This is a genomic window from Dyella sp. AtDHG13 (assembly GCF_003201105.1).
Lineage (GTDB): Bacteria > Pseudomonadota > Gammaproteobacteria > Xanthomonadales > Rhodanobacteraceae > Dyella > Dyella jiangningensis_B.
The window spans coordinates 250,644-306,553 of the sequence record NZ_QICJ01000005.1; the positions used below are offsets into that span (position 1 = coordinate 250,644).

Here is a 55,910-nt window from a genome sequence, read left to right on the forward strand (position 1 = left end):
TCAGCGCAGCCGTCAGCGTCGTCTTGCCGTGGTCCACGTGACCAATCGTGCCGACGTTGACGTGCGGCTTGGTGCGTTCGAATTTACCCTTTGCCATACGTCTAAAACCCCGATGGAGTCAAATGATGAAAAAGTGGAATGATACCCGCGGACCGCGGTGAGATGGTGCTCATGACTGGAATCGAACCAGCGACCTCTTCCTTACCAAGGAAGTGCTCTACCGACTGAGCTACATGAGCACAAAAAACACCTAAGACGACTTCAATGGAGCGGGAGACGGGAATCGAACCCGCACCATCAGCTTGGAAGGCTGAGGTTCTACCATTGAACTACTCCCGCCTGGTTGAATCAGCCTTTGCGGAAATCGTCTGGTGGAGGGAGGTGGATTCGAACCACCGAAGGCGTAAGCCAGCAGATTTACAGTCTGCCCCCGTTGGCCGCTTGGGTATCCCTCCAACAAAGAACGGCTATTGTGTGGATCAGCCCGGTAGCTGTCAACACCTTCCACGGGAAAATTGACGTTTTCCCGCGATTTTTTTCACCGAATCAGATGCGTCCCTCAGAGGCCTTCCGCCACGTGCGCATCAACAAGCTGCTCCATCTCCTTGGAAAGGTTCATGAGCCTCATGGCCTGCTCCTGCAGCTGGCGCTCGTGCTCGTCGCGCGGCTGCCAGGCGGGCACCGGCGTGGGCTTGCCGTCGGGTGCGTCCAGCGCCACGAACACCATCACGCAGCTGGTCGCCAGGCGATGCTCGTCGCTGCGCAGGTCGCGCGCCAGCACGTCCACGGCCATGTGCATGCTGGAGCGGCCGGTATGGATCAAACGCGCCCGCACGGTGACCATGTCGCCGATGAGGATGGGCTTCACGAACTGGATGCCGCTGACCGAGGCGGTGACGCAATAGGCGCCGCTCCAGGCCACGGCGCAGGCGTAGCCGGCCTGGTCGATCCACTTCATCACCATGCCGCCGTGCACCTTGCCACCGAAGTTGACGTCGGTCGGCTGGGCCAGGAAACGGAAGTTCACTTCGTGTTGCTTGCCGGGCATGGAAAAGGCGCTCTGTGAAAACTAAGGGCGCGATTATGCGCCCTCGATCATGCCCCGGATACCGTCCACGGATCGCCTCGCACCCACGCCTTGGCGGGGCCTGCCGCTACTGACGCGCCCGCCGGCAGGCCGCAAGATGCGGGTTCTTTTCCTGAAATCGTCGCCATGAATCGTACGTTCCGCATGGTCCTCACCTTGCTGGCGGGCGCGGCGCTCGCATCCTGCCAGCCCGTGCGCCCGGATGCCGCACCAACACAGCTGCCACGGATCGTCGCCCATCGCGGCGGAGCGGCCGACGCGCCGGAAAACACGCTGGAGGCGATACGGCTGGCGCTGTCCCATGGCGCGGACGCCATGTGGCTTACCGTGCAGTTGAGTTCGGATGGCATACCCGTGCTCTATCGCCCGGCCGACCTTAGCGCCCAGACCAATGGCCATGGCCCGGTGGCGCAGGCCACCGCCACGCAACTGGCGGCGCTCAATGCCGGCTGGCAGTTCCACGATGCCCATGGCGATTATCCCTATCGGCAGCATGCCGTTGGCGTGCCCAGCCTGCGCGACGCCCTGCGCGCCATTCCGCCGGGCGTTCCCGTATTCCTGGACATGAAAGCCCTACCCGCCGCACCGCAGGCGGAGGCCGTCGCACGTGTACTGACCGAGGAACAGGCGTGGTCCCGCGTCACGCTCTACTCCACTGACGCGGCCTATCAGGCGGCTTTTGCGCGCCATCCGCAGGCCCGCCTGTTCGAGCCGCGCGATACCACGCGTCAGCGACTACTCGACGTACTGCTGGAAAACCGCTGCGACGGGGCACCTATTCCCCGCGCTCCCGCCGCCTTCGAGTGGCGGCGCGACGTAACCGTAACGGAGGCCTTTACCCTGGGCGAAGGACGCACGAAAGTCTCCGCCACCTTCTGGACGCCAGCCACGGTCGCGTGTTTCCGCCAGCAAACCGGGCAGGACCTGATGGCCATTGGAGTGAACGATGCGCCGACCTACCGCGACGCCGCCTGCCTTGGCCTGGATGCCGTGCTTACCGATTCGCCCGCCGCTCTTGTGCCGGTCCGCGAGGCGCTGTCGAAACGTCCCTTGCGCTGCGATGCCCCATCGTCGCGATAGATCATGGGCACCGACACCACCTTGCCGCGCGGGCGCGACGGATCACGGTCAAATACGAATCCAAAATGCCGATAGACCGGAACCGCCCCGGCCGCCGCATTGAGCGTGAACACCTGGGTACCTGCGCGGCGTTGGCAGTCCTTGCGCAGATGCTCCCAAAGTTTTCGCGCAATCCCTCGCCCCTGGTATCGCGTACCGACGAACAGATGCACGATATGGCTGTTGTTGCGCACCGCGGCCGCGCCCGCCAGCACGCCGTCGACAAAGGCCAGATGAAAGCGCAGCCCTGCCGCCATGCGCTGCCGGATGATCCGCGCACCCAGCGATTCCTCCAGGGCGATCACCGCCACGGGCGGCTGGTTAGGCATGATCCAGCGGCGTGCAACGCGACGCATCAGCCGCGACACGGCCGGCGCGTCATCGGCATGAGCAATTCGCAGGCGGATGTCTGCCATGCCCCATCACAGCACGCGTGCCGCGCAGGGCACAAGAATCAGTGCGCGCCCGCGCCAGCGTTGGACTTGGCCCGGAACGGCGGACGCGTGAGCCATACGAACACGATCCACCCGAGGAAAATCCAACCTGAGGCATGGAACAGCTCGTTGAAGGCGGGGGACGAACGCCCCGCAGGAAGAACTCGCCACCGCCCTGCGCGTGCTCAACACGATGGAGGAATGGGCGCGGGAATACGCGGAGCACCATCGCTGAAACGGCGTTCTAGCAAGCCGCCAGATACAAGAAAGCCGCGCAATGCGCGGCTTTCTTGTCCTGCACGGAACGCCTGGCTCAGACGTTGAACAGGAAGTGCAGCACATCACCATCCTTCACGACGTAATCCTTGCCTTCCTTGCGCAGACGCCCCGCCGCCGCCGCGCCGGCTTCGCCCTTGTACTGGATGAAGTCGTCGTAGCTCATCGTTTCGGCGCGGATGAAGCCGCGCTCGAAGTCGGTGTGGATCACGCCCGCGGCCTGCGGTGCAGTGAAGCCGCGCTTGATGGTCCAGGCGCGCACTTCCTTCACGCCGGCGGTGAAGTAGGTCTGCAGGTTGAGCAGCTTGTAGCCGGCGCGGATCACGCGGTTCAGGCCCGGCTCTTCCAGGCCCAGGTCCTTGAGGAACTCGTCGCGGTCGGCGTCGTCCAGCTGCGAGAGCTCTTCCTCGATGGCGGCGCACACCGGCACCACTTCGGCGCCTTCGGCGGCCGCGCGGGCGCGCACGGCGTCCAGGTGCGGGTTGTTCTCGAAGCCGTCTTCGCGCACGTTGGCGATGTACATCAGCGGCTTGAGCGTAAGCAGGAACAGGTCGCGCACCAGCGCCTTTTCCTCGTCGTCCAGGCCCAGGCTGCGCGCGGTCTTGCCTTCGTTGAGGCCGGCGGCGAGCTTCTGCAGCACCGGCTTCTTGGCGATGGCGTCCTTGTCGTTGGCCTTGGCCGAGCGCTCGGCACGGTTCAGGGCCTTTTCCACGGAATCGAGGTCGGCCAGGGCCAGCTCGGTGTCGATGGTCTCGATGTCGGCGATGGGGTCGACCTTGCCGGCCACGTGGATGATGTCGCTGTGCTCGAAGCAGCGCACCACGTGGGCAATGGCGTCCACCTCACGGATGTGCGCGAGGAACTTGTTGCCCAGGCCTTCGCCCTTCGACGCACCGGCCACCAGGCCCGCGATGTCGACGAACTCCACGGCGGTCGGAATGACCTTCTGCGGGTTCACGATGTCCGACAGCGCCTGCAGGCGCGGATCCGGCACGGGCACCACGCCCACGTTCGGCTCGATGGTGCAGAACGGGAAATTGGCCGCGGCGATGCCCGCCTTGGTCAGCGCGTTGAACAGGGTGGACTTGCCGACGTTAGGCAGGCCGACGATGCCGCATTTGATGCCCATGGGGTTGATCCGGGAATGGGGAATAGAGAAAGGGAAATAGTAAGACCAGAAACGGAAGCGCTCTAACGCTTCCTGTTCCGATGCCCTACTTCCCTGCGGTATGGAGCTGTTGCATGGCCTTGTCGAACTGGCCATCGACCGCCAGTGGCAGCACGTCGAGCGCGCGCGCGATGCCGTCGATGATGGCGCCCTCGTCCTTCTCGGACGGACGACCGAGCACCCACGGCGTGACCTTGTCCTTGTGTCCGGGGTGGCCGATACCGACGCGCAGGCGATGGAACTTGGCGTGCCCCAGGTGCGCGATGATGTCGCGCAGGCCGTTCTGGCCGCCATGGCCGCCGTCGAACTTCATTCGGACGGTGCCCGGATCGAGATCCAGCTCGTCATGCGCGACGAGGCATTCGGCCGGTTCGATCTTGTAATAGCGCAGCGCCGAAGCCACGGCGATGCCGCTCTTGTTCATGAAGGTGGAAGGCTTGAGCAGCCATACCGGCTCGCCGCCGATGCGGACCTTGCAGGTTTCGCCATGCAGCTTGCCGTCGAAACCGAAGCGCTCGCCCTGCCCTGACGCCAGGGCATCCACAAACCAGAACCCGGCGTTGTGCCGGGTTCGGAGATATTCGGCACCGGGGTTGCCCAGCCCGACAATGAGTCGCAGACCCGCCATAAGATCGTGGCGGCCCGCGCTCCAACGAGCGCGGGCCGCAGCGACTTACTTCTTGGGAGCTTCCGGCGCCGGAGCGGCTTCGCCCTCGGCCGGGGTCTCTTCGACTTCTTCCTTCACCGTGTTGGCGGTGACGACGGCGATATCGTGGTCCGCACCCAGGTGCAGGGCGACGATTTCCACGCCCTTGGGCAGCTTGAGCTGCGACAGGTGGATGATGTCGCCCGGCTTGAGGTCGGCCAGGTCGAGTTCGATGAACTCCGGCAGATCCTTCGGCAGGCAGGACACTTCCACTTCCGTCAGGTTGTGCGAGATCACCACGCCCGAGGTCTTGGCGGCGGGGGACTTTTCCTGGTTCAGGAAGTGCACCGGCACGTTGACGCGCAGGGCGGCGTTCTCGTCGACGCGCTGGAAGTCCATGTGCAGCATCTGCAGCTTGTATGGGTGCTTCTGCCAGTCACGCACCAGCACCTTCTGCACCTTGCCATCGACGTTCAGGTCGAGCACTGAGGAGAAGAACCACTCGTGCTTGGCCGACAGGAGGATGGTGTTGTGTTCGATCTGGATGCTCTGCGGGGCCTGGCCGGCACCGTAGACAACGGCAGGCACGAAGCCGGCATGACGCAGGCGGCGGCTCGCACCTTTCCCCTCGTCATTACGGGCCGTAGCCTTGATTTCATGAGTCGTAGCCATGTGGGTATTGCCTATCAGTAGTGAACCGCCTCGCGACGGTCATGCGACTCCCCCGCGACCAGGGGAGCCGTTGTTGTGGAGGGAACAGGGAATCGGGAATAGAGAATAGGAAGAGCAGGCACCGCGCTTTGCTTTTACCCATTCCCTATTCCCGACTCCCCATTCCCTCCGGAATCAATCGATGTAGAGCGAGCTCACCGACTCGCCGAAGGCGATGCGGCGGATCGTCTCCGCCAGCAGCTCGGCGACCGAGAGCTGGCGGATCTTGCTGCACGCGGCGATTTCGGGCCGCAGCGGCAAGGTGTTGGTGACCACCAGCTGGTCGAGCTGGGAGCCTTCGATGTTCTTCAGCGCAGCGCCCGACAGCACCGGGTGCACGCAGTACGCCACCACCTTGCGGGCGCCGCGCTCCTTGAGCGCCGCGGCGGCCGCGCACAGGGTGCCGGCGGTGTCGACGATGTCGTCGACCAGCACGCAGGTCTTGCCGTCGACTTCACCGATGATGTTCATCACGGTGGCGACGTTCGCCTTCGGACGACGCTTGTCGATGATGGCGAGGTCGGCATCGTCCAGGCGCTTGGCCATGGCACGCGCACGCACCACGCCGCCCACGTCCGGACTGACCACGATCAGGTCGTCCATGCTGTAGTTGCGCCAGATGTCCGCCAGTAGCACCGGCGAGGCATAGACGTTGTCCACCGGGATGTCGAAGAAGCCCTGGATCTGGTCCGCGTGCAGGTCCACCGTGAGCACGCGATCCACACCGGCGGTGCCGATCATCTTGGCGACCATCTTCGCCGTGATCGGCACGCGCGCCGAGCGCGGGCGACGATCCTGGCGGGCATAGCCGAAATACGGGATGACCGCGGTGACGCTGGCCGCCGAGGCGCGCTTGAGCGCGTCCACCAGGGTCAGCAGTTCGAACAGGTTCTCCGCGCTCGGCGCGCCCGTGGGCTGCAGCACGAACACTTCCTGACGGCGGACGTTCTCCTCGATTTCCACCTGCACTTCGCCATCGCTGAACGTGCTGACGAGCGCCTTGCCCAGCGGCACGCCCAGACGTTGAGCGACGTCCTCGGCGAGTGCGCGGTGGGCATTGCCGGTGAAAAGCATCGGGCCGGAAATGTCGAGGGTCATCTCTGAAGAACCTGTTTTAGCCATGTGGAAATGGCTGGGGCGGAAGGATTCGAACCTTCGCATGCAGGAATCAAAATCCTGTGCCTTAACCAGCTTGGCGACGCCCCAGTAACAACTGGATTTTCTTACTTTCCGCCCTCGCCGGCGCCACGAAAGCGCGCCAGGGCGACATGCAGCGGAGAAACGTCCTCGCCCTTGGCCACGTGGGCCGTGAAACCGGCGGGACACCGCTCCGCGATGGCTTCGGCGCGCTCCACGGAATCCGTTTCCAGGAAAACACACGCACCGCTGCCGGAAAGCCTTGCCCGGCCGAACTTGTCGAGCCAGTCCAGCGCCGCGGCCACGCGCGGATGTCGCGCGCGAACCACGGGCGCGAACGCGTTCTCGACCGTTTCGCCCGAAGCAAAGGATGAAATTGTGGCGGGCGGGGCATTTCGTGTCAATTCAGACGCTTGAAAAAGTGCCCCGGTCGGCACGTGTTCGTGGGGATCCAGCACCACGTACCAGCGCGGCGGCAGGCTCAGCGGGGTCAGTTTTTCGCCGATGCCCTCGGCCCAGGCCGACCGCCCGCGCACGAACACCGGCACGTCGGCGCCCAGCTGGCGGCCCAGCTCGGCCAGGGTGTCCTCGTCCAGCCCGGCGGTCCACAGGCGATTGAGGGCCACCAGCACGGTCGCGGCATCCGAACTGCCCCCGCCCAGGCCACCGCCCATGGGGATGCGCTTGTCCACCTCGATGTCCACGCCCGCGCCCTCCGGGGCATGCGGCTGCAGCAGACGCGCCGCGCGCACGACCAGGTCGGTGTCGGCGGGCACGCCGGGGACGTCGGTCAGCCGGTGGATCTCACCGTCGTGCCGGACGCGCAGGCGGATCTCGTCGCCCCAGTCCAGCAGGCGGAACACGGTCTGCAGCTCGTGGTAGCCGTCCGGCCGGCGGCCGACGATGCGCAGGAACAGGTTCACCTTGGCGGGCGCCGGCCAGACGGTCCAGTCGGCCAGGTCCGGCGGCGCGAGCGGCCGGCTCATGAAGACGCGAAGGTCGTCCGGAAAGCCGTTCTCGCGGTCGCGCTCGCGGGCGAAGGCAAATTCCGGAAGGTTCTTGTCGACGATGCGGAAGCCGTGCTTCGCGTAGAACGGCGCGTTCCACGGCACGTCGGCCAGCGTGCCCAGGTCGACGCGGTGATAGCCCGCCATGCTCGCCCAGCCGCAGGCGTGCTCCAGCAAGGCGGCGCCGATGCCGCGCTGGCCGTGCGAGGGCAGCACGTCCATCTCGGCCACGCCGATGGCGTCGCCGCCCTCCTCCGCGTCCAGCCAGATGAAGCCGACCGGCTCGCCCGAACCGATCACGGCCACCCAGACCAGGCCACGGGCGATGGCCTCGCGCATCACCTCGGGCGGCACCGACACCTCGCGATAGGACGGCCAGGCCTTGTGCCCGCGGAATAGCTCGACCGCCGCGCGCTCGATGGCGCACAAGGCGTCGACCTGATCGGGGCGGGCGCGTTCGATATGGAAGGTCATGGCGTGCTCTTGGCTTCCCTACCAGGGGAGAGTGGAGTTCGATCTGAAAAGGGAACGCGGCTGCGGAGCCCGGCTCCATGGTCACCCTCGCCGCAAGATGGTCCCCTCACCCTGCCCTCTCCCCGGAGGGGAGAGGGAAAACCCCGGGATTACTGGATGTTCCAGGACTCCACCGACAAACGCACCGAATACGGCGGATTGCTGGCGAAGATCTTGGTGGGCACGGCCGGCTCGCGCGTGGTGTCCCAGGCGGGGTACGAGATGGTCCAGCCGTCCTGCGTCAGTGTGGAGGGCAGGCCGTCGTTGCCGAAGGTCAGGTCGGCCGGGCCGCTGTCGGCGCGAACGCCCAGCACCCAGGCGCGCAGGTCACGCAGAGGCACATGCCAGCCCAGGGCGTTCTGCACCACGGTTTCCGCATCGGTGCTGCGCCGCGGGCCGCCGTCCAGGCCTTCGAGCACCGCCCACTCCGGCGACACGCTGAGCTTGAAGCTCTTGGCTCCCACCGGGCCGCGCACCACAAAGTCGTAGCTGCTGCCGTTCTGGGTCCAGGTGAGCGTGCCGCTGCCACCGTCTTTCTTGCCGTTGACCTCGGCCACTACGCCGATCTTGCCCTGCAGCACCCAATGGTCGGTCTTGGCCAGCAGGTGTTCGCGGGCGCGCTGCTCGTTGAGCAAGCTCGCGTAGTCGGCCTTGGGTTGCGAGCGGACGGCTTCCTTGTGGACGCAGGCGGCCAGCAGCAGCGGCAAGGCGGCCGCGAGGAGGCGAATGGGGAGCTTCATGGATTGAGGCGCTTGAGGGTGTTGTGGAGGTTGACGCTTTGCGGATCCATCTTACGGACTTCGTCGAACACGCGGCGAGCGTCTTCCTGGCGGCCCTGCTTCCACAGCACTTCGCCCAGGTGCACGCCGACGTCCGCGTCCTTGTGCGCGGTCCACGCACCACGCAGGGCCTGCTCGGCCTGATCCAGGTGACCCAGGCGGTATTGCAGCCAGCCCCAGGAGTCGGCGATGGCCGGATCGTCCGGGCGCGCCGCGCGCGCCTGCTCGATCAGCCGCTGCGCTTCGGGCAGGTCGCGGTTGGCGTCGGCCAGCGTGTAGCCCAGCGCATTGGAGGCGTCGGTGTCGTCGGGCTTGAGCTGGAGCAGGTGGCGGAAATCGTTCACCGCCTGATCGGTCTGCCCTGCCTCGGCATAGGCCAGGCCACGGCCGTAGAGCAAGGCCGGGTCGTCGGGCGTCACCTGCAGCGCGCGGCTGAACGCACGTTCCGCCTGGGCGTACTGCTGCTCGTCCATGTAGAGCTCCGCGTCCACTTCGTAGGTGCGGCGAAGCATGGCGGGCTGGTCGAGGTAGTCGGTCTGCATCTGCGCCAGTTGCTCGTGCGCCTCGGCGCTGCGGCCCAGGTCCTGCAGCAGGATCGCGCTGCGCAGGTCGGCGTCGAACGCGTGGTCGTCATCGTCGGCCACCTGGTCGTACCACTTCAGCGCCTCTTCCTTCTTGTCCAGCATTTCCGCCATCTGCCCGAGCAGGTAGGCGCTGCCCTGGCGCACGTCCTCGGGCGAATGCTGCAGCTGGTTGTAGAGGCGGTTGATGGTCTTGGTGTCCTTGGCGCGAGCCGCCAGCGCGGCGCGCATGGCGTAGGTGTCCGCATCCTGCGGGCCGTTGTCGAGCAACTTGGCGGCCGCCGTGTAATCGCCCCCCTGCCCCAGCAGGGTCGCGTAGGCGAGGCGCATCTGGGTGTTCTTCGGGTCCTTGGCCATGGCCTTGTCGAACAGGGCCTTGGCGCCCACGCGGTCGCCGTCGTGGTACTTCATCTGGCCCAGCCACGCATAGGTTTCGCCCGTGCCGAAACGCTTCACGGCGGCTTCCGCGATCTGCAGCGCATAGGCATGGCGGCCCAGCTTGTCGCCCAGCTCGCTCATGGCCAGCCAGGCCTGCGGGTCGTTGGGCAGGCGCTGGGGCGTGGCAATGGCCTCCAGCAGCTGGGCGGCCTGCGCGGCATCGCGGCTGCTGACCAGCACGCGGCCAAACTGGCGCCAGGCGTCCGGATCGCCGGTGCCCACCAGGATCTCCAACTGGCGGCGCGCCTCCTCCGTGTTGCCCTGGCTGAGCGCCAGCTGCGCCCGCGCCTGGGCCAGCGGCGCCGGCTTGGCGCCCAGTGCCTGCCAGCGGGCGATCGCGGCCTGCGCGGCGTCGGCGTCCCGCACCGCGATGGCCAGGGCCGCGGCCTGCTCGGCCACCTTGGGATCGGGCGACAGCTGAGCCGCGCGGCCGTAGGCCTGGGACGCCGCCTTGAGATCGGTGCGCGACAGCGCCATCTCGCCGGCGAGCAGCTGGGCCATCAGGTCGTGGTCCTGGTCGGGAACCGCCACCACCAGCTTGCCCAAGGGCTGCTTGTCGCTGGCCGACGCGTGTCCCGACGTGCCCGAGACGGTGGCGCACCCCGCCAGTGCCAGCGCGATCGCGCCGCCAGCCGCAAAATGCCGCAGTTGCTTGAACTTGGACCACCTGCTCAGCACACTATTCTCCGCTCATCCGTCCGTGACACGGCCGTATCCACACTGTAGAACGGTCGTCGCTAACCGCTAGTTTACGCTGCCGGATGTCCCCCGCTCCGAATCGAACCATGAAGCTGATCGCCCTAGGGCTCAACCACCTCACCGCGCCGGTCAACCTGCGCGAACAAGTGGCGTTCGATGCGGAATCCACCGGGCCGGCGCTGCTGGCGCTTGCCCGCGAGCCCGGCGTGGAAGAGGCGATGATCCTCTCCACCTGCAACCGTACCGAACTCTACGTGAGCGTCGCGGCTGGAGCCGAGGACGTGCCGCAAGCCTGGCTCAGCCGCCACCATCAACTGACTCCGGGCAAGCTGGACGAGTTCCTCTATCGCCATGACGAAGATGCGGCCGTGCGTCACATGTTCCGCGTGGCGACGGGCCTGGATTCCATGGTGCTGGGCGAGCCGCAGATTCTCGGCCAGGTGAAGGACGCCTACCAGCAGGCCCGCGATGCCCAGGCGCTGCGCGCCCCGATGGAACGCCTGCTCCAGCACACCTTTGCCGTAGCCAAGCGCGTGCGCACCGACACCCGCATCGGCGCGCACACCGTGTCCGTCGCCTTCACCGCCGTGCGCCTGGCCGAGCAGGTGTTCGCGGACCTGCGCCAGGCCTGCGTGCTGCTGATCGGTGCGGGCGACACCATCGAACTGGCCGCGCGGCACCTGGTGGACAAGCAGGTGCGCCGCCTGATCGTGGCCAACCGCACGCTGGAAAATGCGCAGGAACTGGCCAGCCGCTGCGGCGGCTACGCCATTTCGCTCAACGACCTGCCGCAGCATCTTGCCGAGGCGGACATCGTCATCAGCTCCACCGCCGCACGCCAGCCCATCGTGACGCGCGCCATGGTCGAGAAGGCCGTGGCGGCGCGGCGGCGCAAGCCGATGTTCATGGTGGACATCGCCGTGCCGCGCGACATCGAGCCGTCGGTCGGCGAGCTGGACGACGTGTTTCTCTACGGCATCGACGACCTGCACCAGGTGATCGACGACAACCGCCGCTCGCGCCAGGCCGCCGCGAACGAGGCCGACGCCATCATCGACCTGCAGGTCGAGCGCTACATGGCATGGCGCCGCGCGCTCTCGCTGCGCAATCCGGCGGTGGACCTGCGCCAGCACGCGGAGGTCTACCGCGACGAAGTGCTGGACAAGGCCCGCGCCATGCTCGCGCGCGGCAAGTCGCCGGAGGAAGCCCTGGCCTTCCTCGCCAACACCCTCACCAACAAGCTGCTGCATCACCCGAGCGCGCGCCTGCGCGAAGCGGCGATGAGCGGCGACATGGACCTGCTGCATGCGGCCGGCCGCCTGTACGGCATCACCGAGAAGCCGGAAGTGAGTGAAGAGTAGCGAGGAAACAGAGAACGCCTCCGCGCCACGCGCGCCCTCTCTCGTCCCTCACTCCTCTCCGCTCGTTTCTCGCCCATGACGCCTTCCATTCGCCGCAAGCTCGAATCCCTCGCCGAACGCCACGAAGAAATCGGACTGCTGCTCGCGCAGCCCGATGTGCTGGCCGACACCAGCCGCTTCCGCGAACTCTCGCGCGAATACGCGCAGCTCGAACCCGTGGCCAGCTCGCTGCGCGAACACGACCAGGCCGAGCGCGAACTGGCCGAAACCCGCGCCATGCTCGATGACCCGGAACTGCGTGACATGGCGCAGGACGACGTCGGTCGCCTGGAGAGCCGCCTCGCCGAACTGGACGACGAGCTGCAGATCCTGCTGCTGCCCAAGGACCCGCGCGACGAGGCCAATCTGTTTCTCGAAGTGCGCGCCGGCACCGGCGGCGACGAGGCGGCCATCTTCGCTGGCGATCTGTTCCGCATGTACGCGCGCTACGCCGAGCGTCGCCGCTGGCACGTGGAAGTGCTGAGCGAGAACCCCGGCGAACACGGCGGCTACAAGGAAATCGTGGCGCGCATCGAAGGCAAGGGCGCGTATTCGCGGCTCAAGTTCGAGTCGGGCACGCACCGCGTGCAGCGCGTGCCGGAAACCGAATCGCAGGGCCGCATCCATACCTCGGCGGCCACGGTGGCGATCCTGCCGGAGATGGACGAGATCGACGACATCGAGATCAACCCCGCGGACATCAAGACCGACACTTTCCGTGCCTCCGGCGCGGGCGGCCAGCACGTCAACAAGACCGACTCGGCCATCCGCATCACCCACCTGCCCACCGGCATCGTGGTCGAATGCCAGGACGAGCGCAGCCAGCACAAGAACCGCGCCCGCGCCATGAGCCTGCTGAAGGCCCGCCTGCTGGACGACGAACGCAGCCGCCAGGCCGCCGCGCAGGCCGAGTCGCGCCGCCTGCAGGTGGGCTCGGGCGACCGCAGCCAGCGCATCCGCACCTACAACTTCCCACAGGGCCGCATCACCGACCACCGTGTGAACCTGACGCTCTACCGCCTGCCCGAAGTGCTGCAGGGCGATCTGGACGAACTGGTGGACACCCTCACCCGGGAAAACCAGGCGGACGAACTGAAGGCGCTCACCGCCGGCTGAGCCCTAGGAGCCTGTTCACGATCTCCGCGTGGCGGATTGGCAGCCACGCCGCCCTGCGCTAGTTTGGCGGGATGACTGACCTCTTCACCCCCTCTTCCCAGGCGCTGGCGCAGCAGATCATCGAGATGATCGAGCGCGGCGCGTTCGACGATGCCGACCGTGCTGCCACGGAGGCGCGCGCGCACTACCCCGACGATGCCGAACTGGCGCGCCTGCACGGCATCACCCTGATGCAGCTGCGCCGCCACGCCGACGCGATGGAGACGCTGGAGCAGGCCGCCCGGCTGGCCCCGCAGAGCGTCGAGGCGAAATGCAATCTCGGCAGCGCCCGGCTCGCCAGCGGCGATGCCGACGGCGCTATCGAATACCTGCGCGCCGCGCTGCGCGAGTCACCCGGCCACCCGGCCATCCTGCTCACGCTGGGCAACGCGCTGATGGCCGCGGCCCGCTACCAGCACGCCCGCGAGTCCTACGCGATGGCGACGCATGGCGCGCCCACCCACCCCGGCCTGCGCCTGAACCTTGCGGCCGCCGAGCTGGAGCTGGGCAACATCGACCAGGCCCGGCTGCATACGGACGAGGCGCTGCAACTGCATCCGCGCTTCGACGCCGCCTACGCGTTGCGCGGACGCATCCTGCAGACGCAGGGCAAGGACGCCGAGGCCACCGAAGCCTGGCTGCTCGCCGAGCGCGTATCGCCGCAGAACCCGCAGTACCCCTTCGCGGTGGGCCAGTTGCTGGAGGACGGCGGCCAGCTGCCGGCCGCCGCCGCGGCCTACGAACGCGCCCTGCGGCTCAATCCCGACGACGGCCGCGCGCTCAGCCAGTTGCTGTTCCTGCGCCGCCGCCTGTGCGACTGGCATGACCTGGACGCGCTCAGCCAGCGCATGCAGGCCGCCGTCGCCGCTGGCGCGGGCACCATCAGCCCCTTCACCACGCTCGCCGAAGATGTCGACGCGGCCACGCTGCTGCGTTGCGCGCAGGACTACGCCGCCGCCGTGGAACTGCAGACGGCGCCGCTGCGCAAGCAGCAATCCTTCACCCACGCCAAGCCCGCGCCGGACAACCCGATCCGCATCGGCTTCGTGGCGGACGGCTTCAACGACCACGCCACCGGCCTGCTGGTGGTGGCGATGTTCGAGGCGCTCGCCAACGACGACGATCTCGACATCCACCTGTTCGCCACCACGCCCGACGACGGCGGTTCGATCCGCGCGCGCCTGGCCGCCGCCACCACGATGCACGACGTCTCCGCGCTCAACCCGGCGCAGCTGGCGCAGCGCATCCACGACACCGGCGTGGAGATCCTGTTTGACCTCAATGGCTACTCCGGCCGCGACAACGCCGAGCTGTTCGCGTTGCGCCCCGCACCGGTGCAGGTCAACTGGCTCGCTTTTCCGGGCAGCATGGGCGCGCCGTGGCTGGACTACCTGCTCGCCGACAAGGTCATCGTCCCCGACGAGATGCGCCCGCACGTCAGCGAGAAACTGGTGCGACTGCCGCGCTGCTATCAGCCCAACGACAACACGCGCGTGGTGGCCCAGCCGCCTTCGCGCGCCGAATGCGGCCTGCCCGACGAAGCCACCGTGTTCGCCTGCTTCAACAACAGCTACAAGATCAACCCGGCGGCCTTCGCGCGCCTGATGCTGGTGCTGCAGCAGGTGCCAGGCAGCGTGCTGTGGCTGCTGTCCGGCCCCGATGGCGCGGACGAGCGCCTGCGCGCCGCGGCCAGCGCCGCAGGCATCGCGCCGGAGCGCCTGGTGTTCCTGCCGCGCCTGCCGCATGCCGAATACCTGTCGCGCTACGTCAACGCGGACCTGTTCCTCGACACGCTGCCATACAACGCGCACACCACGGCATCGGACGCGCTGTGGGCGGGCTGCCCCGTGCTTACCTCCACCGGCCGCACCTTCGCCGGCCGCGTCGCCACCAGCCTGCTGCTGCAGCTCGGCCTGCCCGAACTGGTGTGCGAAGACGACGAGGCGTTCATTGCCATGGCCACGCAGCTGGGCAACGACCGCGACGCCCTGCGCACCTTGCGCCAGCATCTGTCGCAGCAGCGCACGCAGAGCTCGTTGTTCGACATGCAGGGCTACGCGGGGGATTTCCGCCGCGCCGTGCAGGCCATGAGCGCACGCCATCGCATCGGTCGCCGGCCAGCGGACGTGGATCTGTAAGCGAGCCGCCAGCGGCGTCCACGCAACCGGCCCGCAAGGACGCAGCGGCGTGGATGACTTCTTCACCCCGCGCACGGTGCGAGCACGCACAATGCGCGGAGCCATCCTGAGGAGACGCACCATGGGCAAGAAGAAAAAGTCCTATCGCAACGCCATGGCCGAACTTCAACTGGAACTGGCCGGCCTGCATCGCTGGCTGCGGCGCAGCGGCCACCGGCTGGTGGTGATCTTCGAAGGGCGCGACGCGGCCGGCAAGGGCGGCACCATCAAGGCCATCACCGAGTCGATGGACACGCGCGGCTACCGCATCGCCGCCCTGGGCAAGCCCAGCGAGGCGGAGTCCTCGCAGTGGTACTTCCAGCGCTACGTGCAACATCTGCCGAACGCCGGCGAGATCGTGCTGTTCGACCGCAGCTGGTACAACCGCGCGGTGATCGAGCCCGCCATGGGCTTCTGCAGCAAGGCGCAGTACAAGGCCTTCATGGCCGCCGTGCCTGCTTTCGAGAAGCTGCTCACCGACGACGGCATCATCCTGCTCAAGTACTGGCTGGCCGTGGATCAGGAGGAACAGGAGGAACGCTTCGAAGACCGCGCGCGCGATCCGCTCAAGCGCTGGAAGCTCTCCCCCACCGACCTTGCCTCGCGCGACAAGTACGAGGAAATCGGCCACCTGCGCGACGTGATGATCGAGCGCACGCACCGGCCCAACGCGCCGTGGTTCGTGGTCGACTACAACGACCAGAAGCGCGGACGCGTGAACCTGATCCGGCACCTGCTGGAACAGGTGCCGCGCCATGACGAAAGCATTCCCGAGCCCAAGCTGCCCAAGCTCAAGGGCAAGCCCAAGAGCGAGCACGTCACCCGCAAGGCGGAATGGGTGCCTGACACGATGGACGGCTGAGCGCCTGTTCAAAATCTCGCATAACGCGCGTTTTTTTTCGCTCGTCATTCCGGCGCAGGCCGGAATCCAGTGGCATCAGGGCACGGTTTTTCGCGGAAGACTGCATGCTTTGCTTTTACTTCACGCGATAACCGGTCACTTCCGCTACTGGATTCCGGCCTGCGCCGGAATGACGGTGAGGGAGATGGGCGGCATGCGAGATCTTGAACAGGCTCCAAGTCCCATCAGCGGCGATCAGCCTTTCGCCGCCCGCCTCAGTTCGTGCAAGTCCAGCTTCTGCATGCGCATGATCGCCGCCTGGACACGCTCCATGCTGGCCGCATCGCCACTGGTGAGCCACTGGATCATCTCCTCCGGCACCACCTGCCAGGACAGGCCGAAGCGGTCCTTGATCCAGCCGCATTGGCCTTTCTTGTCAGCCGCGCCTTCCAGCAAACGCTCCCAGTAGTAATCGATTTCCTCCTGCGAGCGGCAGTGCACCACCAGCGACATGGCCTCGTTGAATCGGAATACCGGTCCGCCGTTCAGCGCGGTGATCGATTGGCCGTCGAGTTCGAAATCCACCGTCATCACGCTACCCTCGGCACGCCCGGAAGCCTGCGCGCTCGACGCGGTATAGCGCGTGGTCGCCAAAATGCGCGACTGCGGAAAGATCGACACGTAGAACTGCGCGGCCTCCTCGGCCTGATGATCGAACCAGAGAAACGGGGTGATGCGCTGGAATCGCGTGCTCATGCGTCATGCCTCCTTGGGTGATGGTTTGTCGGGCACAGGACCCTTGCCATGACGACGAAGATCCACCGCGAAATTCGACACGACGGTTTACTCCCGCCCGCATGCCGCAAAGGTCTAGGACACGTGAACAGCGGGGCGGCGGGCCGGCCGGCATTCAAGCTTCAGGTGGATGCGCCGATAAGACGATGGCCTGAACTCCAGGCGCACGGGGGGCGAGTATGCCGGTGCAAGGCCGGGGGGCCGGGCGGGTCAAGAGAGAGCGGGCGGCGGAAATCGTCGTGCCGTTCGTGCTGGTGGTCGTGGTGATGATCGGGCTGTGCACTGCCAGCCTGGACATCCTTTCGGCCGCGCGCGCCTTCGTGGGTGGCGAGAGCCGCTGGTCGAAGGCGCAGAAGATCGCCGTCTCCAGCCTGCAGCACTACCTGTCCAGCGGCAGCGAAACGGATTATCGCCAGTTCCTCGACGCCATCGCCGTGCCCCTGGGCGATCACCGCGCACGCATCGAGCTGGATCGCCCCACGCCAGAGATGGCCATCGTCATCCAAGAGTTCCGGCGTGGCGGCATCGACCACGCGGACATCCCCGGCATGGCTCGCCTGTACCGGTACTTCCACGACGTCGGCAGCATCCGTAACGCCGTCGCGGTCTGGGTCGAGGCCGACCATTCCATCGATGAACTGAGCGCGCTCGGCGCCGAGGTGCATCGCCGGATCAGCCGCGGCGATCGCGCGCCCGAGTGGATCGACGCCACGAGCCAGCGCCTGCGCGCCATCGACGAGCGCCTGACGCCGATGGAATACGCGTTCTCCGACGCGTTGGGCACCGCCTCGCGCGATACCGCCAATCTGCTGCGCGTGTGGTTCGGCCTGGTCGCGGTGACCATGGTGCTGGTGGCGGCCCGGCGTGCGCGCCGATTGCTGGATGACCGCGCCCGCGTGGCCCGCGAACTGCGCGCCAGCGAAGACCGCTTCCAACTCGCCGTGGCGGGCAGCAACGACGGCCTGTGGGATTGGGATCGCCACACCGGGCAGGTCTATCTCTCGCCGCGCCTGCGGCAGATGCTGGGGCTCGACCTTGGCGACGACGATGCCGGCAGTTCGGTGTTTCTTTGTCTCCATCCCCAGGACAGGCGCCAGGTGATGCGCGCCGTCACCGCGCACGTGTGGCGCAACGCGCCGCTGGACGTGGAGTTCCGCGTGCCGCAGAAGGACGGCCATGCGCGCTGGTTTCACGCGCGCGGCGCGTCCTTGCGCGATGCGGCCGGCGCATCGCGGCGCATGGCCGGTTCGGTCACCGAGATCACCGAGCGACGCCGGGCCGATGCCTTGCTGTTCGCGGCCAAGGAACGCGCTGAAGTCACGCTGCAATCCATCGGCGACGCCGTGATCACCACCGATGCGCAGGGCTGCATCGACTACCTCAACCCCAGCGCGGAACGCCTCACGCGCTGGACCACGGAACGCGCACGCGGGCTGCCGGTCGGGGCCATCTGCCGCTTTGTGGCCGAAAGCACCGGACAGCCGATTGCCGATCCGGTCATGCAGGTGTTGAGCGGGCATCCCGACTGGAGCCAGAGCGACAAGCTCGTGTTGACGCATGCCGACGGACCATCCACGGCCATCGACCTGACCGCCACGCCCATCCGCGACCGCGCCGGCAACATGGACGGCGCGGTGCTGGTCATGCGCGACGTCAGCAGCGACCGCGAGCACGCCGCGCAACTGAGCTATCAGGCCAGCCACGATGTGCTCACCGGCCTGATCAACCGCCGCGAGTTCGAGCGAAGGCTCGCACGCGCATTGGCGTCGTCGGAACACGGCGACCGTCCCTTTGCCGTGCTCTACCTCGACCTGGATCAGTTCAAGGTGGTCAACGACACCTGCAGCCACGCGGCGGGCGACGAACTGCTGCGCCAGATCGGCGCGCTGTTCCTCAGCCACGTGCGCGCCACGGATGCAGTGGCGCGGCTGGGCGGCGACGAATTCGTGGTGCTGCTGGAAGACTGCGCGAGCGACGATGCGCTGGCCATTGCCGAAGACCTGCGCGCGGCCATCGGCGACCTGCATTTCGCCTTTGGCGAACGCAGCTTCGCTACCAGCGCCAGCATTGGCCTGGTCAGCCTGAGCGCGGACCAGCGATTGGCACGCGAGGACATCCTTGGCGCGGCGGATGCCGCCTGCCACCTGGCCAAGGAAAAAGGCCGCAATCGCGTGCAGACCTATCACCTCGACGACGACGAAGTCGCCGTGCGGCAGAGCGAGATGTGCTGGGTGAGCCGCATCCAGGCCGCGCTGGCGAGCAATCGCCTGCGCCTCTACGCGCAGGACATCGTCGACCTACGCCGACCGACGCAGCACAGCCACGTGGAGCTGCTGGTGCGCATGGTGGGCGAAGACGGGCAGATGGTGCCGCCGCGCGCCTTCATTCCTGCCGCCGAGCGCTACGGCCTGATGCCGTCGATCGATCGCTGGGTAGTGCAGTCGGCGTTCGCCGCGCTGCGCGAAGCGCAGGATCGCGGCGCGCCGGGTGTGCCAACGCTATGCACGATCAACCTGTCGGGCACCTCGCTTTGCGAGGATGGCCTGGCCGTGTTCCTGCGCCAGCAGTTCGAGGCCTACGCCATCGCGCCCGCGTCCATCTGCTTCGAGATCACCGAAACCGCGGCGATTTCCAGCCTGTCGCGCGCCACCGCCTTCATCCACGACATGCGCGCGCTCGGCTGCCGCTTTTCGCTGGACGACTTTGGTGCCGGCATGTCGTCCTTCACCTATTTGAAGCACCTGCCCGTCGATTTCATCAAGATCGAAGGCAGTTTCGTGGACGACATGATCGACGACCCCATCGACCAGGCCATGGTGGAGGCGATCAACAACATCGGCCACGTCACCGGCAAGCGCACCATCGCCGAATGCGTCAGCACGCCGGCATTGCTGGCCGCCGTGCAGCGGCTCGGCATCGATTTCGCCCAAGGCTTCGCCTTGTCGACGCCGCGCCCGTTCCTGCAGGAGCGCGATGCCTCATCGGCCGTGCGAGCGCCGATGCATACCTTCGCGGACTAGCTCAACGCGTGAGGAAGCCTTCGACGGCCGGCGCGTCGCAATCCTCGCGCAGCACGCTGTCGACGCGCGCCGCGGGCGGCCCTTGCCGCAGCCAGCGTTCCAGCGCTGCCAGGGACGCGGCCGAACCGATGGCCAGTACTTCGACGCGTCCGTCCGGCAGGTTCCTGGCGTGGCCCGACAACCCGAGCATCAATGCCTGCTCGCGCGTGCTGGCGCGGTAGAACACGCCCTGCACGCGTCCGCTGACGAGGAAACGCGCCGCGCCCATGTCACTTGCCCAGGCCGATGGCCTCGCCCAGCGAAGCCTCGTCGACGGTGCCGACGAAACGCTTGGCGACCTTGCCGTCCGGTGCGATCAGCCAGGTCGTGGGCAGGCCGCGCGGTTCGTCGAAATCCTTCAGCGGCTTGTCCAGCGTCACCTGCGCCACGGGGTAGCTCACCGGATGCTTGAGCAGGAAGGCCTTGATGTCGGCCACGTCGCTGTCGTCGTAGGCTAGGCCGATGGCGCTCACCTTGTCCTTGTGCGCGGCGACGAAGCGGGAAATGTCCGGCATCTCCTTGATGCACGGTACGCACCACGTGGCCCAGTAATTGACGATCACCCACTTGCCGCGCTGCGCGGCCAGGTCGTAAGGCTTGCCGTCGAGTGTGGTGAGCCTGATCGACGGCTGCGCGGGCATGGCGGCCTGCGCCACGCCGGCAAGCGCCAGCGCGAGGCCAAGCACGGCGAGCGGTTTGAGCAACTTCATTGCGTCGTTTCCTTGGAGGGATTATTCGCCGGCGCGCCCAGCGGATAGGCGGTGTCCAGCGTCTTGTGGAGGTTGCGGCAGAGCGAGGTGGCGGCTTCATCGAGCAGCGACAGCAGCGCCGCCGGCAAGCGCAGGTTGTGCGAGCGCGCCTCCTCCCCCGGATGCAGCGGCACCCGATAGGAGCAATGGGCGTAGACGCGCATCAGGTCGGTGCTGTCGAGGCTGCGCGCGAGCATCCAGCCGCTGCCTACCTCGCCCTGGATCAAGCCGGCGCGTTGCAGGTCGCCGAAGTAATCCACGATGGACGCGCGATGCAGGCGTGGCTCCTGCCCGCGCACGCTGTCGGGCGTGATCTTGGCGCCCTGCCGCTGCGCCTGCACGAAATGCCCCAGCACCACGAGCAGGCCGAGGAAGGCCGAGCTCTCCGGCAGGAAGTCCGACGGCGGCAGGTAATCGAAGGCGGATACCGAAGCGGCCACCGACGCGCACAGGATCACGATCACCCACGACAGGTAGATCCACAGCAGGAAGATCGGCAGCGCGGCGATGGCGACGCCGTAGATCTGCTGGTAGGTATGCGCGTGATGAATGAAGCGCGCGAAGCCCCAGCGCGCGATCTCGAACAGGATCGCGCCCATCAGCGCGCCGATGGCGGCATTGCGCCAGTGCACGCGGCGGTTGGGCACCACCATGTAGATCAGCATGAGGGTGAGGAAGGTCACCACGAAGGGCAGCACGCCCACCAGCCGCTCCTTCAGGTTGAGCGTGACCGCCGCATCGTTGAGCATCGGCAGGGCCGTGGCGAACGACGCCAGCGCGATGCCGCCGACCACCAGCACCGGCCCCAGCGTAAGCGCGGCCCAGTACAGCAGCAGGCGGGACATCCAGCCGCGCTGGCGCTGCACGCGCCAGATGCGGTTCATGCGGTCCTCGATGCTCACCATCATCGACAGCGCGCTGAAGAACATCACCAGCACGCTGATGCCGGTGAGCTTGCTGGCGTTGTCGGCAAAGCTGTCCAGGTATTCCTGCACGCGCACGCCGGCCGCGGGCACGAAGCTCTTGAACACGAAGTCGATCAGCATGCTGCGCGCATCGGCAAAGGCCGGAAACGCCGCGAAGATCGCCAGCGAGGCCACGATCAGCGGCACCAGCGACACCAGCGTGGTGTAGGACAGCGCGCCGGCCGTCTCGAAGCACTTGTCATCGATGAACCGCTGCCAGACGAACCGGCGGAAGCTGTGAAAGCGGTCGCGATCGAAACGCAAGGCCATGGCCATGGTGACTCCTTTCCACATCGCCCTATGGTGCCGCCCCGCCGCATACGGGTAGCGTGAATGTCACGGCAACTCGGGCTTGATCGCCCGCTACACTAACCGATCACACACCAGCCTCCCAACCATGAGCCACGACATCCTGGTCCTGTACTACAGCCGCACCGGCCACACCGCCCAGCTCGCGCGACTGATCGCGCGCGGCGTGGAGGAAGTGCCCGGCATGCGCGCCCGCCTTCGCCAGGTGCCGCCGGTGGCGCCCGTCACCGAGGTCGCGCATCCGCCGGAGCCGGACGAAGGCGCACCCTACGTGACGCGCGAGGACCTCGCCGAATGCGCCGGCCTGGCGCTGGGCAGCCCGACCCGCTTCGGCAACATGGCCGCGCCGCTGAAGTATTTCCTCGATTCCACCGGCGCCGAATGGGCCAGCGGCGTGCTCGCCGGCAAGCCTGCCGCCGTGTTCACCGCCACCAGCACCATGCATGGCGGGCAGGAATCGACCCTGCTCACCATGGCCCTGCCCCTGCTTCACCACGGCATGCTGCTGGTGGGCCTGCCCTACACCGAGCCGGCGCTCACCGCCACGCAGAGCGGCGGCACGCCGTATGGCGCCAGCCACGTCGCGGGCGCCAAGGGCGACAACGCCATCAGCGAGCACGAGCGCGAACTGGCGCGCGCGCTGGGGCGCCGCCTGGCGGACGTGGCGCGACGGCTGGGCACCGCCGCATGACGGCACCGATCAGCGCCAACTATCGCGTGGGACTGGCGGCGTGGGCCGCGCTCGCCCTGTTGCAGCTCGCCTGGCACGGCTGGCTGTTCCCGGCGCAGAGCATGCCCGCGGGCGTCGCGCTGGGCATCACCGTGGTGCCGCTGCTGCTGCCGCTGTTCGCCCTGCGCGATGTGCGCCGCGCCCTGCTGTGGGTGGGCATCCTCAGCCTGTTCTACTTCTGCCATGGCGTGAGCGAAGCCTGGAGCGCCCCGGGCGAGCGCTGGCTGGCGTGGATCGAGATCCTGCTCACGCTGACCCTCATCGGCATGCTGGGTCTGGGCGTGCGCCGCAAGCGCGCGGCGTCGAACCGCTGAGGGCCGGCCATCCGGCTTCGACCGTTTTTCCGCAGGCGTGACTTCCAGCAGGGATGCCGGAACGTGAAGGGACGGTAAGGTCGAACGGCAAGGAGCCTGCTTCATGGAGCCGGCCCCCAAACAAGGAGACCGTTCGATGCGTACCGCCACCCTCGGCAAGAGGCTGCCCCTGGCTGCCGGCCTGCTGGCCCTGCTGCCTTCCCTCGCGCTGGCCCGCTATGACAAGCCGCCCGAGCCGCTGCTGGGCGTGATGCACGCGCCCCTGCCGGCGATTCCCATGCTCGACCCCACGCGCGAACGCATGTTGCTGGTGGAGCAGTCGCAGTATCCCTCGATCGAACGCGTGGCCGAGCCGTACGTGAAGCTCGCCGGCCTGCGCATCGAACCACGCAACCACAGCCGCCACGATGCGTCCAACGGTTACGGCATCCGCGCCTGCCTGAAGAACTTCACGCTGGAAGACGTGGCCAGCCACCAGCAGACGCCGGTATCGCTGCCCGCCAACGCATGCCCCGGTGCGCCGCAGTGGTCGCCCGATGGCCGCCGCTTCGCCTTCACCAACACCACCGACCAGGGCACCGAGCTGTGGCTGGGCGATGCGCTCACCGGCCAGACGCATCGCGTGGAAGGCGTTTTGCTCAATCCGGTGATGGAAGACAGCGTGCAATGGCTGCACGGCAGCGATTCACTACTGGTGAAGCAGGTGCCAGCCAACCTCGGCCCCGCGCCCAGGACGGGAGCGGACGCAGGTCCGGAGATCAAGCAGTCGATCGAAGGCAAGGGCGAAAGCAGCACCTACGAGGCGCGCGACACGCTCTCCAGCGCGGACGACGAAGCGCTGTTCGACTACTACGGCATGGCCCAGCTCGCCGTCGTCGACGCCGCCAGCGGCAAGGTGCGCGCGGTCGGCAAGCCGGGCGTGATCGCCGGAGTTTCGGGCGCACCCGACGGCGAGCACGTGCTGGTGGAGACCTTGAAGCGGCCCTATTCCTACGTCACCACCTATGAGCGCTTCGCGCGCGACGTCAGCGTGCTCGACGTGCAGACCGGGCAATCCGCACCGATTGCCTCGCTGCCGGTGGCCGACCGCGTACCCGTGCGCGGCGTTCCCACCGGCCCGCGTGAATTCGAGTGGCGCCAGAACGCACCGGCCACGCTGGTCTGGCCCGAAGCGCTCGACCAGGGCGACTGGAAGGTCAACGTGCCCCAGCGCGACAAGGTGCTGATGTGGAGCGCGCCGTTCAACGGCAAGCCGCAGGAAGTGGCACGCACCACGCAGCGCTTCAGCGGCATGCGCTGGCTGGCGCAGGGCAACGAGCCGTTCGTGTACGAGTACGACGCCAACCGCCAGTGGATCCACATCAGCCGCATCGATGTCGCCAACCCGTCCAAGCCGGCGCGCACCGTGTGGGATTACTCGGCCAACGAGGTCTACAAGAACCCCGGCACGCTGCTGAGCCAGACGCTGCCCAACGGCGCCAGCGTGGTGCGCCAGGATGGCGATGCGGTGTATCTGTCCGGCCCCGGCGGCACGCCCAAGGGCGACCGTCCTTTCCTCGATCGCTACCACCTCTCCAACGGGCAGACCGAGCGCCTGTTCCGCAGCGGCACCGACACCTACGAGCGCCCATTGGCCGTGCTCACCGGCGGCGAACGCTTCATCACCGCGCGCCAGTCGCCAGCCGAGCCGCCCAACCTGTTCATGTACACGCTGGGAGCGGCTACGGCGAATCCGCAGGCGGGCGAGGCGGCGTTTGCTTCGCATGCGGAAGCCATCACGCACATTCCCGATCCGACGCCGCAGGTGCGCGGCATCGGCAAGCGGCTGGTCACCTACAAGCGCAAGGACGGCCTGGAACTCTCCTTCACCCTGTACACCCCGCCGGGCTACAAGGAAGGCACGCGCTTGCCGGCCATCCTGTACGCCTATCCGCAGGACTTCGCCGACCCCAGCCAGGCCGGCCAGATCAGCGGCTCGCAGCAGAAGTTCGACGTGCTGCGCGGCTATCGCCTGCTGCTGTTGGCAGGGTACGCGGTGATCGACAACGCATCGTTCCCCATCGTGGGCGATCCGCGCACGGCCTACGACACGTATGTGGAGCAGCTGGTGATGGACGCGCAGGCGGCGGTGGACAAGGCCGTCGAACTCGGCGTGGTCGACCGCAACCGCGTGGGCGTCACCGGCCACAGCCACGGCGCGCTGATGACGGCCAACCTGCTGGCATACACCGACCTGTTCCGCGCCGGCGTGGCCACCAGCGGCGCGTACAACAAGACGCTGACGCCCTTCGGCTTCCAGAACGAACGCCGATCCCTGTGGCAGGCACCCACCGTGTACGAGAAGGCGTCCACCTTCTTCCAGGCCGACAAGATCAAGACGCCGCTGCTCATCATGCACGGCATGGACGACGCCAACCCGGGCACCGAGCCGGTTCAGTCGCAGAAGCTGTTCCAGGCCATTCGCGGCCTGGGCGGCACGACACGGTTGGTGATGCTGCCGCATGAGCCGCACTGGTACACCGCGATGGAGTCGAACGAGCAGGAGGTCTACGAGATGCTTACCTGGTTCGATCGCTACGTGAAGAATGCGGCGCCGAAGGCCGAAACCGCGGCGAAGGACAAGGCGGCTCCCTGAGCCGCGCGATGACGGCGGGTGCCCCAGGGCACCGCCGTTCACAGGCACTGGCTGAGCTTGCGCACGCCCTCGTCGATCTGTTCCGGGCTTACGCCGCCGTAGCCGAGGATCAGGCCGGCGCGTTTCGGCGACGCGAGATAGCACGGCGTCAACGGCCGCACCGAAACACCCACCGTCGCCGCCTTGCGCGACACCGCCACGTCGTCCACGCCCGGTGGCAGGTAGCCGGCCAGCTGCATGCCGGCTTCCGTGCCGATCACCTCCAGCCTGTCGCCGATGTAACGCCGTATCGCATCGTGCACCGCCGCGCGCTTTTCCATGTAGAGCGTGCGCATGCTGCGGATGTGACGCGCGAAATGACCGTCGCGAATGAACTCCGTCATCACCGACTGGTAAAGCATGGACGAGAACGTGTCGATGGCGTCGCGCCCCGCGTGGAAATCCGCCACCAGATCCTTGGGCACCACCAGGTAACCCAGGCGCAGCGCCGGAAACATCACCTTGCTGAAGGTGCCCAGGTAGATCACGCGATCGTTCGTGTCCGTGCCCTGCAGCGAGGACAGCGGAGGGCTGCCGAAACGATATTCGCTGTCGTAGTCGTCCTCGATGATCCACGCATCGTGGCTGGCGGCCCAGCGCAGCAGCTGCATGCGGCGCGACGCGCTCATCGCCATGCCCAGCGGAAACTGGTGCGACGGCGAAATGTAGACCGCGCGCGCATCCGCGCCGACGCGCGCGCCGTGCGCCACGTCGATGCCTTCCGCATCCACCGGCACCGGCACCAGTTCCGCGCCGGCCGTGCGCAAGGCTTGGTGCGCGCCGGGATAGCCGGGGTCCTCCATCCACACCCGCTCGCCCGCATCCAGCAGCACGTGTGCGCAGATCTGCAGGCCCTGCTGCGAACCGGTGGTGATGAGCACCTGCGATGCATCGCAGCGCACCGCGCGCGCCGCGCCCAGGTATTCGGCGATGGCTTCGCGCAGCGGCAGATGCCCCATCGGATCGCCGTAACCCATGGTTTCCGGCGACAGATGCCGCGCGTGGCGGCTTACCAGCCGCGACCACAACGCGGAAGGAAAAGCATCCAGCGCAGGCACGCCCACGCGGAACGCGCCCATATTGGCCAGCCACGTCGGCTCAGGCTGGCGCAGCAGCTTCGCCCGTTGCGAGGTGCGTCGCGAGCCGCCCGCGGAGGCCACCGGCTCCACGCGAATCTGCCGCTTGCGCTCGATGGTCATGTCCGACGGAATGGCCCGCGCCACGCAGGTGCCCGCGCCGGTGAAGGTCTCCAGAAAACCTTCGGACTGCAGCTGTTCGTAGGCGCCCAGCACCGGAATGCGCGAAATGCCCAGCTCGCTGGCCAGGCTGCGCGTGGAAGGCACGCGCTGGCCCGGGCGCAACTGGCCGCTGCTGATGGCGCGGCGGAACCAGTCCGACAGCTGCTGGTACATCGGCGTGTCGCTGCCCACGTCCATGGCGACGGGCGGCAGGAATCCGGCGGGAATGCGCTGCATGGCGCGGCTCCAAAGTGGATATATGCGATATACGCAAAGTGGCTATTTCGGCCAACCACTTGCGGGCTTAGCTTGCGCTCGTCCGATCGAGCCCGCAACCATGAAGCGCCACCTGCCCGCACCGCTGATCGCCCCGCGCCTTTTCGTGCTCTGCCTGGCACTGCTGCTGTGCCTGCCGGGCGCCTGCCAGCGCGCCTATGCGCAGGACGAATCCTCCGCCCAGGAGCTGCCGCAAAGCCGCGACGACGCCTGGTGGACCGGCCCGATGATGGCCAGCTCCGCCGAAACACTGCCGCCTGGCCACGTGCTGCTCGAGCCCTACCTCTACGATGTCGCCAGCCGCGGCTCGGACAGCTTCGCCTCGCGCACCTACATGAACTACGGCGTGGCCAACAACTTCACCATGGGCATCATCCCGGTGTTCGGCTACAACCGCGTCAGCAACGCGCCCAACAGCAGCGGCGTGCAGGTAGGCGACGTCACCGTGCAGGCGCAGTACCGCCTGCGCCAGTTCCATGAGGGAAGCTGGCTGCCCACCGTCGCCATCAACGTGCAGGAAACCTTCCCCTCCGGCAAATACGACCGCCTGGGCAACCACGCGGCCAATGGCATGGGCAGCGGCGCCTACACCACCACCATCGGCATCGACACGCAAACCTACCTGTGGATGCCCAACGGTCGCATTCTTCGCGTGCGCTTCAACGTGGCGGCCTCGTTCTCATCGCATGCCGACGTGGAAGGCGTAAGCGTCTACGGCACCGACGCACATTTCCGCGGCCATGCGCGCCCCGGCAACAATGTGTTCGCCAACGCCGCGGCGGAATACAGCCTCACGCGAAACTGGGTGCTGGCGCTGGACGTGGTCTATAGCCACAACAGCAGCACGCGCGTGAACGGGCAGGAATATGCGAACGGCGATCCGTTTCCGCCGGACGTGGCACTGGGCGCGAAGTCGAATCGTTACATGGGCTTCGCGCCGGCTGTGGAATACAACTGGTCGCCGAACATCGGCCTGCTGCTGGGCGTGCGCATCATTCCATCGGGCAACCGCACCACCTCATCCATCACGCCGGCCCTCGCTCTCAACTACGTGCACTGAGGCATGCCATGAAACATGTTTCCCTGATCGTGCTGTCCGCCCTGCTCGCCGCCACCGTCGCCACCGCCGCGCCACCCACGCACCCGCTGCCGAGCTTCGTCGGGCTCGCCATCGCCGACAAGAACCGGCCAGAGGACGACCGCGCACTGGACGACCAGCGCCATCCCGCCGCCGTGCTCGGCTTCACCGGCATCAAGCCCGGCGACGTCGTGGTCGACCTGATGCCGGGCAGGGGCTACTACACGCGCCTGTTCAGCCGCATGGTCGGCCCCAAGGGCCAGGTCTATGCGCTGCAGCCAACGGAAATGGACAAGAAGGCGCCGAAGGGCTTGATAAGCGTGCGCAGCTTTGCGGGAACGGAGGCGTATCCCAACGTCACCGTGCTCGTCGAGCCGGACACCGCATTGAAACTGCCCGAACCCGTGGACGTGATCTGGACCTCGCAGAACTACCACGACCTGCACGATCCCTTCATGGGCAAGCCGGACATGGCAACGCTCGACAAGCAGCTGTTCGATGCACTGAAACCCGGCGGCACGCTGATCGTGCTCGACCACGCCGCGGCGGCAGGCACCGGCATCTCGAACACGGACGACCTGCACCGCATCGACCCCGCCGCGGTAAAGAGCGAACTCACCGCCGCAGGCTTCCAGTTCGAAGGCGAAAGCGACGTGCTGCGCAACCCCGCCGACGATCACACCAAGGGCATCTACGACCCGTCCATCAAGGGGCACACCGACCGCTTCATCTACAAGTTCCGCAAACCTTGATCACTTTGTCCGGCGCACTTCACCGTCCCCTCGCTGCGCGCCTTCGTTCTTGATAAAATCGACGAAGGCGCGCAGCGGCGCCGGCATGTGGGTGCGGCTGGGGTAGTAGAGCAGCGGGCCGGTGAAGCTCTGGCACCAGTCGGCCAGTACCGGCACCAGTGCGCCGCTGCGCAGCGCCGGCTGCAGGAATTCCTCGAAGGTGTGGATGATGCCGAGGCCAGCCACGGCCGCTTCCACTTCCATCTCGACGGTAGAGGCCAGCAGCGGGCCGTCTGGCCGGATACGCACGGTCTTGCCGCGACGCTCGAACTCCCACACGGCCACCGTGCCGCTGGGAAAGCGATGGCGGATGCAGGCGTGGTTCACCAGATCCTGCGGCCGCTCCGGGCGACCACGCGCGGCGAGATAGGCCGGCGATGCCGCCGCCACGAAGCGCTGCATGCGCGGCCCGATGGGCATGGCGATCATGTCGCGCTCCACGCGTTCTTCGTAACGGATGCCGGCATCGCAGCCTGCCGCCAGCACATCGACGAACGCATCGTCGGTGATCACGTCCAGCGTGATGCCCGGATGCGCCGTGAGAAAGCGCACGGCGATGGGCGGAAGGATGTGGCGCGCCACGATGGAGGGCACGTTGAGTCGCAAGGTGCCCGTGGGGCTGTCGCGGTAGGCGTTGATGCTGTCGAGCGCGCCGCCGATCTCGCCCACCAGCGGTGAAAGACGATCGAGCAGGCGCTGACCGGCCTCGGTGGGCGTGACGCTGCGCGTGGTGCGGTTGAGCAGGCGCACGCCCAGTCGTGCCTCCAGCCGTCGCAGCGCGGCGCTCAGTGCGGACGCGGAAACGCGGCCCTGCTGGGCCGCACCTCTGAAGCCGCGTGCGCGCGCCACCGCCAGGAACGCCTCGATATCGGAAAGGCCAAGCTCTTCCATTGTGCTGATTCCCGCACAGGTCGTGTGGATAGGACCGGATTATCGTACACCGGCCAGCGCGCCATACTTTGCTTCGCACCCATCCCGCCCTGGAGAGACACCATGCAATACCGTCAGCTTGGCGCCACCGGTCCCCGCGTTTCCGCCCTCGGCCTCGGCTGCATGGGCATGTCGGGCATGTACGGCCCGGCCGATCGCGCGGAAAGCGTCGCCACCATTCACGCCGCACTCGACGCCGGCATCGACCTGCTCGATACCGGCGATTTCTACGGCATGGGCCACAACGAAATGCTGATCGGCGAAGCGCTGAAGAACGTGCCGCGCGACAAGGCGCTCATCAGCGTGAAGTTCGGCGCGCTGCGTGGCCCGGCCGGCGACTGGGTGGGCTACGACGCCCGACCGGCAGCGGTAAAGAATTTCCTCGCCTATACGCTGCAGCGCCTGGGCGTGGACTACATCGACGTCTATCGCCCTGCCCGTCTCGATCCCAACGTGCCGATCGAAGAGACCATCGGCGCCATCGCCGACCTGGTGAAGGCCGGTTACGTCCGCCATATCGGGCTGTCCGAGGTGGGTTCGGACACCATCCGTCGTGCGGCGGCAGTGCATCCCATCGCCGACCTGCAGATCGAGTACTCGCTGATCTCGCGCGGCATCGAGGACGGCATCCTGCAGACCTGCCGCGAACTGGGCATCGGCATCACCGCCTACGGCGTGCTGTCGCGCGGACTGATCAGCGGCCACTGGGACAAGAACAGCGCGGGCGCCGGCGACTTCCGCGCGCACAGCCCGCGCTTCCAGGGCGGCAACGTCGACCACAACCTTGCCCTGGTCGAAGCGTTGCGCCAGATCGCCGCGCAAAAGAACGTCACCGTCGCGCAGCTCGCCATCGCCTGGGTCGCGGCGCAAGGCAAGGACATCGTGCCGCTGGTCGGCGCACGCCGCCGCGATCGCCTGCAGGAAGCGCTGGGTTCGCTCGACGTGACGCTGAGCGCCAGCGATCTCGCCACCATCGAAGCCGCCGTGCCGAAGAACGCCGCGGCCGGTGAACGCTACGCCGCCGCGCAGATGGCGCACCTGGATAGCGAGCAGACGCACGCCCGTTGATGGCAACGTGGCCGTATCGCGTCCATCGATGCGGCGATGACGCGTTTTGGAGGCTGTCCAAAATCTTCAAGCTACCCACTCTTCATTCCGGCGCAGGCCGGAATCCAGTGACGGAAGTGACCGGTTATCGCGTGACGTCAAAGCTATGGAGTCTTCTGCGAAAACCGCGCCGCGAGGCCACTGGATTCCGGCCTGCGCCGGAATGACGAGCGAGGGAATGCACATTCGCGCGAGATTTTGAACAGGCTCTTACACGCACGGCCTATACTCGACAGCACCGATCCGTCGAGAGCCGATCATGGGATTCCTGCAAGATCCGCCGCAGCTCGCTCATCCGTATCGTGACGATCCGCTGCTGCGCGCCATGCTTCGGCGCGCGCTGCCGCCGGCGCGGCTCGCCGCCATTGAGCCCGATCTGAAAGCGCTTGGCGATTACGCCGTGATGGAATGGCAGCGCGCCTGCCGCAGCACGCGCCGCAAGCCCGTGCTCACGCAGTGGGATGCGTGGGGCAGCCGCGTCGATCGCATCGAACTCACCGAGGCCTGGCAGGAAGGCCCGCACATCACCACGAAACACGCGGTGCTTGCTTCCGGCCATGAACCACACGAACACGCGCGGCTGGAAGAGTTCGCGCGCGTTTACCTCTATCACGTGGCCAGCGAGTTCTACAGCTGTCCGCTCGCCATGACGGACGGCGCCGCGACGGCGTTGAAGGCATCCGGCAACAAGGCGCTGATCGAACGCGCGCTGCCGCATCTCTTGAGTCGCGATGCATCCACGTTCTGGCTGAGCGGCCAGTGGATGACGGAGAACGCCGGCGGCTCGGACGTCGGCAACACCGAAACCATCGCGCGACAGGATGCCTCCGGCCAGTGGCGCCTCTACGGCCGCAAGTGGTTCAGCTCGGCCGTGGTCGGCGAGATGGCGCTGGGGCTCGCACGGCCGGAAGGCGCCGGCTCCGGTCCTGGCGCGCTCGCGCTGTTCTACGTGGAAACCATGGACGGCGAGCGCCGCAAGCCGGAGCTGATCATCGACCGCCTGAAGGACAAGCTCGGCACGCACGAACTGCCCACGGCGGAGATCCATCTGGACGGCCTGCCGGCGTGGCCGCTGGGCGAATTGTCCAACGGCGTGCGCCAGGTGGCGCCGATGCTCAACATCACGCGCACCTGGAATGCCGTTGGCGCCACCGCCAGCATGGCGCGCGCGCTGTCGCTGGCGCGCGACTACGCCACGCGTCGGCACGCCTTCGGCAAGCGGCTGATCGACCAGCCGCTGCATGCGCAGACGCTGGCCGACATGCAGGCGGAGTTCGAAGGCGCGTTCGCGCTTACGTTCGAAGTGGCGCACCTGCTCGGCCGCGTGGAGCACGGCAGCGCGCAACCGCACGAAGTCGCCCTGCTGCGCCTGCTCACGCCGCTGGCCAAGCTGTGGACCGGCAAGATGGCGGTGAAGCTGTGTTCGGAAGCGCTGGAGTGTTTCGGTGGCGCCGGCTACATCGAGGACACCGGCCTGCCCCAGCTGCTGCGCGACGCCCAGGTCTATGCGATCTGGGAAGGCACCACCAATGTGCTGTCGCTGGACAGCCTCCGCGCGCTGGCCGGCGAGAACATCGGCGCGCTGCGCACGTCCATCGAAGGCTGGCTGGCCGACAGCATCGACGCGCACGCGCGGCAGGCGATCCATCAAGCACTGGATGCGGCCGCTGCCTACCTGCAGGCCCATGCGAGCGACCGGACCGGGCTGGAAGTCGGCGCCCGCGGACTCGCGCTCACCCTTGCCCGCTGCACGGCCGCCGCCCTGCTGGCCCGCCACGACACCTGGTCGGCGCCGCATGGCCACGCCCGCACCGGCGCGGCGCTGCGGCGCTTCGTGGCGCATGGCTTGTCGCGATTCTCGGCGGCGGATGCCACGGACACGGCGTTGTTGTTGGGGCCGCATTGAGTCCGCAAACCCTGCCCTCCCTCACCGTCATTCCCGCGAAAGCGGGAATCCAGTGACTTTCGGGGCGTTAAGAGGTACGGGAAGTGAGAGCAAAGGCGCTAGATTCCCGCTTTCGCGGGAATGACGGTGAGGGGCACCCACTCCTCAGGGTGCCCCAAGGCAGACTACCCGCTAAAATGCCCGCCTCCCCACCCTGGCGACTCCCGACCATGCAGCATCTGACCATCGTCACCACCGGCGGCACCATCGACAAGATCTATTTCGACGACAAGTCGGATTACAAGATCGGTTCGCCCCAGATCGGCGACATCCTCAGCCAGCTCGGCGTGGCCTTCCAGTTCGACGTGATCCCGATCCTGCGCAAGGACAGCCTGCACATGGGCGACGAGGATCGCGCCCTGGTGCGCTCCACCATCGAGGCGCAGCCGCACCGCCACGTGCTGGTGACGCACGGCACCGACACCATGGTCGAGACCGCGCGCGAGCTGGCCAATATCAAGGGCAAGGTGATCGTGCTCACCGGCGCGCTGAACCCCGCGCGCTTCCAGGGCTCGGACGCGGTGTTCAACATCGGCTGCGCCGTCGCCGCCGTGCAGACGCTGCCCGATGGCGTCTATATCACCATGAACGGCCGCGTGTGGGATCCGGCCAAGGTGCGCAAGAACCGCGACGCCAACCGGTTTGAGGAAAGCAACGGCTGATCGTGCCCCGCCACCTCGCATCGTCATCCCGGCGCAGGCCGGGATCCAGTGACATCAGTTTATGGTTTTCGCGAGGATCATCACTCGCGTTACCGCGAAAATCGTAGTGCGCCGCCACTGGATCCCGGCCTGCGCCGGGATGACGGTGAGGCTAAGTTGCGCGTTGCCGACTTCATCGATACGAAAGGGCCCGGCCATCACTGACCGGGCCCTTCGCTTTTCATGCCAACCGAAGGCCGCTTACTGCACCGTCAGGTTGACGTCGTCGAGCACGAACGAGGTCTGCAGCGAGGAGTCTTCCGTGCCGGTGAACTTCAGCGTCACCGTCTGCCCGATGTACGCACTCAGGTCGAAGCTGGCCTGCGAGTAGCCCGTGGCCGCGTTGAGGTTCGAGTACGTCGCCAGCGTCTTGAGCACCGTGCCGCTGCTGTTGAGCACCTGCACGCTCAGCTTGTCGTAGGCCGTGGTCTTGCTGGTTTCGGCCGTATCGACGTGCAGATAGAAGGTCAGCTTGGCCGAGCTCTTGCCGCTGGGAATGGCCACGCTCTGCGACACCGTGTCGGTGTGCGTGCTGCCGTAGCCGTCCATCCAGGCGAACCAGGTGCCGCCGTGCGCCGTTTCGCCGCTGCAGGTGCTGTTGCTGCACAGCGTGCCGGAGCTCATCGACCACGGGCTGGCCGTGCCGGTCTCGAAGCCCGGGTTCACGATGATCTGCGAGGGCGTGCTGCCGCCGGAGACGGTGACGGACGCGGTCTTGCTGGAGGTCTTGCCGCTCGCGCCATCGGTCACGGTTTCAGTGACGCTGTACGTGCCGGCCGCCGCATAGGTGTGGCTCGGGCTGGCCGTGGTCGCGGTGCCGCCGTCGCCGAAGGTCCACGAATAACCGGTGATGCTGCCGCCGGAATCGGTCGAGCTGTCGGTGAAGTTGGCGGTCAGGCCGTTGGTGACGAAGCTGAAGTTGGCCGTGGGCGTGCCGCCCGTGCCACCGCCGCCACCGCCCCAGTACTGCGTCACGTAGCTGTTGAACTTGGCGATGTCCAGCGAGCCCCAGCCGGTGGTGTTGTCGTAGCCGGCCTTGGCCGTGTAGCCGTAGCCGTTGTAGCCGTTGTTGCCCGAGGTGACGTCATGCAGCGGCGAGGCGTCGGTCGGGAAATGGGCGTACATGTTCTGCGTCGGCAGGCCCAGGGTGTTGTTGTTGGCGGAGAGGATGCGCGCCCAGATGCCGACGAAGATCGGCGAGGCCAGGCTGGTGCCGCCGATCTGGTAAGCGGTGCCCTGGATGTAGATCTGTGCACCGGTCGACTGCGCCGCATCGAACGCAAGGTCGGGCACCTGGCGCATGGTCACCGAGGAGCCCAGCGCGGTGGTCTGCCATGCCGGCGCCGACTCGAACAGGCTCACGCCGCCGCCGGTGGCCCACAGGCGCTTGTTGTTGTCGCCATTGCTCGGATCGACGGCCGCCAGGCCCTCGTTCCACACCGTTTCGCCTGCCCACGTGGTGCCGCTGGTGCTCAGCGTGGTGCCGCCCACGGCCACCACGTTCGGCGAGCTGGCCGGCTCGCTGACGGAGTAGTGGCTGAGCGAGATCTGCACCGTGCCCGCCGAGTTCGCGACGTAACCCGGCGCGCCTTCGGTCGGATCGTTGGACCACTGGTACACGCCCGCATCGCCGGACGCGATGGAGAAGGTCTGACCCTGCGCCACGGCCTGCGCGAAGATCTTGTCGTCGGCCGCCTGCGTACCGGAGCTGTTGGCGGCGGATTCGTCTTCGCCCAGCGACACGTTGATGACCTTGGCCACGTTGTCGGTCACCGCGCGGTTGTACGCGGCGGTGATGGCGGCATCGGTAAGGCAGCTGTCGTTCGCGTCGCAGTTGGGCGCGGTGTAGAAGATCAGCGTGTTGACGCCGCCCGAGGTGCCGGTGATGGTCTGGCTGTCCAGGTTCCATTCGCCGTCGCCGTTCGGATCGTCTGCATAGGCGCTGCTGCCGGTCTTCACCACCTGCGTGTTCACCGTGCTCATGCCGGCGTTGGTGGTGAAGGTCTTGAGGTCCGCGATGGTCTGGGTCAGGTCGCCCCAGGTGATGATGCCGACCTTGGTGTTGGATGCCGTCGGCGTGCTGCCCACGTCGTAAATGGCCGGGAAATCCTTGGGACTGTGCGAAGTCTGCGTGCCCGTGGCCTGGATGCCCACGTTGTTCGTGCTCGCGTGCACCGGCCCCACGATGTGATGCATGGTGTGCGGCACGTTGAGGTTCTGCAGGCCCAGCACCGAATCCACGATGCCGCCAAGCGCCGCCGGCACCTGCACGGCCGCATCGTTGGCGATGCGCTGCTTGCCGCCGAACTTGAACGTGCGCATGGTGGTGCGGAAGGCCGCGTTCACCGAGTTCGCGTTGCCGTCCGCCTCGACCAGCATGTTGTTGGGCGACACGTGCACGTTGCTGAAGCCAGACTGGCTCAGGTGCGCCACCACCTGCGCGACCTGGGCGTCGGTCGGCGCGTAGCGCGCCTTGAACTGATCCGGCGTCAGGAAGTGATGGAACTGCGGGCTGGCGGGATCATTCACCGCATGCAGGAAGCTCTCCAGCTCGTTCACGTTGCGCAGGTTGAGGCTGAGCGCCACGTGCATCGGCTTGCTGGCCTCCAGCAGCGACACCGTGGCGGCGTCGACCTTCGGCGAGCCGTGCATGCTCAGCGTCCAGGTGTTGTTGGTGGCGGCAGCCGACGTTGCCGCCGTGCTCGGCGCGGCATTGCGCGTCATGGCCGCCTGCGTGCGCACGCCCACCCAGCCGTCATTGGTGGCGGCGTGCAGCGAACCTGTCATGGCGAAGGACATCGCCAGCGGCAGCATTGCCTTGCGAAATACGTTTCCCCGCAAATCGATACGAACAGTCATTCTTGTCTCCTTGACGTTTTTTGAGGACGAACCGACCCGATGCGGTGCGCTGCACCACATGAAAAAATGCGCCGCTCGCACGGCCTCAGGTCTTGTGACTGTGTTGCGATCCGATAGGCGCCCGGACTTGCTTTCCCCCTGCCATTCCATGGAACGGCATGCCCGCGCACTGACTCGCTGAACGACGCACACCGGACGAATGTCGGTGCCCGCGTCGCCAAAGGACCATCCGTCAACCCTCCCGCTCACGGATTCGTTGACGCTAATCAAGACCCTTCGTAGCGTCAATGAAATCGGCGCTGCGCATGAAACGCCAGAAAATCAGCAAATAAATACGAAAACGCGATCAATGCGTTTGATCTTGCGTTTTCTTTCGCGAGGCCTACGCCCTTGAGGACCGCTGAAATACCAAAGCCTTTTCAGCGTGTTGGCGAAAGTGGTGATGTCGATCGCAGTTTTGAAATCCGCCTGCGGATCGCGGCCTGACGCGAGTTATCTCGATCTCAGTAAAACTACTCGCGTACCGGCGGCGGCCTGCATCGCGCGGGGCCGCGCGAAAGATATTGCGCAGCGCTGCCAAACGCTCCCTTACGGCGTCTGCACAAAAATGAACTTAAGTTGAATTTCCTACAAGCATGCGCGCCGGTTCTCGCACAAATCGATGAGGAAGAAACGGGGCGCTTTGCGCCCCGCCTCAATCAGCCGTAAAGGGCGCGCCCCACGATCAGGGGATCGGCCAGGCCCACCGCCGCGTCGTCGCGGCTGGCGTACTTCACGCGATTGAGCACATGGCGCATGGCATTGAGCCGCGCGCGCTTCTTGCAGTCGGAGCGGATGACGATCCACGGCGCATCGGCCGTGTCCGTATGCGAGAACATCGCTTCCTTGGCCTTGGTGTAGGCGTCCCACTTGTCCAGCGAGGCCAGGTCCACCGGGCTGAGCTTCCACTGCTTGAGCGGATGGAGCTTGCGCTCCTCGAAGCGGCGGCGCTGTTCGTCCCGGCTCACCGAGAACCAGAACTTGAAGAGCAGGATGCCGCTGTTGACCAGGTGCCGCTCGAACTCGGGCACCTGCCGCATGAACTCGTCGTACTCGGCGGGCGTGCAGAAACCCATGACATGTTCAACGCCCGCGCGGTTGTACCAGCTGCGGTCGAGCAGCACGATCTCGCCACGCGTCGGCAGATGCTGCACGTAACGCTGGAAATACCACTGCCCGCGTTCGGTCTCGGTGGGTTTTTCCAGCGCCACCACGCGCGCGCCGCGTGGGTTGAGGTGCTCCATGAAACGCTTGATCGTACCGCCCTTGCCCGCCGCGTCGCGTCCTTCGAAAAGAATCACCACGCGCTGGCCGGTTTCGCGCACCCAGGCCTGCAGTTTCAGCAACTCCACCTGCAGGCGGTACTTCTGCCTTTCGTAGTTGCGCCGGGACATCTTGTGCCGATACGGATACTCGCCCTTGCGCCAGCCCGGCGAGAGTTCGTCATCGGGATGACGGCGCGACAGGCCGTGCAGGTTCGGGTCGCCCTCCAGCAACAGATGACGCACGCGTGCCGCATCGTCCGGCGACATACCGTCCATCACGGTGCACAGGCTGTCGTACAGCGCATCGGCCCCCTGATTCGCCTGCTTCATGAAGATGTCGCCCACGCCTTCGGCCAGCACCGATTGCGCGGAGGCGACGGCGTGTGCCACGGTGCGCAGTTCCGGCAGCGGCGTGGCGCGTTCGCGCCCCGGCGCCTTGCTGGCAGCGTTCTCCAACGGATCGGCTTCGTTGCCGCGCGAAGAGGCAGGCGCGCGCCCGGCGCGATGGTTCGCCATGCGATGTATTCCCGGTAGATGATGGAAGGCCGCGCCGGTTGGCGCGGCGGGAGCGCGATCAGGCCACCGAGGCCTTACGCAGGATCACGTAGATCTGGTCCTTCAGCAGCAGCTTTTCCTTCTTCAGCTGCTCGATGGCCATGTCGCCGGCCGGGGCCAGCCCCGTTTCCATGTTCTTGATCTCTTGGTCCAGCTCGTTGTGGCGATGGAACAGGCGGGAAAAGTGCGGATCGCGCCCCTTGAGGGCGGTGATGAGTTCGCGGTATTCGGGAAACATTCCTTGGCTCCTTGAAACAAGACAGGCTGCGTGTGCAGCCTGACGTTCAAGCGGGCAAGGTGTGCTGATCTGGGTCAGTGGTGTAGGCGTTCAACCACATGCTCGGAGACCTAAGCGCTTATGCAGGTCTCGCATGAGTGCATGCACATCTGCCCCACCGTCATCCCCGCGAAAGCGGGAGGCGCTTCATCAACAGCCGAACGGCTAGTCATCCAGCAACTTTACACGTTGCGAGAAGGCCTAAAAGGCACTGGATCCCCGCTTTCGCGGGGATGACGGTGAGGGAACGGGGGTTGCTCAGCAGATTCTGAACAAGCTCTCAAAGCATGCCGGTTTCGAGCTTGGCGGCGTCGGACATCATGGAGTGGTTCCACGGCGGGTCGAACACCAGGTCCACGTCCGCCTCGGTCACGGTGGGGATGAGCTCGAGCTTGGTGCGCACGTCGTCGACCAGGATGTCGCCCATGCCGCAGCCGGGCGCGGTCAGGGTCATCTTCACGTAGACCTTGCGCTGGTCCGGCGCGGGATGCTCCATGCTCACGTCGTAGACCAAGCCCAGCTCGACCACGTTGATCGGGATCTCCGGATCGAACACGGTGCGCAACTGCTGCCACACCAGCGCCTCGACGTCGGCATCGCTGGCGTCGCTGGCCAGTTCGATGGGCGGCGGCGGCTCCTTGCCCAGCGCATCGGCATCGTTGCCGGCGATGCGGAACAGGTTGCCTTCCACGTAGACCGTGAAGCTGCCGCCCAGCGCCTGGGTGATGTAGCCGATCTGGCCGGCGGGCAGGCTGACCGTTTCGCCCTGGGGCACCATGACTGCCTGGCAGTCGCGCTCCAGGGTGAAAGGTTCGCTGCTAAGACTGAAACCGCTCATGCCGATCCTGCCGAATCTCGTCGATACGCGCGGCAAGCTGCCGCGCCAAGCTGTCTATTATGCCGGTTGGCGACCGGTCCTGCCCGTTCACATCAGGTCGGAAGGCGGCGTTCTCAAGGGAGCGCGGGCGCCCGGCACCTTCAGGTCCGGGACAGGTGCCCGGCCGGGCGCGGTATCATGGGAGTTTTACGCCCGGGAATAGCCGTGTCCTTCGTCCAGTCCACCGTTCGCCATTCATGAAGCCCTGGGCCGTCTTCTCGCTGCTGTTCGCGCTGGTGAGCGCCGTGATGCTGGGCCTGGCCGCCGGCGCCGTCTGGATGGTTCCCACGCTCTACTCCCAGCGCGCGTTGCCGTGGCTGGCGCTGCCGGTGGGCTGGCTGCTGGGCAAGGCGATCCGTCACTGGGTGCGCCCGCCGGGCAGCCAGGCGGCGATCCTCGCAGCATTCTCCACGTTCACCGCCGTGCTTTACGTCAACCTGCTGATGGCCGCGGCGAGCATTGCCGGCCTGATGGGGCTGGGCCTGGTCGACTCGATCCGCACCGCCGGTTTCCCGTTGCTGCTGCAGCTGGCCCAGTTGGGCTGCTCGCCGGCGGACGACGTGTGGTTCGTCGCCGGCATGGGCCTCTCGGCATGGGCGGCATCGCGCGCCGGCCGCCAGCCCAAGCGCGGCTAAGCCTTCCGAGTCAGGCGTCCAGCGTCTTGAGTTCGGCCACCAGCTGGCTGGCCGCCGCCTGGCCGTCGCCATAGAGCATGCGCGCGTTGTCGGCGTAGAACAGGGCGTTCTCGATGCCCGCAAAACCCGTGCCCTTGCCGCGCTTGACCACGATCACCTGTTTGGCGGCGGCCACGTCGAGAATCGGCATGCCGTAGATGGGCGACGCCGGGTCGGTCTTGGCCAGCGGATTCACCACGTCGTTGGCACCGATGACCAGCACCACGTCCGTGGTGGGGAACTCGGGGTTGATGTCGTCCATGTCCGCGATCAAGTCATAAGGCACGCCCGCCTCCGCCAGCAGCACGTTCATGTGGCCGGGCATGCGGCCCGCCACGGGGTGGATGGCGAACTTCACCTTCACGCCGCGCTCGATCAGCAGCTTGGCGAACTCCCACACCTTGTGCTGCGCCTGCGCCACCGCCATGCCGTAGCCCGGCACGATCACCACGCGCTCGGCGTAGGCCATCATCACCGCCGCGTCGCTGGCCTCGATCGGTTTCTGCGCGCCCGCGATGGCCTGCCCCGCCGCGCCGGCTGCCCCGAAGCTGCCGAACAGCACGTTGCCGATGGAGCGGTTCATCGCCTTGGCCATCAACTGGGTGAGCAAGGTGCCCGCCGCGCCCACCACGGTGCCGGCGATGATCATCGCCTCGTTCTGCAGCACGAAACCCTCGAACGCCACGGCCAGGCCGGTGAATGCGTTGTAGAGGGAGATCACCACCGGCATGTCCGCGCCGCCGATGGGCAGGGTCATCATCAGGCCGAACAGCAGGGCCAGCACGAAGAAGGCCACGATCAGCGGCATGGTGAGCTGCCCGCTGGCGATCATCGCCCCCAGCACCACCGCGCCGGCCAGCACCAGCAGGTTCACCACGCGCTGGCCGGGGAACACGAAACGCCTGTCCAGCCAGCCCTGCAGCTTGGCGAAGGCGATCAGCGAGCCGGAGAAACTGACCGAGCCGATCAGCGCGCCCAGCACCGCCAGCGCCAGCTGCGCCGTGCCTGGGGTATCGGCGCCGCTGGCGGTGAACTGGCCGCCATCCAGCAGGGTGACCGACTTGCCGGCGTAGCTGAACAGCTCCGCCGCGCCGATGGCCGCCGCCGCGCCGCCGCCCATGCCGTTGTAGAGCGCCACCATCTGCGGCATCGCCGTCATGGCGACCCGGCGCCCGGACCACCAGGCGGCAGCCACGCCGATCAGCACGGCCGCCAGGATCAGGCCCCGGTTGTGCATGTCCGGCAGGGCCAGGGTGGCCAGCACCGCCACCAGCATGCCCACGCCGGCCCACACGATGCCGCCCCGCGCAGAACGCGGGGAACTCATGCGCTTGAGACCGAGAATGAACAGCAGGGCAGCGAGGAAGTAACAGGCCTTGATCACGTCCGGCAGCCAGGCCATTACTTGCCCTCCTTGCCGGCCTGGGGCTTGCTGGCCTTGAACATTTCCAGCATCCGTTCAGTCACCACGTAGCCGCCGGCGGCGTTGCCCGCGCCCAGCAGCACGCCAATGAAGCCGATGGCCATCTCGAAAGGGGTCTGCGCGTGCCCTAGCGCTATCATGGCACCCACCAGCACAATGCCATGGATGAAGTTGGAGCCTGACATCAAGGGGGTGTGGAGTATCACCGGTACTCTGGCGATGATTTCGTACCCCGTGAAAGCGGCCAACATGAAGATGTAAAGCGCCAGGAAACCGTCGATCATGACCCCTCCCCGCCAGGACTCCGATGCCACCGCATCATACGGTTGCGGGTCAACGCGCGCGAGCGTCGGACGTTGATAGGCAAGGACGTACCGATGGAGTCTCAGGATGGCCGATCCGACGAACCGGACGACGACGGTATGAACAGCGTCGTCTCCACGCTAGAGGGCGACCTGCTGCTCGAAGAAGCCCGGGCGGTGCCGGCTTCCATGGACGCTTTCCTGGCGCAGGTGGAACGCCGCGCCTTCCGCATGGCCGAGCTGAACCTGGGCCACCGCGAAGACGCGCTGGACGCCGTCCAGGACGCCATGCTCAGGCTGGTCAAGCACTACAGCGACAAGCCGGCCCAGGAATGGACGCCCCTGTTCTGGGGCATCCTGCGCCGGCGCATCGTGGATCTGCAGCGCCGCCGCAAGGTGCGCTCGATCATGGTGGGCTGGCTGGGCGGCCGGGACGACGACGGCGACGAGCTGCCCGCCTGGGAACCGGCCGACACTTCGCCGGGCCCGCTGGAGCGATTGACCGATTCGCAGTCGTACGCAGACATGGCCGCGGCCGTGAAACTGCTGCCCCAGCGCCAGCGCGAAGCCTTCATGCTGCGCGTGCTCGAAGGCCTGGACGTGGCGGAAACCGCGCAGGCCATGGGATGTTCGGAAGGGAGCGTGAAAACACATCTGTCGCGCGCGCTGCAACGCCTGCGCGACCAACTGGAGGAATGGCGATGAACGCGCCTGACAACCACCTCGAACTTCGCGCCCGCGCGCTCTATCGCGAGGCGGCGCGCCAACTCGACCCGGCCGTGGCCGCCCGCCTGCGTGCCGCCCGGCGCGAAGCGCTGGCCAGCGCCAGCAAGACCTCGTGGGCGCACCGCCTGCTGGAGCTGCTGCTGCCGGCCGGGGCGTTTGCCGCCATCGCGGTGGTCGCCCTGTTCCTGTCTTCGCCGGTGCAGCGCCCGACCTCGGTCGCGCCGAACTCCGCGCAGACCGTGGACGTGGACGGCGAGCTTCCGCCCGATGCCGCCGTCACCGACCCGACGCTGTACCAGAACATGGACTTCTACGGATGGCTGGCCAAGAACGGCGACAGCGAGGCGAGCAGGTAACCATGCGTCGATGCCGTGTTTTCGTGTCGCTGCTTCTTGTCCTCGGACTCGGCGGCATCGCAACCAGCGCCATGGCCCAGCAGGTGCCCCCGCCGGGACCGCCGCCGGGCGACTTCCCGCACGGGCCACCCCCGCCCGGCATGCTTCCGCCGGGTCCCCGGCCCGTGCTGCCGCCCGGACCACCGCCGCCGCCCCGCCCGTGGCAGACGCTCTCCGCGCAGGATCGCGAGATGCTCGGCCCGGTGGCGGACAAGTGGGACACGTTCCCGCCGCAGAAGCAGGCACGCCTGCTGCAGCGCGCGCAGGAGTGGGAAAGCCTGCCGCCGGCGGAGCGCGAGCGGGCCCGCCAGAATTTCGAGCAGTGGCAGAAGATGACGCCGCAGCAGCGCGAACAGGTGCGCGAGAACAGCAAGCGCTTCCAGGAACTGTCGCCGCAGGAGCGCGCGCAACTGCACGACGCCTTCCAGCGCTTCCAGCAACTGTCGCCGGAGCAGCAGGAACAGCTGAGGCGCCAGTGGCATCACGACATGCGCAACGGCCCCATGGGCCCGCCGCCGCCACGGCACTGAACGAAAAGCCCCGCCATGGCGGGGCTTTTTTGTGGGCGGGTTCAACGCGCTGGTTCAAAGCGTCGCGATAACGCTCATTCCCCTCACCGTCATTCCGGCGCAGGCCGGAATCCAGTGGCGAAGGTGCTCGGTTATCGCGTGACGTCAAAGCGTTCGATTCTTCCGCGAAAACCGCACGAGGCGGTCACTGGATTCCGGCCTGCGCCGGAATGACGGTGAGGGAACCCTATCGCTGTCGGAAATCGTGCACCGCCTTGAAGGCAACCCACCGCAAGCCTCCACCTCACCCCTGAAACTTCGCCTCACCATCACGCGTGATGCAGCTCTTGGCCACCAGCTCGTCATTGAAATCCGGCGCCAGCGTTCCACCCTGTATCAACAGTTCAAGGAAGTTGTACACGTTGCGCGCGATCATTTCGGAGGCGTGCAGCGGTGCGCCGGCCGGCAGGTTGAGCGGGCCCAGGATCACCACGCTCTGATGCTCCACACGCTGGCCCGGCTGGGTCAGTTCGCAGTTGCCGCCGCCTTCGGCGGCAAGGTCCACGATGAGCGCGCCGGGCTTCATGCCGTCCACCATGGCGCGGGTCAGGATCCTGGGTGAAGGGCGACCGGGCACGGCCGCAGTGGTCACCACCACGTCCACACTCTTCAGGTGTTCGGCCAGCGCCTGCTGCTGCGCGGCGCGTTCCTCCGCGGTGAGCTCGCGCGCATAGCCGCCGCTGCCCGCCGCGCTCACGCCCAGCTCGATGAACTTGGCGCCCAGCGACTCCACCTGTTCGCGGGTTTCGGGGCGCACGTCGTAGCCTTCCGTCTGCGCACCCAGGCGGCGCGCCGTGGCGATGGCCTGCAGGCCCGCGACGCCTGCGCCGATCACGAGCACGCGCGACGGACGGATCGTGCCGGCCGCGGTGGTGAGCATGGGGAAGAATTTCGGCGACGCTTCGGCGGCGATCAGCATGGCCCGATAGCCAGCCACGGCGGCCTGCGAACTGAGCACGTCCATCGCCTGCGCGCGCGTCGTGCGCGGCAGCAGCTCCAGCGCGAACGCGGTGAGACGGCGCTGGCCCATCGTCTCGATGCGCGCGGCGGCGCCGTAGGGCCGCAACTGGCCCACCACCACTGCGCCTTCGCGCAGGCGAGGCCACACGCTGTCATCGGGAGGAAGCACGCAGGCGAATACATCCGCCTGCGCCAGCACGCTGTTCGCATCGGCGAATTCGACGTCGGCATAGGCATCATCGGGAAAACCGGCCGCCGCACCGGCGCCGCGTTCCAGCAGCACGCGGACATCCTTGCCGCGCAATTTTTTCGCCACCTCGGGTGTGATCGCCACGCGGCGTTCGCCGGCGGCGGTCTCGCGCAATGCGGCCACGGTGATCGGCATCGTGCATCCCCTGCGGAAAGGTTCCGGCATCGTAGCCGAAGGCCCGCCGCGCAAACCACCGGCCACTTGCGCTGGCCCGCCCGAGGGAGTTAACTGGCCCGCCACCGGCAACCGGACCGCCCTGGGCGATCGTGTCGGCGGGGATCCCCGTGATGGAGATCCCGATGACTGAAGTCGTTGTTCCCGATGTCCTGCTGAACCTGGCGCGCCAGGCGCGCGAAAACGCCTATGCACCCTATTCCCGCTTTCTGGTCGGCGCCGCGCTGGTCACGCGCGACGGGCGCCACTTCACCGGCTGCAATGTGGAAAACGGTGCCTACGGCCTGTGCAACTGCGCCGAGCGCACCGCGTTGTTCTCGGCCGTGGCGGCCGGTTGCCGTCCGGGAGATTTCGTGGCGCTCGCCGTGATCGGAGACACGCAAGGGCCGATCAGCCCCTGCGGCGCGTGTCGCCAGGTCATGTCGGAACTGTGCGGTGACGCCATGCCGGTATGGCTGGGCAACCTGACGGGCGACGTGCAGGAAACCACGGTGGGAACGTTGCTGCCGGGTTCTTTCAGCCTGGCAACGTAAGAGCAGGAGTGAGTGAAGAGGAGTGAGTAGTGAGAGAAGGCGAGCGGTAGTCTCACTACTTACTGCTCTTCACTCGTTTCTCTTGCGCCTTTAGCATCAACCTTATTTTCCCGGACTTCCCCATGTCCCACCCTCTTTCCCTGCTGCAGCAACGCCACTCGGTTCCCTCGCGCCAACTGGGCGAGCCCGGTCCGGATGCCGCCACGCTGCAAGCGCTGCTGGAAGCGGCCATCCGCGTGCCCGACCACGGCAAGCTCGAACCCTTCCGACTGATCCTGCTGCAAGGCGATGCCAAGCTCGCCTTTGGCGCGCGGCTGGCCGAGCTTTCGCTGCGGGTGAACCCGCACATGGCCGACGCCAAGCGCGAGAAGGACCGCACGCGCTACGACTTCGCCCCGCTGGTGGTGGCGGTGATCGCGCGCATCGACGCCAGCAGCACGGTACCAGTAATCGAGCAGCAGCTCAGCGCCGGTTGCGTCGCCTACAACCTGCTGCTGGGTGCAGGGGCGCTGGGCTTCGGGGCGCAATGGCTCACCGGCTGGGCCGCGTACAACCGCGAGGCCGCCGCCATCCTCGGCCTTGCGGACAACGAACAGGTGATCGGCTTCGTGCACATCGGCACGCCGCAGATCGACGTACCCGACCGCGAACGCCCCGTGCTCGCGAACCTGGTCAGCACATGGACGCCATGAGCCGTCCAGCCGTCCATCTGATCGATGGCAGTCTTTACGTGTTCCGCGCGTGGCACTCCATGCCGGACGAATTCCACGACGCGGACGGCCATCCGGTCAACGCGGTGCACGGCTTCACGCGCTTTCTGTGCGAACTGCTGGAACGCGTGAAGCCCGAGCACCTGGCCGTGGCGTTCGATGCGTCGCTCACCACCTCGTTCCGCAACGCGATCTATCCCGCCTACAAGGCCAACCGCGAATTGCCGCCGCCGGATCTGGAACGCCAGTTCGTGCTGTGCCGCGACGTGGCGCTGGCGCTGGGCGTGCCCGTGCTGATCGACCATACCTACGAGGCCGACGACCTGATCGGCAGCGCGCTGTGGACGCTGCGTGGCCACGGCTTCCGCAGCGTGATCGTCTCGGCGGACAAGGACTTCGGCCAGTTGCTGGGCGAGCACGACGAACAGTGGGACTACGCGCGCAACCTGCGCTGGGGCCCCGCGGGCGTGCATGAAAAAATGGGCGTGCATCCGCACCAGGTGGCGGATTTTCTCGCCCTGTGCGGCGACGCGGTCGACAACATCCCCGGCGTGCCCGGCGTCGGCGCGAAGACGGCCGCCGCCCTGCTCGCGCATTTCGGCAGCCTGGATGCCTTGCTGGACCGCGTGGACGAAGTGCCTTTCCTGCGCCTTCGCGGCGCCGCCAGTTGCGCCGCGAAGTTGCGCGAGCATGCGGAGGCGGCACGGCTTTATCGCCGCCTGACCCGCATCGCGCTCGACGCGCCGGTGCCCACCGAAATCGACGGGCTTCGCCGCCTGCGTGGCGAGGCGGAGGCGATGGAAGCGCTGTGCGAACGCTTGCGTTTCGGCCCGCTGACACGCACGCGCCTGAAGGCCTTGCTGGCCTGAGCGCCGCGCACGGGACGCGTTGCTCGCGCTAGCATGGCGCCATGCAAGGCGTCCCTTCCACCTTCAACTCGACGCGCGATGCCGCGGAATTCCGCCTGGCACGGCACCGGCCGGGCGTGGAGCTGTATCGCGCGCACATCGTGCGCCACGCCTTCGATCCGCACACGCACGACGGCTTTGGACTGGGTGCCATCGAATCGGGCGTGGAGCGTTTCCGCTATCGCGGCGCCGACCATCTGGCCCCGCCTGATTCGCTGGTGATGATGAATCCCGACGAGTTGCACACGGGCCGCGCCGAAACCGAAGGCGGCTGGCATTACCGCATGGCCTATATCGAGCCCTCGGTGGTCGCCGACGTGACGGGCGAGCCCGGCTGGTGGTTCAGCGACGTGGTGCGCGAGGATTTGCCTAGTGCACGGCAGATCACCGCCTTGCTCGACGCCTTGTGGCAGGCGCGCGAGCCGCTGGCCTTCGACAGCCTGCTGCTCCAGTTGCTCAGCCTGTTCCGCGCCCACGCGCGCGTGCCGCGCAAGGCCATCGATGGCGCGCCCGCGCGGTTTGCGCCCGTCGTCGATTATCTGCACGCGCATCTCGCGCAACGGCTGACGCTCGACGAGCTGGCTGCCGTGGCCGGCCTGAGCCCGTTCCATTTCCTGCGGCAGTTCCAGGCGCAGCATCACGCCACACCGCAGCAGATGCTGATGGCGTTCCGGCTGGCGGAAGCGAAACGTCGCCTGTCGCGCGGCGAGGCGCCGGCGCAGGTGGCCGCCGCCGTGGGCCTGGCGGATCAAGCCCATCTCACGCGGGCGTTCGCGCGGCGCTACGGTGTGACGCCGGCGCGTTATCAGCGCGCGCTGCGCTGCTGAGCGAAGCGACCGCCGCAATCTGGTACAAGACGGCGCCGCGCGGTTCCGCCACGCTGGCGGCATGTGGACAGGCATTCTCTACGCACTCGCCGCCGGCCTCATGTGGGGTCTGGTGTTCATCAGCCCGCTGCTGCTGCCGGAATATCCGGCCGCATTGCAGTCGGTGGGACGCTACCTCGCCTTCGGCGTGATCGCCTTGCCGCTGGCATGGATGGACCGCCGCGCGCTGCGCCTGCTGTCGCGCGAAGACTGGCTGGAGGCGCTCAAGCTGTCCGCCGTGGGCGGTCTGCTCTATTACCTGTGCCTGGCCAGCGCGATTCAACTTGCTGGCGCGCCCCTGCCGACCATGATCATCGGCACGTTGCCCGTGGTGATCGCGATCACCGCAAACCTGCGCGACGCGCATCGCGACGGCCGCCTGCCGTGGCTCGCGCTGGCGCCGTCGCTGGTGCTGATCGGCATGGGCATTGCCTGCGTGAACCGGGCGGAGCTGGCGACGCTCGATCATCCCTCGGGCATGGATTTGTGGCGCTATGCGCGCGGCGGCTTACTCGCGGCCGGCGCGGTGGCGTGCTGGACGTGGTATCCGCTGCGCAACGCCGATTGGCTGCGGCGCCATCCGGATCGCAGCCCGCGCACCTGGGCCACGGCGCAGGGACTGGCCATGCTGCCGCTCGCGCTGGCCGGCTACGCCCTGCTGTGGTCGCTGATGAAAGTGGGCGGCAACCCGTTCGCCATGCCGCTCGGGCCGCAGCCCTGGCGATTCATTGGCCTGATGGCGGCCATCGCGCTGTTCTCCTCCTGGTTGGGCTCGCTGTGCTGGAACTCGGCAAGCCAGCGGCTGCCGACGGCGCTCGCCGGTCAGCTGATCGTGTTCGAGACCCTGGCGGCGCTGGCCTACGCCTTCGTGCTGCGCGGCCACCCGCCCGGTGCGCTGACGCTCACCGGCGTGGCCCTGCTGGTGGCCGGCGTGGCCTGGGCCGTGCGCATCAAGCCGCGGCCGGTGGAGCTGGCGGTGGAGTGAGCTGGCCTTGCTTCAGGGGCACTCACGATCCAAGCGAGGATCATCCCCCTCACCGTCATTCCGGCGCAGGCCGGAATCCAGTGGCGAGCAACTTGGCTGGTCGCGATAGTCGGTCACGTTCGATGACTCATTTCGCGACAACCCAACGAGGACGCGACTGGATTCCGGCCTGCGCCGGAATGACGGTGAAGGAAATGGATGCTCGGGCGCCATGTAAGCAGGCGGCAAAACGAGCGGACCCCGAAGGTTGTCGCTGACATATCGGCACGGCAACATGCAGAACTTCAATTCCGCCGAACGATCACGCCGATGAATCATCCAGACCGCATTCCCCACGACGCCAGCGCGCCGGTGGAAACCCTCTACGTCGGCAAGTGGCTGAGCCTGCGCAAGCGCGGGCGCTGGGAATACGCCGAGCGCAACAACCCGGGCGGCGCGGTGATCATCCTGGCGGTGACGCCGGAGGACAAGGTGCTGTTCGTGGAGCAGTACCGCGTGTCCATCCTCAAGAACACCATCGAGATGCCGGCCGGCCTGGTCGGCGACCTGCACGAGCATGGCGACGAAGACGCGCTGCTCGCCGCCGGCCGCGAGCTGGAAGAGGAAACCGGCTATCGCTGCAAGCGCCTGGAATTCGTGCACGAGGGGCCGTCCTCCTCGGGCATGAGCACCGAGATGATCGCCTTCGTGCGCGCCTGGGATCTTGAGAAGGTCGGCCCCGGCGGCGGTGACGAGTCCGAGAACATCATCGTGCACGAGGTGCCGCGCACGCAGGCCGGCCAATGGCTGTTCGCCCGGGCCGCCGAAGGTTATTCGATCGATCCCAAGCTGTTCGCGGGGCTGTGGTTCATCGAGCACGCCGGGCTGAAGATACCAAGCTGAACGCCTTCCCCGGCACGGGCTAAAGATTTTGGCGGGGTCGCCGATGTGAGTCATGTCGAACCATTCCGACTTGACCACATCACGGACGCCCCTTTATGAAGAAGACCCTGATCGCCGCCGCCCTGTTCCTGGCCGCCCCGCTGGCCGCCCACGCCGCCTGCGCCCCGACCGACTTCGCCGTGCAGGACTTCAAGATGAAGCTCGTCGGCGCCGGCGCCGCCGCCCGCCTGAGCCTGAGCGGCCAGCTGGTGAACCACTGCGCCGAGGCCGCTGCCGCGCAGATCAGCATCGATGCGAAGGACGGCTCCGGCAAGGTCCTGCAGAGCAAGAAGGGCTGGCCGGCCGGCACCACCAACATCGGCCCCGGCCAGTCGGTGGAATTCGACCTGGGCCGCCTGTTCCGCTTCGATCCGGAAATGCAGCAGTACACCGTCGGCGTGGCCGATGTGCGCACCTGGTAACCCCACGTTCTGCTTTGGTTCTTGAGGCCCCTTCGGGGGCCTTTTTTTTCGCCCGTGCACCGGGGCTCAACAAAATGTGACGCAGTTCAAGTTTTTGGGGCGTTGTCCGATATGCTCTGAGAGATATCGCCACCGCCTCATCGGAGGCCCAGGGTCCCTTCCGGCCAGAAGGGCGCGCTGGCACCAGGGAGCGCCATGCACCTCGACATTCCTACCCTCACCATCATCAGTCTGCTGATGGGTATCGGCGCGTCGGTGGGCTTTACCTCCTTGCTGGCGGTACTGAACACGCAGAAGGTCCTGCGCATCTGGGTGGCCAGCATCTGGGTCAACACCGTGGCCATTACGCTGATCGGGCTGCGCAACTACATTCCCGACGTCCTCTCCATCGTCGTCGGCAACGGCCTGCTGATCACCGGCAACGTGCTCACGCTGAAGGGCATCGCCCAGCACGTGGGCGCGGCGCTGCGCTGGCGCTGGCCGTGCAGCTTCGCGCTGGTCTATACCGGCGCCATCGCATGGTTCGCCTACGTCACGCCCAACCTTGGCGCGCGGCTGCTGGCCGGCAGCCTGCAGGCCATGGCGTTCAACTTCGCCTATGCGTACCTGCTGCTGCGCTACGGCGAGCCGGACATCCGCAAGAGCTGCCGCATCGCCGCCGTGGTGCTGATCGCCAGTGGCCTGTTCTACCTGGCACGCGCCTTCCTGCCCCTCGCGCCCGCTGCCGGCCAGAACATCATGACGGGCGGCCTGCCGGTGGCCGCCACGTACACCATCGGCATCCTCACCACGCTGGCTTCGTACTTCGCCCTGCTGCAGCTGATCACCGAACGCCTGGTGGTGGACCTGCGCCGCGCGGCGCGCACCGATGGCCTCACCGGCCTGCTCAACCGCAGCGCCATCGTGGCGGAAGGACGCGCCGCGCTGGAGCGCTGCCTGGAACGCGGACAGCAGTTCGCCCTGATGATCTTCGACCTCGACCACTTCAAGCAGATCAACGACCGCTGGGGCCACGACGCGGGCGATGCGGTGCTGCGCCACGTCACGCAGCGGCTGCGCGACGCGATCCAGTGGCCGGGCCACCTGGCCAGCCGCTACGGCGGCGAGGAGTTCGTCGTCGCCCTGCCCGGCGCCTCGCTGGAACAGGGCCTGGCCGCCGCCGAGCGCCTGCGCCACGCGCTCGCCCATTCCCACGCCAAGGTCGGCAGCCAGCCGATTCCCGTCACCGCCAGCATCGGCGTGGCCGTGGCGCGGCCGGGCACGCGCTTCGAGCATCTGGTGCGGCAGGCCGACCACGCCATGTACCGCACCAAGTTCGACGGCCGCAACGGCGTCAGCGCGGCGGACGAACACCATGTCCGCCTGGCGGAAGCCGGCGACACCCGCTGTTGATCCACAGCGCCCGTAGCCCGGATGCAGCCGAAGGCGGAATCCGGGATCGCGCCACCATGCCAGGCGAACAGCCAGCCTGATGCGCGGCGCGGCGAGATTGTTTGGCTAACGCTCCGATGTCCCGGATTCCGCTGCGCTGCATCCGGGCTACAGGCTACGTGCTACATGCACATCAGATCGGATCGTCGATGGACTTGGCGAGCCCGGTGAAAAGCTTCGGGCCGGTCTCGGTCATATGCCAGCAGTCTTCCAGGCGTATGCCGAATTCGCCGGGGATATAGAGCCCGGGCTCATCGGAGAAGCACATGCCGGCCGCCAGTGGCGTGGTGTCGCCATGCACGAGATACGGCGGCTCGTGGCCGTCCAGGCCGATGCCGTGGCCGGTGCGATGGGGAAGACCCGGCAGATGGTAGCCGGGGCCCCAGCCTTCCTTTTCGTAGTAGGCGCGCACGGCGTCGTCGATGGCGCCCACCGGTGTGCCGAGCTTGGCGGTGGCGAGTGCGATTTCCTGGCCGCGCTTGACGGTGTCCCACACCTTGCGCTGTTTCGCGGTCGGCTGGCCCATCACCCAGGTGCGCGAGATGTCGGACTGGTAGCCATGCACGGCGCAGCCCACGTCCATCAGGATCACCGAACCCTCGCGCAGCGTCTGCGGCTGGTGCGAACCGTGCGGATAGGCGCTGGCTTCGTTGATCAGCACCAGGGCGAACTCCGGCGCGCCGCCCAGGGCGACAGTGGCGGCGTTCATCATGTCGCCGATCTCGTCCGGGCGCATGCCGGCACGAACGTGGCCGTGGACGTAACGCAGCGCCGCCAGGGTGACGTCGTTGGCGATCTGCATCAAGGCGAGTTCGGCCGGTGACTTGATCAAGCGGACAGCCTTCACCAACGCATCGCCGGAAACCACTTGATACGCGCCGTTGCTCGCATCGCGCACGCCGTCGACGATGAACAGTCGCGTGGTGGCTTCGAAAGCGATGGCGCCAGAGGTGACGCCGCGATCGCGCAGCCCACCCACGATGCGGGCGAACGGACTTTCATGCTCGTTCCACGGCCGCACGTCGCCGCCCACTGCCAGGGTCTCGCGAATCGAGGGCTCCTCGAATGCCGGCGTGACCACGACGATGTCGCCCTTGGCCGGAATCACGGCCGCCGTCGTGCGTTCCGAGCGATGCCATTGGATGCCGGTGAAGTAATCCAGGCTCGAACCGGATTCCAGGATCAGGGCGCCGATCTTCCGCTCCACCATCAGCTGCTGCAGCCGGGCGATGCGCGCGCGGCGCTCCTCCACCGAAATCGGCTTGGCGTTGCCGGTCATCGAGGTCAGCCCGCTCACACCGGCGGCCGCAGCGGGCGCGGCCTGCGCCGAGCGGCCCGGCAGCAGCAGGGCGGCAGATGCGGCGGTGGCGGCTACCGTTCCCGCAAGAAAGTCACGACGACGCATGGCGGCTCCGAAGCGATACATAGGATGTTTCCCCAGTATGACTCCGGAATCGGGGACGCGACTACCATCACGCCCTGTGCCGAAACGCACTTTCGCTTCGGCCCGAAGGCACGCCCGCCCTGGCGTTGCGCTTCAGTGGCGATGCTTTCCGCGAGCAGGCGAAAGGCTGGGCGCCGTGCCGGTCCATCGCTTGTAGGCCTGGGAAAACGACGAGAGATCGCTGAAACCCAGCCGTTCGGCGACCTCGCTAAGGGAATGGTGCGGATGGCTCAGCCATCGGTCCGCCTTGGCGCGTCGGCTCTCTTCCAGCAGTTCGCGGAATGACGTGCCATCGTCGTGAAACCAGCGCTTGAGGCTGCGTTCGCTGGTGCAGAGAAAGGCAGCGACGTCCGCCAGTCTCGGCGGGCACGCGTCGGGCGCAGCGGCCAGATACTCGCGCACCAGCGTCGGCGTATCCAGCCGTGTGCGGCGCTGCTCGACCAGCTCTTCGCACATGCGCTCGCACATGGCCGCCGTCATGGCGTTCGCCTGCGGCAGCGCGCGCCCGGTCAGCACGCGTGGAATGGCGACAAGATCTTCCGACGACTGCCAGCGCGGTGCGCAACCCAGCTCCTTCACCAGTTCATTCCTGATCGCAACCGACGCAGGATCGCCGCGCAGCCGCATGGTCTTCAGCGGAGCGGCGACGCCAGTAATGTCGCTCAGCACGCGCACCGTGGCTCCCATGGCGCGCTCGACGACAAACTGCTGCAGCTCGGCGTCCAGATGCAGGGGAGGCTCGAACAACAGCGTGTCCAGCTCGCCATCGCGACGGTGCACGATGGCGGCATAGCTATACGTCAACGGCAGAAAGCGTTGCGCCAGGCGCAAGGCATCGAGGGCCGTGGCGCTGCTCATCATGCCCAGGCCCAGCACGCCATAGGCAGACAGCCGATACCCCAGGCCCAGTTGCAAGCCCAGGCCCGCGCTCGCGGGATAGAAGCGCAGCAGGTTGGCGATGACGGCCAGTTCCTTGCCTGGGCTGAGACTGACCTGCGCGTTATCGAGCTGCGCCTGAGTCAGCCGCGTGCCGGCGAGCAACTGCGTCGCTGCAAGACCACGGCGCCGTCCGAATTCCAGCAACAGACGAACGCTGGCGGGACTGCGGGTGAAGTTCCAGAAGTTCATGCGCAGGCCAGGAAGCCGATGCCGCCACCATTATATGCATGGCCCAAAGCATAAAGCGGCTGGCCTGAGCCGCCATCGGCCCGCCGCCATGCGCTGAATAAGCTGCGCACGCAGCAACAGCATTCCTTCCGGAGACTTCGATGAACTACACCGATCAGGCGGCCTGGCGGAAGATTCAGTCGTTCCTCCCGCAGGCCTATCAGCTACAACCTGTCCAGGAACCGCAGGAAGAATGGTGGCCGTGGCGTCGGCATCGCATCCATCTCGACAGCTACCGCAACCCGGCAGCGCCGCTGAAGATCATCCTGTTCCATGGCGTCGGCACGAACGGCCGCCAGATGTCGACCATCCTCGGCGCCCCGCTCGCCCGCCTCGGCTTCGAGACCATCGCCATCGACATGCCAGGCTACGGCCTCACCGAAGTGGCCCCAGGTTCACACGTGCGCTACGGCGATTGGGTGCAGGCCGGTAGCGATCTGATCGACGCCGAGCTCGCCAAGGACGCGCGCCCCATCGTGCTGTACGGGCTGAGCGCGGGCGGCATGGCGACTTACCACGTCGCCGCGTTGAACCGTAAGGTCAAGGGCATCGTCGGCATGACCTTCCTCGACCAACGCCTGCAGCAAGTGCGCGATGAAACGGCGCTCAATATCGTCATGAGCCGCATCGGCGGCCCCTTGCTGACATTCGCCGCCGCAAGCCCGCTCGCCGGCATGCGGCTGCCGATGTCGCTGGCGAGCAAAATGCACGCACTCGTCAACGACAAGGCCGCGCTGAAGGCATGCATGGCGGACAGAACCTCCGCCGGCAACTGGGTCACCACGCGCTTCCTCGCCAGCTACATGAACTACAAGCCAGCCATCGAACCCGAGCACTTCGACGTGTGCCCCATCCTCCTGACACAGCCTGCGCAAGACCGTTGGACACCGCTGCATCTCAGCGAGCTTTTTCTTGGCCGCATCCGCCATGTGCCGGTCCGCAAGGTGATGCTGGACAACGCGGGACACTATCCCCTGGAGCTGCCGGGGCTCGATCAGATGGTGGCGGCCATACGCACGTTTCTTGACGGCGTCATCCAGGAAGCAACATGAAGCGCGACCCACGCGTGGCGTAGGCCATTGAAGCATCGCGATAGAGTCCTTACGCCTGATGATTCCACTTGAGGATGGCGCGAACCTCGCGCTCGTAGCCCAGCACGCTCACCGCCGCTGTATCCAGCACAAGGTGCGCGCCCAGCGACGGCGCGCCGGTGGCCCATACGGCGGCGAGCGTGCGCAGGAAGTGTGCGTGCGAGAACAGCGCGATATGGCGCGCGCCGCGGCTCAGCAGGCGATCGATCAGCGCCTGCGCCCGCATGCCCACCTGCGCGGCGTTCTCGCCCTCGGGCA

General features: G+C 66.9%; 51 protein-coding genes, 4 tRNA genes and 1 pseudogene (1 of these 56 only partly in view). 27 read left to right on the forward strand and 29 right to left on the reverse strand.

What is annotated here, in order from left to right:
• Positions 1–163: 163 nt before the first annotated feature.
• The 4 genes from BDW41_RS11065 to BDW41_RS11080 all read right to left on the reverse strand — a co-directional run bounded on the left by BDW41_RS11065 (position 164) and on the right by BDW41_RS11080 (position 1,048).
• Positions 164–239 (reverse strand) — tRNA-Thr (locus BDW41_RS11065).
• 26 nt (positions 240–265) lie between these two features.
• Positions 266–339, reverse strand: a tRNA-Gly gene (locus tag BDW41_RS11070).
• A gap of 30 nt (positions 340–369) precedes the next feature.
• Positions 370–455: transfer RNA gene (locus BDW41_RS11075), tRNA-Tyr, on the reverse strand.
• A gap of 104 nt (positions 456–559) precedes the next feature.
• Positions 560–1,048 (reverse strand): acyl-CoA thioesterase, encoded by a 489-nt coding sequence (locus tag BDW41_RS11080; protein WP_074547425.1) that lies wholly within the window; start codon positions 1,046–1,048, stop codon positions 560–562.
• 165 nt (positions 1,049–1,213) lie between these two features.
• On the opposite strand from BDW41_RS11080, the gene BDW41_RS23925 reads away from it, so the two are divergent.
• A complete protein-coding gene (locus BDW41_RS23925) occupies positions 1,214–2,167 on the forward strand; it encodes a glycerophosphodiester phosphodiesterase family protein (protein WP_074547424.1) in 954 nt (317 codons plus the stop codon).
• A gap of 11 nt (positions 2,168–2,178) precedes the next feature.
• Here BDW41_RS23925 and BDW41_RS23680 read toward each other — a convergent pair.
• The 9 genes and pseudogenes from BDW41_RS23680 to BDW41_RS11130 form a co-directional block, all read right to left on the reverse strand.
• Positions 2,179–2,622 (reverse strand): annotated as a pseudogene (locus tag BDW41_RS23680) (GNAT family N-acetyltransferase); the annotation flags it as partial.
• Positions 2,623–2,953: 331 nt separating this feature from the next.
• On the reverse strand, positions 2,954–4,045 hold the full coding sequence (gene ychF, locus BDW41_RS11095) for a redox-regulated ATPase YchF (RefSeq protein WP_074547422.1): 1,092 nt from the start codon (positions 4,043–4,045) through the stop codon (positions 2,954–2,956).
• Between the two features lie 85 nt (positions 4,046–4,130).
• The gene (gene pth, locus BDW41_RS11100; RefSeq protein ID WP_074547421.1) at positions 4,131–4,712 is read right to left on the reverse strand and encodes an aminoacyl-tRNA hydrolase; all 582 of its coding nucleotides are present in this window, start codon (positions 4,710–4,712) and stop codon (positions 4,131–4,133) included.
• A gap of 45 nt (positions 4,713–4,757) precedes the next feature.
• Positions 4,758–5,402, reverse strand: coding sequence for a 50S ribosomal protein L25/general stress protein Ctc (locus tag BDW41_RS11105; RefSeq protein WP_074547420.1), 645 nt, complete (start codon positions 5,400–5,402; stop codon positions 4,758–4,760).
• A gap of 174 nt (positions 5,403–5,576) precedes the next feature.
• Positions 5,577–6,539: a ribose-phosphate diphosphokinase gene (locus BDW41_RS11110; RefSeq protein WP_233496838.1), complete on the reverse strand. Its 963-nt coding sequence runs from the start codon at positions 6,537–6,539 to the stop codon at positions 5,577–5,579.
• Between the two features lie 31 nt (positions 6,540–6,570).
• Positions 6,571–6,647 (reverse strand) — tRNA-Gln (locus tag BDW41_RS11115).
• Positions 6,648–6,664: 17 nt separating this feature from the next.
• A complete protein-coding gene (gene ispE, locus BDW41_RS11120; protein WP_074547419.1) occupies positions 6,665–8,059 on the reverse strand; it encodes a 4-(cytidine 5'-diphospho)-2-C-methyl-D-erythritol kinase in 1,395 nt (464 codons plus the stop codon).
• 149 nt (positions 8,060–8,208) lie between these two features.
• Positions 8,209–8,838 (reverse strand): lipoprotein insertase outer membrane protein LolB, encoded by a 630-nt coding sequence (gene lolB / locus BDW41_RS11125; protein ID WP_074547418.1) that lies wholly within the window; start codon positions 8,836–8,838, stop codon positions 8,209–8,211.
• Positions 8,835–10,574, reverse strand: coding sequence for a tetratricopeptide repeat protein (locus tag BDW41_RS11130; RefSeq protein WP_083337556.1), 1,740 nt, complete (start codon positions 10,572–10,574; stop codon positions 8,835–8,837). The genes lolB and BDW41_RS11130 overlap by 4 nt, the downstream gene beginning before the upstream one ends.
• A 107-nt stretch (positions 10,575–10,681) precedes the next feature.
• On the opposite strand from BDW41_RS11130, the gene hemA reads away from it, so the two are divergent.
• From hemA to ppk2 (BDW41_RS11150), 4 genes are all read left to right on the forward strand, one after another.
• Positions 10,682–11,956 (forward strand): glutamyl-tRNA reductase, encoded by a 1,275-nt coding sequence (gene hemA / locus BDW41_RS11135; protein WP_074547417.1) that lies wholly within the window; start codon positions 10,682–10,684, stop codon positions 11,954–11,956.
• A 75-nt stretch (positions 11,957–12,031) separates the two neighbouring features.
• Positions 12,032–13,111 carry a peptide chain release factor 1 gene (gene prfA / locus BDW41_RS11140; RefSeq protein ID WP_074547416.1) on the forward strand — a complete coding sequence of 360 codons (1,080 nt, stop codon included), beginning with the start codon at positions 12,032–12,034 and terminating at the stop codon, positions 13,109–13,111.
• A gap of 71 nt (positions 13,112–13,182) precedes the next feature.
• On the forward strand, positions 13,183–15,288 hold the full coding sequence (locus BDW41_RS11145) for a tetratricopeptide repeat protein (RefSeq protein ID WP_074547415.1): 2,106 nt from the start codon (positions 13,183–13,185) through the stop codon (positions 15,286–15,288).
• Between the two features lie 121 nt (positions 15,289–15,409).
• Entirely contained in the window at positions 15,410–16,189 is a 780-nt protein-coding gene (ppk2, locus tag BDW41_RS11150) for a polyphosphate kinase 2 (protein WP_074547414.1), read from the forward strand.
• A 234-nt stretch (positions 16,190–16,423) separates the two neighbouring features.
• Here the strand turns inward: ppk2 (BDW41_RS11150) and BDW41_RS11155 are convergent, their stop codons facing one another.
• Entirely contained in the window at positions 16,424–16,924 is a 501-nt protein-coding gene (locus BDW41_RS11155) for a VOC family protein (protein WP_074547413.1), read from the reverse strand.
• A gap of 278 nt (positions 16,925–17,202) precedes the next feature.
• Here BDW41_RS11155 and BDW41_RS11160 point away from each other — a divergent pair, with 278 nt between their 5' ends.
• On the forward strand, positions 17,203–19,983 hold the full coding sequence (locus BDW41_RS11160; protein WP_158536996.1) for an EAL domain-containing protein: 2,781 nt from the start codon (positions 17,203–17,205) through the stop codon (positions 19,981–19,983).
• A gap of 1 nt (position 19,984) precedes the next feature.
• Here the strand turns inward: BDW41_RS11160 and BDW41_RS11165 are convergent, their stop codons facing one another.
• The 3 genes from BDW41_RS11165 to BDW41_RS11175 are packed head-to-tail and all read right to left on the reverse strand — an operon-like array spanning position 19,985 to position 22,006.
• A complete protein-coding gene (locus BDW41_RS11165) occupies positions 19,985–20,251 on the reverse strand; it encodes an acylphosphatase (protein WP_074547411.1) in 267 nt (88 codons plus the stop codon).
• Position 20,252: 1 nt separating this feature from the next.
• Positions 20,253–20,732: a TlpA disulfide reductase family protein gene (locus BDW41_RS11170; RefSeq protein WP_074547410.1), complete on the reverse strand. Its 480-nt coding sequence runs from the start codon at positions 20,730–20,732 to the stop codon at positions 20,253–20,255.
• Positions 20,729–22,006, reverse strand: coding sequence for a YihY family inner membrane protein (locus BDW41_RS11175; RefSeq protein ID WP_074547660.1), 1,278 nt, complete (start codon positions 22,004–22,006; stop codon positions 20,729–20,731). Before BDW41_RS11175 ends, BDW41_RS11170 begins: the two co-directional genes overlap by 4 nt.
• A gap of 127 nt (positions 22,007–22,133) precedes the next feature.
• Between BDW41_RS11175 and wrbA the strand changes: the two genes are divergently transcribed.
• From wrbA to BDW41_RS11190, 3 genes are all read left to right on the forward strand, one after another.
• Positions 22,134–22,736 (forward strand): NAD(P)H:quinone oxidoreductase, encoded by a 603-nt coding sequence (gene wrbA, locus BDW41_RS11180; RefSeq protein ID WP_074547409.1) that lies wholly within the window; start codon positions 22,134–22,136, stop codon positions 22,734–22,736.
• The gene (locus tag BDW41_RS11185; protein WP_074547408.1) at positions 22,733–23,089 is read left to right on the forward strand and encodes a DUF2069 domain-containing protein; all 357 of its coding nucleotides are present in this window, start codon (positions 22,733–22,735) and stop codon (positions 23,087–23,089) included. The genes wrbA and BDW41_RS11185 overlap by 4 nt, the downstream gene beginning before the upstream one ends.
• 136 nt (positions 23,090–23,225) lie before the next feature.
• Entirely contained in the window at positions 23,226–25,724 is a 2,499-nt protein-coding gene (locus BDW41_RS11190) for a prolyl oligopeptidase family serine peptidase (protein ID WP_074547407.1), read from the forward strand.
• Positions 25,725–25,762: 38 nt separating this feature from the next.
• Here BDW41_RS11190 and BDW41_RS11195 read toward each other — a convergent pair whose 3' ends face one another.
• The gene (locus BDW41_RS11195; RefSeq protein ID WP_074547406.1) at positions 25,763–27,238 is read right to left on the reverse strand and encodes a PLP-dependent aminotransferase family protein; all 1,476 of its coding nucleotides are present in this window, start codon (positions 27,236–27,238) and stop codon (positions 25,763–25,765) included.
• 100 nt (positions 27,239–27,338) lie between these two features.
• Between BDW41_RS11195 and BDW41_RS11200 the strand changes: the two genes are divergently transcribed.
• Together BDW41_RS11200 and BDW41_RS11205 are read left to right on the forward strand one after the other, a co-directional pair.
• The gene (locus BDW41_RS11200) at positions 27,339–28,337 is read left to right on the forward strand and encodes a hypothetical protein (RefSeq protein WP_074547405.1); all 999 of its coding nucleotides are present in this window, start codon (positions 27,339–27,341) and stop codon (positions 28,335–28,337) included.
• Between the two features lie 8 nt (positions 28,338–28,345).
• Positions 28,346–29,107: a class I SAM-dependent methyltransferase gene (locus BDW41_RS11205; RefSeq protein WP_083337555.1), complete on the forward strand. Its 762-nt coding sequence runs from the start codon at positions 28,346–28,348 to the stop codon at positions 29,105–29,107.
• Here BDW41_RS11205 and BDW41_RS11210 read toward each other — a convergent pair whose 3' ends face one another.
• Positions 29,108–30,013, reverse strand: coding sequence for a LysR family transcriptional regulator (locus BDW41_RS11210; protein ID WP_199535326.1), 906 nt, complete (start codon positions 30,011–30,013; stop codon positions 29,108–29,110).
• 126 nt (positions 30,014–30,139) lie between these two features.
• Here BDW41_RS11210 and BDW41_RS11215 point away from each other — a divergent pair, with 126 nt between their 5' ends.
• From BDW41_RS11215 to BDW41_RS11225, 3 genes are all read left to right on the forward strand, one after another.
• Positions 30,140–31,144, forward strand: a complete 1,005-nt coding sequence (locus BDW41_RS11215; RefSeq protein ID WP_074547402.1) for an aldo/keto reductase — start codon at positions 30,140–30,142, stop codon at positions 31,142–31,144.
• A gap of 298 nt (positions 31,145–31,442) precedes the next feature.
• On the forward strand, positions 31,443–33,089 hold the full coding sequence (locus tag BDW41_RS11220; protein ID WP_074547401.1) for an acyl-CoA dehydrogenase family protein: 1,647 nt from the start codon (positions 31,443–31,445) through the stop codon (positions 33,087–33,089).
• A gap of 209 nt (positions 33,090–33,298) precedes the next feature.
• Positions 33,299–33,790, forward strand: a complete 492-nt coding sequence (locus BDW41_RS11225; RefSeq protein WP_074547400.1) for an asparaginase domain-containing protein — start codon at positions 33,299–33,301, stop codon at positions 33,788–33,790.
• Positions 33,791–34,030: 240 nt separating this feature from the next.
• Here BDW41_RS11225 and BDW41_RS11230 read toward each other — a convergent pair whose 3' ends face one another.
• From BDW41_RS11230 to sufT, 4 genes are all read right to left on the reverse strand, one after another.
• Positions 34,031–36,688, reverse strand: a complete 2,658-nt coding sequence (locus BDW41_RS11230; protein ID WP_233496839.1) for a protease pro-enzyme activation domain-containing protein — start codon at positions 36,686–36,688, stop codon at positions 34,031–34,033.
• A gap of 698 nt (positions 36,689–37,386) precedes the next feature.
• Complete coding sequence (gene ppk2 / locus BDW41_RS11235) at positions 37,387–38,508, reverse strand: polyphosphate kinase 2 (protein WP_074547399.1); 1,122 nt, start codon at positions 38,506–38,508, stop codon at positions 37,387–37,389.
• A gap of 58 nt (positions 38,509–38,566) precedes the next feature.
• Entirely contained in the window at positions 38,567–38,785 is a 219-nt protein-coding gene (locus BDW41_RS11240) for a YdcH family protein (protein ID WP_074547398.1), read from the reverse strand.
• Positions 38,786–39,104: 319 nt separating this feature from the next.
• Positions 39,105–39,662 carry a putative Fe-S cluster assembly protein SufT gene (gene sufT / locus BDW41_RS11245; RefSeq protein ID WP_019466617.1) on the reverse strand — a complete coding sequence of 186 codons (558 nt, stop codon included), beginning with the start codon at positions 39,660–39,662 and terminating at the stop codon, positions 39,105–39,107.
• A gap of 236 nt (positions 39,663–39,898) precedes the next feature.
• On the opposite strand from sufT, the gene BDW41_RS11250 reads away from it, so the two are divergent.
• Entirely contained in the window at positions 39,899–40,336 is a 438-nt protein-coding gene (locus BDW41_RS11250; protein ID WP_074547397.1) for a hypothetical protein, read from the forward strand.
• 10 nt (positions 40,337–40,346) lie between these two features.
• Here the strand turns inward: BDW41_RS11250 and BDW41_RS11255 are convergent, their stop codons facing one another.
• Together BDW41_RS11255 and BDW41_RS11260 are read right to left on the reverse strand one after the other, a co-directional pair.
• Positions 40,347–41,777 (reverse strand): NAD(P)(+) transhydrogenase (Re/Si-specific) subunit beta, encoded by a 1,431-nt coding sequence (locus BDW41_RS11255; RefSeq protein WP_074547396.1) that lies wholly within the window; start codon positions 41,775–41,777, stop codon positions 40,347–40,349.
• On the reverse strand, positions 41,777–42,082 hold the full coding sequence (locus BDW41_RS11260) for an NAD(P) transhydrogenase subunit alpha (protein ID WP_074547395.1): 306 nt from the start codon (positions 42,080–42,082) through the stop codon (positions 41,777–41,779). The genes BDW41_RS11255 and BDW41_RS11260 overlap by 1 nt, the downstream gene beginning before the upstream one ends.
• A 138-nt stretch (positions 42,083–42,220) precedes the next feature.
• Here BDW41_RS11260 and BDW41_RS11265 point away from each other — a divergent pair, with 138 nt between their 5' ends.
• From BDW41_RS11265 to BDW41_RS11275, 3 genes are read left to right on the forward strand one after another with little or no spacing between them, the layout of a single operon-like run.
• Positions 42,221–42,805 carry an RNA polymerase sigma factor gene (locus BDW41_RS11265; RefSeq protein WP_074547658.1) on the forward strand — a complete coding sequence of 195 codons (585 nt, stop codon included), beginning with the start codon at positions 42,221–42,223 and terminating at the stop codon, positions 42,803–42,805.
• Positions 42,802–43,182: a hypothetical protein gene (locus BDW41_RS11270; RefSeq protein ID WP_074547394.1), complete on the forward strand. Its 381-nt coding sequence runs from the start codon at positions 42,802–42,804 to the stop codon at positions 43,180–43,182. The genes BDW41_RS11265 and BDW41_RS11270 overlap by 4 nt, the downstream gene beginning before the upstream one ends.
• Positions 43,183–43,184: 2 nt before the next feature.
• Positions 43,185–43,751 carry a DUF3106 domain-containing protein gene (locus tag BDW41_RS11275; RefSeq protein WP_074547393.1) on the forward strand — a complete coding sequence of 189 codons (567 nt, stop codon included), beginning with the start codon at positions 43,185–43,187 and terminating at the stop codon, positions 43,749–43,751.
• A gap of 283 nt (positions 43,752–44,034) precedes the next feature.
• Here the strand turns inward: BDW41_RS11275 and BDW41_RS11280 are convergent, their stop codons facing one another.
• Entirely contained in the window at positions 44,035–45,135 is a 1,101-nt protein-coding gene (locus BDW41_RS11280) for an NAD(P) transhydrogenase subunit alpha (protein ID WP_074547392.1), read from the reverse strand.
• Between the two features lie 164 nt (positions 45,136–45,299).
• Between BDW41_RS11280 and cdd the strand changes: the two genes are divergently transcribed.
• The 8 genes from cdd (at position 45,300) to BDW41_RS11320 (ending at position 51,911) form a co-directional block, all read left to right on the forward strand.
• Positions 45,300–45,707 (forward strand): cytidine deaminase, encoded by a 408-nt coding sequence (gene cdd, locus BDW41_RS11285; RefSeq protein ID WP_074547391.1) that lies wholly within the window; start codon positions 45,300–45,302, stop codon positions 45,705–45,707.
• A gap of 122 nt (positions 45,708–45,829) precedes the next feature.
• A complete protein-coding gene (locus BDW41_RS11290; RefSeq protein ID WP_074547390.1) occupies positions 45,830–46,399 on the forward strand; it encodes a nitroreductase in 570 nt (189 codons plus the stop codon).
• Positions 46,387–47,286 (forward strand): 5'-3' exonuclease H3TH domain-containing protein, encoded by a 900-nt coding sequence (locus tag BDW41_RS11295; protein WP_074547389.1) that lies wholly within the window; start codon positions 46,387–46,389, stop codon positions 47,284–47,286. Before BDW41_RS11290 ends, BDW41_RS11295 begins: the two co-directional genes overlap by 13 nt.
• Before the next feature lie 41 nt (positions 47,287–47,327).
• Positions 47,328–48,152 (forward strand): AraC family transcriptional regulator, encoded by an 825-nt coding sequence (locus BDW41_RS11300; protein WP_074547388.1) that lies wholly within the window; start codon positions 47,328–47,330, stop codon positions 48,150–48,152.
• Positions 48,153–48,213: 61 nt separating this feature from the next.
• Positions 48,214–49,176 carry a DMT family transporter gene (locus tag BDW41_RS11305; protein WP_074547387.1) on the forward strand — a complete coding sequence of 321 codons (963 nt, stop codon included), beginning with the start codon at positions 48,214–48,216 and terminating at the stop codon, positions 49,174–49,176.
• A 309-nt stretch (positions 49,177–49,485) separates the two neighbouring features.
• A complete protein-coding gene (locus BDW41_RS11310; protein WP_074547386.1) occupies positions 49,486–50,058 on the forward strand; it encodes an NUDIX hydrolase in 573 nt (190 codons plus the stop codon).
• A gap of 95 nt (positions 50,059–50,153) precedes the next feature.
• Complete coding sequence (locus tag BDW41_RS11315) at positions 50,154–50,519, forward strand: hypothetical protein (RefSeq protein ID WP_074547385.1); 366 nt, start codon at positions 50,154–50,156, stop codon at positions 50,517–50,519.
• A gap of 195 nt (positions 50,520–50,714) precedes the next feature.
• Positions 50,715–51,911: a GGDEF domain-containing protein gene (locus tag BDW41_RS11320; RefSeq protein WP_074547384.1), complete on the forward strand. Its 1,197-nt coding sequence runs from the start codon at positions 50,715–50,717 to the stop codon at positions 51,909–51,911.
• Positions 51,912–52,083: 172 nt separating this feature from the next.
• Here the strand turns inward: BDW41_RS11320 and BDW41_RS11325 are convergent, their stop codons facing one another.
• Positions 52,084–53,355 (reverse strand): Xaa-Pro peptidase family protein, encoded by a 1,272-nt coding sequence (locus tag BDW41_RS11325; protein WP_074547657.1) that lies wholly within the window; start codon positions 53,353–53,355, stop codon positions 52,084–52,086.
• 132 nt (positions 53,356–53,487) lie between these two features.
• The gene (locus tag BDW41_RS11330; protein WP_074547383.1) at positions 53,488–54,522 is read right to left on the reverse strand and encodes an AraC family transcriptional regulator; all 1,035 of its coding nucleotides are present in this window, start codon (positions 54,520–54,522) and stop codon (positions 53,488–53,490) included.
• 140 nt (positions 54,523–54,662) lie between these two features.
• Between BDW41_RS11330 and BDW41_RS11335 the strand changes: the two genes are divergently transcribed.
• Positions 54,663–55,613 carry an alpha/beta fold hydrolase gene (locus BDW41_RS11335; RefSeq protein ID WP_074547382.1) on the forward strand — a complete coding sequence of 317 codons (951 nt, stop codon included), beginning with the start codon at positions 54,663–54,665 and terminating at the stop codon, positions 55,611–55,613.
• A gap of 49 nt (positions 55,614–55,662) precedes the next feature.
• On the opposite strand, the gene BDW41_RS11340 is transcribed toward BDW41_RS11335, so the two are convergent.
• On the reverse strand, positions 55,663–55,910 hold the 3' end of the coding sequence (locus tag BDW41_RS11340) for a histidine phosphatase family protein (protein WP_074547381.1). Its footprint extends 346 nt past the window's final position; 248 of the gene's 594 nt are visible here — the last part of the coding sequence; its start codon lies beyond the right edge, outside the window; the stop codon is at positions 55,663–55,665.

Excerpts from the sequence above, each read along its gene's own strand:
- BDW41_RS11080 (WP_074547425.1), bottom strand. The coding sequence starts at position 1,048 with ATGCCCGGCAAGCAACACGAAGTGAACTTCCGTTTCCTGGCCCAGCCG.
- BDW41_RS23925 (WP_074547424.1), top strand. The coding sequence starts at position 1,214 with ATGAATCGTACGTTCCGCATGGTCCTCACCTTGCTGGCGGGCGCGGCG.
- ychF (WP_074547422.1), bottom strand. The coding sequence starts at position 4,045 with ATGGGCATCAAATGCGGCATCGTCGGCCTGCCTAACGTCGGCAAGTCC.
- pth (WP_074547421.1), bottom strand. The coding sequence starts at position 4,712 with ATGGCGGGTCTGCGACTCATTGTCGGGCTGGGCAACCCCGGTGCCGAA.
- BDW41_RS11105 (WP_074547420.1), bottom strand. The coding sequence starts at position 5,402 with ATGGCTACGACTCATGAAATCAAGGCTACGGCCCGTAATGACGAGGGG.
- BDW41_RS11110 (WP_233496838.1), bottom strand. The coding sequence starts at position 6,539 with ATGACCCTCGACATTTCCGGCCCGATGCTTTTCACCGGCAATGCCCAC.
- ispE (WP_074547419.1), bottom strand. The coding sequence starts at position 8,059 with ATGACCTTCCATATCGAACGCGCCCGCCCCGATCAGGTCGACGCCTTG.
- lolB (WP_074547418.1), bottom strand. The coding sequence starts at position 8,838 with ATGAAGCTCCCCATTCGCCTCCTCGCGGCCGCCTTGCCGCTGCTGCTG.
- hemA (WP_074547417.1), top strand. The coding sequence starts at position 10,682 with ATGAAGCTGATCGCCCTAGGGCTCAACCACCTCACCGCGCCGGTCAAC.
- prfA (WP_074547416.1), top strand. The coding sequence starts at position 12,032 with ATGACGCCTTCCATTCGCCGCAAGCTCGAATCCCTCGCCGAACGCCAC.
- BDW41_RS11145 (WP_074547415.1), top strand. The coding sequence starts at position 13,183 with ATGACTGACCTCTTCACCCCCTCTTCCCAGGCGCTGGCGCAGCAGATC.
- ppk2 (WP_074547414.1), top strand. The coding sequence starts at position 15,410 with ATGGGCAAGAAGAAAAAGTCCTATCGCAACGCCATGGCCGAACTTCAA.
- BDW41_RS11155 (WP_074547413.1), bottom strand. The coding sequence starts at position 16,924 with ATGAGCACGCGATTCCAGCGCATCACCCCGTTTCTCTGGTTCGATCAT.
- BDW41_RS11165 (WP_074547411.1), bottom strand. The coding sequence starts at position 20,251 with ATGGGCGCGGCGCGTTTCCTCGTCAGCGGACGCGTGCAGGGCGTGTTC.
- BDW41_RS11170 (WP_074547410.1), bottom strand. The coding sequence starts at position 20,732 with ATGAAGTTGCTCAAACCGCTCGCCGTGCTTGGCCTCGCGCTGGCGCTT.
- BDW41_RS11175 (WP_074547660.1), bottom strand. The coding sequence starts at position 22,006 with ATGGCCTTGCGTTTCGATCGCGACCGCTTTCACAGCTTCCGCCGGTTC.
- wrbA (WP_074547409.1), top strand. The coding sequence starts at position 22,134 with ATGAGCCACGACATCCTGGTCCTGTACTACAGCCGCACCGGCCACACC.
- BDW41_RS11185 (WP_074547408.1), top strand. The coding sequence starts at position 22,733 with ATGACGGCACCGATCAGCGCCAACTATCGCGTGGGACTGGCGGCGTGG.
- BDW41_RS11190 (WP_074547407.1), top strand. The coding sequence starts at position 23,226 with ATGCGTACCGCCACCCTCGGCAAGAGGCTGCCCCTGGCTGCCGGCCTG.
- BDW41_RS11195 (WP_074547406.1), bottom strand. The coding sequence starts at position 27,238 with ATGCAGCGCATTCCCGCCGGATTCCTGCCGCCCGTCGCCATGGACGTG.
- BDW41_RS11200 (WP_074547405.1), top strand. The coding sequence starts at position 27,339 with ATGAAGCGCCACCTGCCCGCACCGCTGATCGCCCCGCGCCTTTTCGTG.
- BDW41_RS11205 (WP_083337555.1), top strand. The coding sequence starts at position 28,346 with ATGAAACATGTTTCCCTGATCGTGCTGTCCGCCCTGCTCGCCGCCACC.
- BDW41_RS11215 (WP_074547402.1), top strand. The coding sequence starts at position 30,140 with ATGCAATACCGTCAGCTTGGCGCCACCGGTCCCCGCGTTTCCGCCCTC.
- BDW41_RS11220 (WP_074547401.1), top strand. The coding sequence starts at position 31,443 with ATGGGATTCCTGCAAGATCCGCCGCAGCTCGCTCATCCGTATCGTGAC.
- BDW41_RS11225 (WP_074547400.1), top strand. The coding sequence starts at position 33,299 with ATGCAGCATCTGACCATCGTCACCACCGGCGGCACCATCGACAAGATC.
- BDW41_RS11230 (WP_233496839.1), bottom strand. The coding sequence starts at position 36,688 with ATGACTGTTCGTATCGATTTGCGGGGAAACGTATTTCGCAAGGCAATG.
- ppk2 (WP_074547399.1), bottom strand. The coding sequence starts at position 38,508 with ATGGCGAACCATCGCGCCGGGCGCGCGCCTGCCTCTTCGCGCGGCAAC.
- BDW41_RS11240 (WP_074547398.1), bottom strand. The coding sequence starts at position 38,785 with ATGTTTCCCGAATACCGCGAACTCATCACCGCCCTCAAGGGGCGCGAT.
- sufT (WP_019466617.1), bottom strand. The coding sequence starts at position 39,662 with ATGAGCGGTTTCAGTCTTAGCAGCGAACCTTTCACCCTGGAGCGCGAC.
- BDW41_RS11250 (WP_074547397.1), top strand. The coding sequence starts at position 39,899 with ATGAAGCCCTGGGCCGTCTTCTCGCTGCTGTTCGCGCTGGTGAGCGCC.
- BDW41_RS11255 (WP_074547396.1), bottom strand. The coding sequence starts at position 41,777 with ATGGCCTGGCTGCCGGACGTGATCAAGGCCTGTTACTTCCTCGCTGCC.
- BDW41_RS11260 (WP_074547395.1), bottom strand. The coding sequence starts at position 42,082 with ATGATCGACGGTTTCCTGGCGCTTTACATCTTCATGTTGGCCGCTTTC.
- BDW41_RS11265 (WP_074547658.1), top strand. The coding sequence starts at position 42,221 with ATGAACAGCGTCGTCTCCACGCTAGAGGGCGACCTGCTGCTCGAAGAA.
- BDW41_RS11270 (WP_074547394.1), top strand. The coding sequence starts at position 42,802 with ATGAACGCGCCTGACAACCACCTCGAACTTCGCGCCCGCGCGCTCTAT.
- BDW41_RS11275 (WP_074547393.1), top strand. The coding sequence starts at position 43,185 with ATGCGTCGATGCCGTGTTTTCGTGTCGCTGCTTCTTGTCCTCGGACTC.
- BDW41_RS11280 (WP_074547392.1), bottom strand. The coding sequence starts at position 45,135 with ATGCCGATCACCGTGGCCGCATTGCGCGAGACCGCCGCCGGCGAACGC.
- cdd (WP_074547391.1), top strand. The coding sequence starts at position 45,300 with ATGACTGAAGTCGTTGTTCCCGATGTCCTGCTGAACCTGGCGCGCCAG.
- BDW41_RS11290 (WP_074547390.1), top strand. The coding sequence starts at position 45,830 with ATGTCCCACCCTCTTTCCCTGCTGCAGCAACGCCACTCGGTTCCCTCG.
- BDW41_RS11295 (WP_074547389.1), top strand. The coding sequence starts at position 46,387 with ATGGACGCCATGAGCCGTCCAGCCGTCCATCTGATCGATGGCAGTCTT.
- BDW41_RS11300 (WP_074547388.1), top strand. The coding sequence starts at position 47,328 with ATGCAAGGCGTCCCTTCCACCTTCAACTCGACGCGCGATGCCGCGGAA.
- BDW41_RS11305 (WP_074547387.1), top strand. The coding sequence starts at position 48,214 with ATGTGGACAGGCATTCTCTACGCACTCGCCGCCGGCCTCATGTGGGGT.
- BDW41_RS11310 (WP_074547386.1), top strand. The coding sequence starts at position 49,486 with ATGAATCATCCAGACCGCATTCCCCACGACGCCAGCGCGCCGGTGGAA.
- BDW41_RS11315 (WP_074547385.1), top strand. The coding sequence starts at position 50,154 with ATGAAGAAGACCCTGATCGCCGCCGCCCTGTTCCTGGCCGCCCCGCTG.
- BDW41_RS11320 (WP_074547384.1), top strand. The coding sequence starts at position 50,715 with ATGCACCTCGACATTCCTACCCTCACCATCATCAGTCTGCTGATGGGT.
- BDW41_RS11325 (WP_074547657.1), bottom strand. The coding sequence starts at position 53,355 with ATGCGTCGTCGTGACTTTCTTGCGGGAACGGTAGCCGCCACCGCCGCA.
- BDW41_RS11330 (WP_074547383.1), bottom strand. The coding sequence starts at position 54,522 with ATGAACTTCTGGAACTTCACCCGCAGTCCCGCCAGCGTTCGTCTGTTG.
- BDW41_RS11335 (WP_074547382.1), top strand. The coding sequence starts at position 54,663 with ATGAACTACACCGATCAGGCGGCCTGGCGGAAGATTCAGTCGTTCCTC.